Source organism: Nocardia brasiliensis IFM 10847, from assembly GCF_000710915.1.
GTDB classification, from domain to species: domain Bacteria; phylum Actinomycetota; class Actinomycetes; order Mycobacteriales; family Mycobacteriaceae; genus Nocardia; species Nocardia brasiliensis_A.
In genome coordinates, this window is record NZ_BAUA01000044.1 from 112,756 (window position 1) to 168,675 (window position 55,920).

General features: G+C 67.0%; 57 protein-coding genes and 2 tRNA genes (2 of these 59 cut by a window edge). 23 read left to right on the plus strand and 36 right to left on the minus strand.

The window, feature by feature from the left end; all coding sequences use genetic code 11:
- Window positions 1-96, plus strand: partial view of a DUF397 domain-containing protein gene (locus NBRGI_RS43590; RefSeq protein ID WP_036558193.1) — the 3' portion only. The gene continues 273 nt to the left of window position 1, outside the view; only the last 96 of its 369 coding nucleotides appear in the window; its start codon lies beyond the left edge, outside the window; the stop codon is at window positions 94-96.
- 40 nt (window positions 97-136) lie between these two features.
- Here NBRGI_RS43590 and NBRGI_RS09140 read toward each other — a convergent pair whose 3' ends face one another.
- Entirely contained in the window at window positions 137-619 is a 483-nt protein-coding gene (locus NBRGI_RS09140; RefSeq protein WP_029894483.1) for a GNAT family N-acetyltransferase, read from the minus strand.
- Between the two features lie 335 nt (window positions 620-954).
- Here NBRGI_RS09140 and NBRGI_RS09145 point away from each other — a divergent pair, with 335 nt between their 5' ends.
- Window positions 955-1,419: an NUDIX hydrolase gene (locus NBRGI_RS09145; protein WP_228791201.1), complete on the plus strand. Its 465-nt coding sequence runs from the start codon at window positions 955-957 to the stop codon at window positions 1,417-1,419.
- Between the two features lie 4 nt (window positions 1,420-1,423).
- Window positions 1,424-2,299 carry a PfkB family carbohydrate kinase gene (locus NBRGI_RS09150; protein WP_029894486.1) on the plus strand — a complete coding sequence of 292 codons (876 nt, stop codon included), beginning with the start codon at window positions 1,424-1,426 and terminating at the stop codon, window positions 2,297-2,299.
- A 46-nt stretch (window positions 2,300-2,345) separates the two neighbouring features.
- Here NBRGI_RS09150 and NBRGI_RS09155 read toward each other — a convergent pair whose 3' ends face one another.
- The 3 genes from NBRGI_RS09155 to NBRGI_RS09165 are packed head-to-tail and all read right to left on the minus strand — an operon-like array spanning window position 2,346 to window position 4,839.
- A complete protein-coding gene (locus NBRGI_RS09155) occupies window positions 2,346-3,014 on the minus strand; it encodes a hypothetical protein (RefSeq protein WP_029894488.1) in 669 nt (222 codons plus the stop codon).
- Between the two features lie 5 nt (window positions 3,015-3,019).
- Window positions 3,020-4,099: a radical SAM protein gene (locus tag NBRGI_RS09160; RefSeq protein WP_228791203.1), complete on the minus strand. Its 1,080-nt coding sequence runs from the start codon at window positions 4,097-4,099 to the stop codon at window positions 3,020-3,022.
- 56 nt (window positions 4,100-4,155) lie between these two features.
- A complete protein-coding gene (locus NBRGI_RS09165) occupies window positions 4,156-4,839 on the minus strand; it encodes an AAA family ATPase (protein ID WP_036558098.1) in 684 nt (227 codons plus the stop codon).
- Window positions 4,840-5,027: 188 nt separating this feature from the next.
- Here NBRGI_RS09165 and NBRGI_RS09170 point away from each other — a divergent pair, with 188 nt between their 5' ends.
- Both NBRGI_RS09170 and NBRGI_RS43595 read left to right on the plus strand, forming a co-directional pair.
- Window positions 5,028-6,443 carry an XRE family transcriptional regulator gene (locus NBRGI_RS09170; RefSeq protein ID WP_235210895.1) on the plus strand — a complete coding sequence of 472 codons (1,416 nt, stop codon included), beginning with the start codon at window positions 5,028-5,030 and terminating at the stop codon, window positions 6,441-6,443.
- Window positions 6,440-7,375, plus strand: coding sequence for a phosphotransferase enzyme family protein (locus NBRGI_RS43595; protein ID WP_081872557.1), 936 nt, complete (start codon window positions 6,440-6,442; stop codon window positions 7,373-7,375). The genes NBRGI_RS09170 and NBRGI_RS43595 overlap by 4 nt, the downstream gene beginning before the upstream one ends.
- 2 nt (window positions 7,376-7,377) lie before the next feature.
- Here NBRGI_RS43595 and mobF read toward each other — a convergent pair whose 3' ends face one another.
- The 18 genes from mobF to NBRGI_RS09270 form a co-directional block, all read right to left on the minus strand.
- Window positions 7,378-12,036: a MobF family relaxase gene (gene mobF, locus NBRGI_RS09180; protein ID WP_158439836.1), complete on the minus strand. Its 4,659-nt coding sequence runs from the start codon at window positions 12,034-12,036 to the stop codon at window positions 7,378-7,380.
- Between the two features lie 575 nt (window positions 12,037-12,611).
- Complete coding sequence (locus tag NBRGI_RS09185; RefSeq protein ID WP_051727609.1) at window positions 12,612-12,935, minus strand: hypothetical protein; 324 nt, start codon at window positions 12,933-12,935, stop codon at window positions 12,612-12,614.
- A gap of 46 nt (window positions 12,936-12,981) precedes the next feature.
- Window positions 12,982-13,197 carry a hypothetical protein gene (locus NBRGI_RS09190; protein ID WP_148310750.1) on the minus strand — a complete coding sequence of 72 codons (216 nt, stop codon included), beginning with the start codon at window positions 13,195-13,197 and terminating at the stop codon, window positions 12,982-12,984.
- 83 nt (window positions 13,198-13,280) lie between these two features.
- Window positions 13,281-13,727, minus strand: coding sequence for a single-stranded DNA-binding protein (gene ssb / locus NBRGI_RS09195; protein ID WP_029894503.1), 447 nt, complete (start codon window positions 13,725-13,727; stop codon window positions 13,281-13,283).
- 513 nt (window positions 13,728-14,240) lie between these two features.
- Window positions 14,241-15,905: a DNA cytosine methyltransferase gene (locus NBRGI_RS09200; RefSeq protein ID WP_051727610.1), complete on the minus strand. Its 1,665-nt coding sequence runs from the start codon at window positions 15,903-15,905 to the stop codon at window positions 14,241-14,243.
- 265 nt (window positions 15,906-16,170) lie between these two features.
- Complete coding sequence (locus NBRGI_RS48090) at window positions 16,171-16,326, minus strand: hypothetical protein (protein WP_158439838.1); 156 nt, start codon at window positions 16,324-16,326, stop codon at window positions 16,171-16,173.
- 94 nt (window positions 16,327-16,420) lie between these two features.
- Window positions 16,421-17,062, minus strand: coding sequence for a hypothetical protein (locus NBRGI_RS45040; RefSeq protein ID WP_051727611.1), 642 nt, complete (start codon window positions 17,060-17,062; stop codon window positions 16,421-16,423).
- A 203-nt stretch (window positions 17,063-17,265) separates the two neighbouring features.
- A complete protein-coding gene (locus tag NBRGI_RS43600) occupies window positions 17,266-17,526 on the minus strand; it encodes a hypothetical protein (protein WP_148310420.1) in 261 nt (86 codons plus the stop codon).
- Window positions 17,527-17,647: 121 nt separating this feature from the next.
- Entirely contained in the window at window positions 17,648-18,229 is a 582-nt protein-coding gene (locus tag NBRGI_RS09225) for a DUF7178 family protein (protein WP_029894509.1), read from the minus strand.
- A 4-nt stretch (window positions 18,230-18,233) separates the two neighbouring features.
- Entirely contained in the window at window positions 18,234-18,419 is a 186-nt protein-coding gene (locus tag NBRGI_RS09230; protein ID WP_148310421.1) for a hypothetical protein, read from the minus strand.
- A 56-nt stretch (window positions 18,420-18,475) separates the two neighbouring features.
- Complete coding sequence (locus tag NBRGI_RS09235) at window positions 18,476-19,321, minus strand: bifunctional DNA primase/polymerase (RefSeq protein ID WP_029894517.1); 846 nt, start codon at window positions 19,319-19,321, stop codon at window positions 18,476-18,478.
- A 91-nt stretch (window positions 19,322-19,412) separates the two neighbouring features.
- A complete protein-coding gene (locus NBRGI_RS09240; protein WP_029894519.1) occupies window positions 19,413-20,114 on the minus strand; it encodes a hypothetical protein in 702 nt (233 codons plus the stop codon).
- Between the two features lie 466 nt (window positions 20,115-20,580).
- On the minus strand, window positions 20,581-21,489 hold the full coding sequence (gene dprA, locus NBRGI_RS09245) for a DNA-processing protein DprA (RefSeq protein ID WP_081872562.1): 909 nt from the start codon (window positions 21,487-21,489) through the stop codon (window positions 20,581-20,583).
- Complete coding sequence (locus NBRGI_RS09250) at window positions 21,486-22,589, minus strand: DUF4192 domain-containing protein (RefSeq protein ID WP_051727614.1); 1,104 nt, start codon at window positions 22,587-22,589, stop codon at window positions 21,486-21,488. Before NBRGI_RS09250 ends, dprA begins: the two co-directional genes overlap by 4 nt.
- 256 nt (window positions 22,590-22,845) lie before the next feature.
- Window positions 22,846-23,811, minus strand: a complete 966-nt coding sequence (locus NBRGI_RS45045) for a DUF2637 domain-containing protein (RefSeq protein ID WP_051727615.1) — start codon at window positions 23,809-23,811, stop codon at window positions 22,846-22,848.
- 75 nt (window positions 23,812-23,886) lie between these two features.
- Complete coding sequence (locus NBRGI_RS09260) at window positions 23,887-24,909, minus strand: tyrosine-type recombinase/integrase (protein WP_029894527.1); 1,023 nt, start codon at window positions 24,907-24,909, stop codon at window positions 23,887-23,889.
- The gene (locus NBRGI_RS09265; RefSeq protein ID WP_148310422.1) at window positions 24,906-25,469 is read right to left on the minus strand and encodes a hypothetical protein; all 564 of its coding nucleotides are present in this window, start codon (window positions 25,467-25,469) and stop codon (window positions 24,906-24,908) included. Before NBRGI_RS09265 ends, NBRGI_RS09260 begins: the two co-directional genes overlap by 4 nt.
- Window positions 25,462-25,534, minus strand: a tRNA-Lys gene (locus tag NBRGI_RS09270). Before NBRGI_RS09270 ends, NBRGI_RS09265 begins: the two co-directional genes overlap by 8 nt.
- A gap of 274 nt (window positions 25,535-25,808) precedes the next feature.
- Between NBRGI_RS09270 and NBRGI_RS09275 the strand changes: the two genes are divergently transcribed.
- Window positions 25,809-27,023, plus strand: a complete 1,215-nt coding sequence (locus tag NBRGI_RS09275) for a L,D-transpeptidase (RefSeq protein ID WP_029894530.1) — start codon at window positions 25,809-25,811, stop codon at window positions 27,021-27,023.
- 46 nt (window positions 27,024-27,069) lie between these two features.
- Here NBRGI_RS09275 and NBRGI_RS09280 read toward each other — a convergent pair whose 3' ends face one another.
- Window positions 27,070-28,737, minus strand: coding sequence for a bifunctional 3'-5' exonuclease/DNA polymerase (locus tag NBRGI_RS09280; protein WP_029894531.1), 1,668 nt, complete (start codon window positions 28,735-28,737; stop codon window positions 27,070-27,072).
- A 271-nt stretch (window positions 28,738-29,008) separates the two neighbouring features.
- Between NBRGI_RS09280 and NBRGI_RS09285 the strand changes: the two genes are divergently transcribed.
- Window positions 29,009-29,542, plus strand: a complete 534-nt coding sequence (locus NBRGI_RS09285; RefSeq protein WP_029894533.1) for a GNAT family N-acetyltransferase — start codon at window positions 29,009-29,011, stop codon at window positions 29,540-29,542.
- 218 nt (window positions 29,543-29,760) lie between these two features.
- Here NBRGI_RS09285 and NBRGI_RS49590 read toward each other — a convergent pair whose 3' ends face one another.
- Window positions 29,761-29,895, minus strand: coding sequence for a hypothetical protein (locus NBRGI_RS49590; protein WP_268808380.1), 135 nt, complete (start codon window positions 29,893-29,895; stop codon window positions 29,761-29,763).
- Between the two features lie 74 nt (window positions 29,896-29,969).
- On the opposite strand from NBRGI_RS49590, the gene NBRGI_RS09295 reads away from it, so the two are divergent.
- Entirely contained in the window at window positions 29,970-30,803 is an 834-nt protein-coding gene (locus NBRGI_RS09295; RefSeq protein ID WP_036558112.1) for a CoA transferase, read from the plus strand.
- Between the two features lie 481 nt (window positions 30,804-31,284).
- Here the strand turns inward: NBRGI_RS09295 and NBRGI_RS09300 are convergent.
- Together NBRGI_RS09300 and orn are read right to left on the minus strand one after the other, a co-directional pair.
- Window positions 31,285-31,357, minus strand: a tRNA-His gene (locus tag NBRGI_RS09300).
- A 56-nt stretch (window positions 31,358-31,413) separates the two neighbouring features.
- Window positions 31,414-32,064, minus strand: coding sequence for an oligoribonuclease (gene orn / locus NBRGI_RS09305; protein ID WP_029894537.1), 651 nt, complete (start codon window positions 32,062-32,064; stop codon window positions 31,414-31,416).
- Between the two features lie 224 nt (window positions 32,065-32,288).
- On the opposite strand from orn, the gene NBRGI_RS09310 reads away from it, so the two are divergent.
- Entirely contained in the window at window positions 32,289-34,055 is a 1,767-nt protein-coding gene (locus NBRGI_RS09310) for a helicase HerA-like domain-containing protein (RefSeq protein ID WP_029894539.1), read from the plus strand.
- Between the two features lie 66 nt (window positions 34,056-34,121).
- Here NBRGI_RS09310 and NBRGI_RS09315 read toward each other — a convergent pair whose 3' ends face one another.
- The 4 genes from NBRGI_RS09315 to NBRGI_RS09330 all read right to left on the minus strand — a co-directional run bounded on the left by NBRGI_RS09315 (window position 34,122) and on the right by NBRGI_RS09330 (window position 39,455).
- Window positions 34,122-35,402, minus strand: a complete 1,281-nt coding sequence (locus NBRGI_RS09315) for a diaminopimelate decarboxylase family protein (protein ID WP_029894541.1) — start codon at window positions 35,400-35,402, stop codon at window positions 34,122-34,124.
- A 329-nt stretch (window positions 35,403-35,731) separates the two neighbouring features.
- Complete coding sequence (gene lysA / locus NBRGI_RS09320) at window positions 35,732-37,075, minus strand: diaminopimelate decarboxylase (protein WP_029894543.1); 1,344 nt, start codon at window positions 37,073-37,075, stop codon at window positions 35,732-35,734.
- A gap of 150 nt (window positions 37,076-37,225) precedes the next feature.
- Window positions 37,226-38,029, minus strand: coding sequence for a mycolate reductase (gene cmrA / locus NBRGI_RS09325; protein ID WP_029894545.1), 804 nt, complete (start codon window positions 38,027-38,029; stop codon window positions 37,226-37,228).
- 61 nt (window positions 38,030-38,090) lie between these two features.
- On the minus strand, window positions 38,091-39,455 hold the full coding sequence (locus tag NBRGI_RS09330) for an MFS transporter (RefSeq protein ID WP_370627705.1): 1,365 nt from the start codon (window positions 39,453-39,455) through the stop codon (window positions 38,091-38,093).
- A gap of 170 nt (window positions 39,456-39,625) precedes the next feature.
- Between NBRGI_RS09330 and NBRGI_RS09335 the strand changes: the two genes are divergently transcribed.
- The 4 genes from NBRGI_RS09335 (at window position 39,626) to NBRGI_RS09350 (ending at window position 42,997) form a co-directional block, all read left to right on the plus strand.
- Window positions 39,626-40,183, plus strand: a complete 558-nt coding sequence (locus NBRGI_RS09335) for a PadR family transcriptional regulator (RefSeq protein WP_029894549.1) — start codon at window positions 39,626-39,628, stop codon at window positions 40,181-40,183.
- Window positions 40,184-40,202: 19 nt separating this feature from the next.
- The gene (locus tag NBRGI_RS09340) at window positions 40,203-42,233 is read left to right on the plus strand and encodes an NADPH-dependent 2,4-dienoyl-CoA reductase (RefSeq protein ID WP_029894551.1); all 2,031 of its coding nucleotides are present in this window, start codon (window positions 40,203-40,205) and stop codon (window positions 42,231-42,233) included.
- 115 nt (window positions 42,234-42,348) lie between these two features.
- On the plus strand, window positions 42,349-42,609 hold the full coding sequence (locus tag NBRGI_RS09345; protein ID WP_029894553.1) for a hypothetical protein: 261 nt from the start codon (window positions 42,349-42,351) through the stop codon (window positions 42,607-42,609).
- Window positions 42,610-42,787: 178 nt separating this feature from the next.
- A complete protein-coding gene (locus NBRGI_RS09350; RefSeq protein ID WP_029894555.1) occupies window positions 42,788-42,997 on the plus strand; it encodes a hypothetical protein in 210 nt (69 codons plus the stop codon).
- Between the two features lie 25 nt (window positions 42,998-43,022).
- Here the strand turns inward: NBRGI_RS09350 and NBRGI_RS09355 are convergent, their stop codons facing one another.
- The 3 genes from NBRGI_RS09355 to NBRGI_RS47350 all read right to left on the minus strand — a co-directional run bounded on the left by NBRGI_RS09355 (window position 43,023) and on the right by NBRGI_RS47350 (window position 44,197).
- A complete protein-coding gene (locus tag NBRGI_RS09355) occupies window positions 43,023-43,358 on the minus strand; it encodes a YnfA family protein (protein ID WP_029894557.1) in 336 nt (111 codons plus the stop codon).
- Between the two features lie 63 nt (window positions 43,359-43,421).
- The gene (locus NBRGI_RS47345) at window positions 43,422-43,835 is read right to left on the minus strand and encodes a MerR family transcriptional regulator (RefSeq protein ID WP_029894559.1); all 414 of its coding nucleotides are present in this window, start codon (window positions 43,833-43,835) and stop codon (window positions 43,422-43,424) included.
- Window positions 43,832-44,197, minus strand: coding sequence for a hypothetical protein (locus tag NBRGI_RS47350; RefSeq protein ID WP_029894561.1), 366 nt, complete (start codon window positions 44,195-44,197; stop codon window positions 43,832-43,834). The genes NBRGI_RS47345 and NBRGI_RS47350 overlap by 4 nt, the downstream gene beginning before the upstream one ends.
- Before the next feature lie 290 nt (window positions 44,198-44,487).
- Here NBRGI_RS47350 and thrS point away from each other — a divergent pair, with 290 nt between their 5' ends.
- The 5 genes from thrS to NBRGI_RS09390 all read left to right on the plus strand — a co-directional run bounded on the left by thrS (window position 44,488) and on the right by NBRGI_RS09390 (window position 49,012).
- Window positions 44,488-45,705, plus strand: coding sequence for a threonine--tRNA ligase (thrS, locus tag NBRGI_RS09370; RefSeq protein WP_029894563.1), 1,218 nt, complete (start codon window positions 44,488-44,490; stop codon window positions 45,703-45,705).
- Window positions 45,706-45,797: 92 nt separating this feature from the next.
- Window positions 45,798-46,442 carry a glyoxalase gene (locus NBRGI_RS09375; RefSeq protein ID WP_029894565.1) on the plus strand — a complete coding sequence of 215 codons (645 nt, stop codon included), beginning with the start codon at window positions 45,798-45,800 and terminating at the stop codon, window positions 46,440-46,442.
- A 19-nt stretch (window positions 46,443-46,461) separates the two neighbouring features.
- Window positions 46,462-47,427 carry an ADP-ribosylglycohydrolase family protein gene (locus NBRGI_RS09380; RefSeq protein WP_162836664.1) on the plus strand — a complete coding sequence of 322 codons (966 nt, stop codon included), beginning with the start codon at window positions 46,462-46,464 and terminating at the stop codon, window positions 47,425-47,427.
- Window positions 47,428-47,566: 139 nt separating this feature from the next.
- On the plus strand, window positions 47,567-48,409 hold the full coding sequence (gene merB, locus NBRGI_RS09385; protein ID WP_029894569.1) for an alkylmercury lyase family protein: 843 nt from the start codon (window positions 47,567-47,569) through the stop codon (window positions 48,407-48,409).
- 75 nt (window positions 48,410-48,484) lie between these two features.
- On the plus strand, window positions 48,485-49,012 hold the full coding sequence (locus tag NBRGI_RS09390; protein WP_029894571.1) for a DinB family protein: 528 nt from the start codon (window positions 48,485-48,487) through the stop codon (window positions 49,010-49,012).
- Between the two features lie 27 nt (window positions 49,013-49,039).
- Here NBRGI_RS09390 and NBRGI_RS09395 read toward each other — a convergent pair whose 3' ends face one another.
- The gene (locus NBRGI_RS09395) at window positions 49,040-49,648 is read right to left on the minus strand and encodes a TetR/AcrR family transcriptional regulator (RefSeq protein ID WP_029894573.1); all 609 of its coding nucleotides are present in this window, start codon (window positions 49,646-49,648) and stop codon (window positions 49,040-49,042) included.
- Between the two features lie 102 nt (window positions 49,649-49,750).
- Between NBRGI_RS09395 and NBRGI_RS09400 the strand changes: the two genes are divergently transcribed.
- Together NBRGI_RS09400 and NBRGI_RS09405 are read left to right on the plus strand one after the other, a co-directional pair.
- Window positions 49,751-50,146 (plus strand): nuclear transport factor 2 family protein, encoded by a 396-nt coding sequence (locus tag NBRGI_RS09400; protein ID WP_029894575.1) that lies wholly within the window; start codon window positions 49,751-49,753, stop codon window positions 50,144-50,146.
- A gap of 246 nt (window positions 50,147-50,392) precedes the next feature.
- Window positions 50,393-52,117 carry a flavin monoamine oxidase family protein gene (locus NBRGI_RS09405; RefSeq protein ID WP_235210896.1) on the plus strand — a complete coding sequence of 575 codons (1,725 nt, stop codon included), beginning with the start codon at window positions 50,393-50,395 and terminating at the stop codon, window positions 52,115-52,117.
- 16 nt (window positions 52,118-52,133) lie between these two features.
- On the opposite strand, the gene NBRGI_RS09410 is transcribed toward NBRGI_RS09405, so the two are convergent.
- On the minus strand, window positions 52,134-52,553 hold the full coding sequence (locus NBRGI_RS09410) for a nitroreductase family deazaflavin-dependent oxidoreductase (RefSeq protein ID WP_029894578.1): 420 nt from the start codon (window positions 52,551-52,553) through the stop codon (window positions 52,134-52,136).
- 189 nt (window positions 52,554-52,742) lie between these two features.
- On the opposite strand from NBRGI_RS09410, the gene NBRGI_RS09415 reads away from it, so the two are divergent.
- A complete protein-coding gene (locus NBRGI_RS09415; protein ID WP_029894580.1) occupies window positions 52,743-53,159 on the plus strand; it encodes a nuclear transport factor 2 family protein in 417 nt (138 codons plus the stop codon).
- Between the two features lie 29 nt (window positions 53,160-53,188).
- Here NBRGI_RS09415 and NBRGI_RS09420 read toward each other — a convergent pair whose 3' ends face one another.
- Window positions 53,189-53,809, minus strand: a complete 621-nt coding sequence (locus NBRGI_RS09420; protein WP_029894582.1) for a TetR family transcriptional regulator — start codon at window positions 53,807-53,809, stop codon at window positions 53,189-53,191.
- 202 nt (window positions 53,810-54,011) lie between these two features.
- On the opposite strand from NBRGI_RS09420, the gene NBRGI_RS09425 reads away from it, so the two are divergent.
- Both NBRGI_RS09425 and NBRGI_RS09430 read left to right on the plus strand, forming a co-directional pair.
- Complete coding sequence (locus NBRGI_RS09425; RefSeq protein ID WP_029894584.1) at window positions 54,012-55,127, plus strand: ferredoxin reductase; 1,116 nt, start codon at window positions 54,012-54,014, stop codon at window positions 55,125-55,127.
- 20 nt (window positions 55,128-55,147) lie between these two features.
- Window positions 55,148-55,920: the 5' portion of a fatty acid desaturase family protein gene (locus tag NBRGI_RS09430; RefSeq protein ID WP_029894585.1), read on the plus strand. The gene runs 376 nt beyond the window's last position; 773 of the gene's 1,149 nt are visible here — the first part of the coding sequence; it begins with the start codon at window positions 55,148-55,150; its stop codon lies beyond the right edge, outside the window.

The following is a 55,920-nucleotide window of genomic DNA, read 5'->3' on the forward strand; positions in this document are numbered from 1 at the left end:
AGCGGTGTGATGCTGCGGTTCACTCGCCAGGAGTGGGTGGCCTTCGTGGCAGGCGCACGTGATGGGGAATTCGATAGAGAAGCTCTGGCGGCTTAACTGCAGTTCACGCCGCAGCTTCGGGCTGAAATTGATTGCCTCACTTACCTGTCAGGGTTAGTTCGAAGACGGCGCGGTTGCGTCCTGGGCCCTTGAAGTCGGTGATGACCGAGACGCCATTGATCTCGTGATCGCCAGGCACATTCGTGAAGCCAAGGGCGGTCCAGGTGACGTGAGCAGCTTCGTTGTCGGGTTCCGAGGTCAGGTAGATTCGTTCGCACTCCCATGTCTCGGCTTGTGATCGCACGCTGTCCAGGAGTGCCCGAGCAATGCCGCGCCGCTGGTGCTGCGGATGGACCATGACGTCCTGGAGGTAGACGTCTGCGGGATTGTCCTGGCTGCGGAAAGCGATGACGGCACCGACGATGCTGTCGCCGTCGGTTGCGATAGGGCATGTCGACGAGAACAAGGCGGCGTACAGCCAATAATCGGACAGGTTGCGGGCATGAACATATGGCTCGCCTCGCTCCATGAGCTGATGGATGTCACTGATGTGTTTGGGCTGCAGTGGAGCGATGATCATGGGGGCTGCACTCCTCGCGTGCGAATCTTGGGGGCGATGCTTGTCCATCGGGCCGGGAATCTACTCGCCTGTCGATGCGGCAAGGGCGATACCTGGAGTAACCAGAGAGTGGTGGCAGTTGATAGCCACGATGCCGAAACTCGCAGTTCGATTGTGGAGCGCACGTTTTCGCCTTCGTCTCGGTGGTGTGGACGGCCTCTCCGGGCGTCCACGGTGTGCGGTATGTATCCGACGCATAACCACCCTCCGTTCAGCACATTAGGCTCGGAGCGCTCGACCACGATTCGTTCCAACAGTCCAGCTCAGCGCACATGAATCGTTCGAAGGGAGAGGTCTTGGAAACGACAGTCCAGCCGAGCCAGGTCGCCAAGCCGCAGCGTCACAAGGTCACCGGGGACGTGCATCTGGTGCTGCGCCGTGGTGATGAGGTGTTGTTCGGTCGGCGGCAGAACACCGGATACGAGGACGGGGCGTGGCATCTGCCGTCCGGTCATCTCGAAGCCGATGAATCGGTCGTCGACGCTCTGCTCCGGGAGGCGGATGAGGAGATCGGTGTGCGGATCGCACCGGAGGATGTGCGGTTCGGCCACATCATGCACAACTCGTCCTCCGGCGGGCGGATGGCGTTCTTCTTCACCGTGGACACCTGGCAGGGTGAACCGACGAACCTGGAACCGAACAAATGCGTCGCGCTGGAATGGTTTCCGATTCACGCGCTGCCTGACCACATGATCGCCTACTGTCGCACCGCGATGCACCACCTCGCTGCGGACGAGCCATTCTCGGTGTACGGCTGGTAGCACCATGACCACGCAAGACAGACCGGTCGTGTGCGTCAGCTACCTGGCATCGGCCGAGCTGTGGAGCGTGCCGGAGTTCCCTTTCGCCAACCACGGAGCCGAAGTCCGGGTCACCGAGCAGTCGATCGCTGCCGATGGACCCATGACGGCCGCAGTGTTGGCGGCCCTCGACGTGCCAACGCTATTGGTGGCTAACAGAATCGGCAACGACGAGGCCGGCGGGCGGGTCGGCCGCTGGCTACAGCAACGCGCAGTGCCTACGACGGCTGTAGCCAGCGCCGAGGTCTCGACGCCGCGGATTGTGGTCGTCGCCGACGACCACAACACCCGCACGTGGTTCGCGCATTTGTCCGGTGTAGCCAACGAATTGACCAACGTGGACCTTTCCGCGCTCAGCGCCGCCGCGTTCGTCTATCTCGACGCTTACCAGCTCATCGAGGCAGCCGCGCTCCGTGTCGTTCGAGCGGCCCGCAATCACGGGGCGCGGCTGCTGGTCAACCTCGGCGGCACGCCGCTGTCGGACACCCTGCGGGTCGAGTTGGCGGGCTATGCGAATCTGCTGATCCAGACGAATGTCGACGATAGCTCGCATCGCGACGCACCGATCGTCGCTCGGAAACTGTTGGGGCAGACCTGTGCCCAGTGGGTGATCGTGACCGCCGGCGCTTTCGGCGCGCTCGCAGCCAGTCGCTCGCAACTGGTCACCGCCCCGCCTTCGGGGTCCCGGTGCGTCACACGCATTGCGCTGGAGCGGCATTCTCCGGCGGCGTGCTCTACGGCCTGCGCGCCGGTATCCCCATGGACCGCAGTTTGCTGCTCGGCTCGGCCAGTGGGGCGCTGCGGTGCGCACGGCAGCACAGCGCCCCACTGCCGACGCTGATCGAACTGGAGTCACTGATCACGATGCTGGCGCGCAGTTCGGCCAATTAGTAGAGGTCCCACTCCGCCAGGCGCGCAACGATTTCCTGCAACCGCTCGCCGGTCATCCGCTTCTTCACCGACTCCTCGGGCGATTCCTGGTCGGCACCGTATTGCCACCACACCTGCCCGGTCCTGCGGTCTGCGACCAGGAAGCGATCCTTGACCGCCGGACCACGAACGACCAGCGAAACAGTGAATGGTTCGGCGACCACGGCGTGCACCATCGTGTGATGCAGCGCGTAGCCGACGCCGACCGGTTCCTCACGGACCTGCAGGACGGGCAGTTTCGCGGGTTCGATCTGGTCGTCGACCTCGGCGTTGCCGAACAGGTAGTGCCGGTACTGCCCGCGCAGAATCCTGCTGGCGTAGGACCATCGGTGGTTGTGTGGCCGGTCGAAGTAGCCCGGCAGGAACACATGCAGCCGAACCCGCACGCCGGAGTCGTCGCTGAATAGGACGACCTTGTCAAGAATGTCGTAGTGCTCGCACAAGGCGAGCAGCTGCGGCCGGTTCGGCAGGTCGTCGAGCCGTGCGCGCACGATGGCCGGATCGGCGGCGAGTTCCTCGAAGAACTCGAAGGACGCGCGTTCTACCTCGTCGATGTCGTTCCAGTCGATCTCGCACAGTTTGTTCGCTGCCAGGTCCAGGCGGTCGGCGGCGTTGGTGTCGTTCATCGGTCTCATTCCTCGGGTTTGGCGCTGGATTTCCACAGTCGGCACACCGGCACGATGTCGGGGTAGGCGCTGCAGGAGGACGCGCCCATCACCAGCTCTTCGGCTGGGCAGCCGCCCATGCAGGCGCTGGATTTACAGTCGCCGCAGCTGGATTCGGTCAGCACGCTTGTGAACAGCTCGAATTCATTGGGGCCGTGGTTGAGCTGGACCTGACCGTCGGTCATCTGGGCGTAGTTCATCTTCGTGTCGAACAAGTACGAGCAGACGTAGGCCCTGCCGTCGGGGAAGATCGAGATCCGGTCGAGGGTGCGGCCGATGCAGCCCTGATAGCCCTCACCGGCGTAGCGGTCCATCTGGTCGCGGCGGGCGTAGGTCGGCTGGTACCAGACGCGCGTCTTGTATTCGAGGGCAACCTGATTCAGGTTGTCGCAGAAGGTGACCCATTCCGGTGGGGTCATGGCCATGTCGGGGTTTCCGTGGCCGGTGCCGATGGTGCTGAACACATGGAATTTCACCAGGCTGACGCCCAGCTCGTCGGCGATGTCGAGCAGCCGCAGGACGTCGGTCTCGTTGGCTTTGTTGACGGTGCAGATGATGCGCGTGTCGAATCCGCGTTCGGTCAGTTCTTCGGTTGTCGCGAGCGCGGTTTCGAACGTCTTGGGGCCGCGCACACGGTCGTGGGTCGTGGCGCTGCCTCCGTCCATGCTGACCTGGACGTAGGCGAAGTCCGAGGGCTCCATCTGCCGGAACTTCTTCGCCGCCGGCAGCTGCGCGTTGGTGGTGGTGATGACGTCCTCGTAGCCGAGCTTGCCCGCTCCCCGGATCGCATCGACGAAGTAGGGGTGCAGGGTCGGTTCGCCACCAAGAATGGTCACCTTGGACCCGCCCAGTTTCCGCCAGGTCGACAGCGTGTCCACGATCTGCGGCAGCTCCAGCTTGAGCGCGCGCTCCAGGCGCTCGCCCATATAGCAATGCTCACAACGTAATTGGCACGCCTCGGTGATGTAGAGGTAGACGTTCCGGAACCGCCCATAGGGCACGCGGTCGACCCGCTCGGGTTCGGGCATATCGATCTTGCGCGGCATCCGGGCATGGCCGTAGCCGTCTGCCCGCAGGGTCGGGGTGGGCAGTGAAACCGATGTCATTGGACTGCGCTCCGTGAGATCAGCAGTGGGGCAAGCAGATCCGCAGCCCCGGTGATGGTTGTTGTGGTGTCGAGCTGGGTGACCGGGATGCCCGAATCGGCGAATCCGGAACGGATTGCCCCGGCGGCGTTCTGATAACGCTGGATCCTGGCCTTCAGCAGCCGCGGCGAGTCACCCCGGCGCGGATGGAGCAGGCCCCCGCACTGGGCACAGGCCCACGGATCACTCGGTTTCGGGATGGCGGGTAGCCGGGGATCGGAGATCGGGTCGCGCTCGCAGCGGTGGCAGACCTTCCGGTTGTGCGCTCGCTGCTTCAACGTCTTGGCGTCGGTCACGACCTCGATCGCTTCGATGTGGTACGGCGGCGCGAACTCCCGCAGCACGGACACCAGCTGGTCGACCTGGCTTGCGGACCCGGGGAAGTTGTCCATCAACACGGTATGGACATCCGGGTCCTCGTAGACGCGGGTGAAGTAGCCGCGCAGTGCCGTTTCGACGGTGTCCTCGTCGATCCACCCCAGCCGCTGGCTGTCGGTCGCGGTGGCCGACAGCACCTGTCGCGGCACATGTTCGCGAAGGCGGAAGATCCGCCGCCCTGGCTCGCTTCCGAGCACCATGGCCAACGTGGTCTTCCCTGCGGCAGGCGGTCCGATCAGCGGAACGACCAACGACAATCCCACAGCCTGCTCCTTTCTCGATACCGAATCGGACAGCCCAAGCGTCCAGCCCGAGAAGGGGCGAAACCATGTCCCGTGCACGGGCCGCGATATGCGTCGAACACATACCGGCCACCCCCGAGGCGTGGTAGCTTCCGCAGATCAGGGAGATCGAGGGGGTCGATGCCCCAACGTCGGGCCGGAGCGGTCGGATGAAACGGATGCCGCCGCCGCGGCGCTACTGTGCGCATTGCGGGACCAGGCTGAACCGGTACAACGACGAATCCGTGTGCGCGGCTTGCGAACCCAGGATCCTCGAGCCGCCCGACCTGCCCCGCGAATTCTGGCAAACCGACCTGATGCACGACGCGCTGGCTACCTGGCATATGGGTCGCGTGATCTACGCCTACCGAACCCACCCCTTCCACGGCCGCCCGCTGGCGCAGGAAATGGTGGCCGGCTGGCTCAACCTCACCCAGGGCCAGCTGAGCAGACTCGAGAACGGTGCCGCACCAGAACAGCTGAGCAAACTCATCCACTGGGCCCAGACACTGAAGATCCCCGGCGATCTCCTGTGGTTCAAACTGCCGATGCGAAACGCCGATACTCTCGAGGATGTGAACCGCCAGGGATTCCTGCGAACCGCGGCAGCGATCACGCTCGCCCCCGCGACGCTGCTGGAGCTGATCTCCACCCTCAAATCGACGCCCGTACCCTCCACGGTCGGCGAGGCGGAAATCGAGGAGATCCGGACCGCGGCCAAACAGATCAGCTCGTGGGACGCCGCCGACGGCCGCGGTCTGGTACGCGAAGCCGTCCTCGCGCAGCTGCGTCACGCGGTGCGCCTGCTCGACGCGAACGCGACACCGAAAGACAAGGCCGAACTCCGCTCCGCGGTCGGGTTCCTCAGCCACACAGCGGGATTCATGGCCTTCGACCGCTACGAGCACACCGACGCACGAGCCATGTTCCAGCTGGCGCTGGACTGCGCCGAGAAGAGCAACGACTGGAGCCTTCGTGCGAAGGTGCTCTCCTCCATGGCCCGGCAATCGATCTGGCGGGGCGATCTCGAGGACGGACTGACCTCGGTCGAGCTGGCCTTCGTCCGATCCGATCGGCTCACCGCGACGGAAAGAGCGATGCTGCACACCACCAAGGCCCGCGCGCTGGCCAAGCTCGGCCGCGTGCAGGACACCGTGACCGAGGTCGGCAGGGCCGACGACGAATTCGCGCGCGCCCGCCCCGACAACGATCCCGCCTGGATGAAGTACTACGACCTGGCGCAGCATTCCGGAGACACCGGGCACGCCCTCTACGACCTCGCCATGGGCGGAGCGTTCGCCACCGAAGCACGACACCGACTCGCGACAGCGGTCAACGGGCACACCGACGCCTACCGCCGCTCCCGCGCCATCTCAGGGATCAAACTGTCATCTCTGGTGATGGCTCTCGGCGACCCACAGGAAGCGACGACCATCGCGACACGGGCACTCACCGACGCGAAAGGCTTGCGCTCCCACCGAGCCGCCGACGATTTGCGAGATCTGCAGAGATTCGCGGCCCGGCGGATAGACCAGCCGGGCGTAGCCAAGCTCAGCAACCGCATCAAGGGACTTGTCGCCATATGAGCTCAAAGATTTCGGCCGATTCAACCGGTGAGGTCCTGCGCGCTGCCTGCAAACATGTCGGCCTGGATTCCAGCGGAGCCGTTGTCCTGAACCGCAGCGAGAATGTCATCTACCGGCTTCCAGGCGCCGTCGTCGTACGGATAGCGCGGCCCGGCCAGCAAGCCGCAGCACAGCGCGAAGTCCAGGTGGCGCGATGGCTCGAATCAGTGGGCATGCCAGCCGTGCGCGTCGTTCCCGAGATCGATCAGCCGGTCGTCATCGACGAGCGCGCAGTGACGTTCTGGCAGGAGCTCCCGCCGCACCGGCACGGCACACCCACCGAGGTTGCTGCCGCGCTCCGAAAGCTCCATGCGCTTACTCCACCAGAGGATTTCGACCTGGGCACCCTGGATCCCTTTGTGCGACTGGATAAGCGAATCCAATCGGCGAGCACCATCTCGGCCGATGACCGCATGTGGATGCGTGAGCACCTAGCCGAGCTGAAAATGCGCTGGGATCAGCGACCGACCGGGCTCCCCTGGTCCGTCGTCCACGGTGACGCATGGGGCGGCAATGTCGTCGCCACCGAGGACGGTCAGGTAATCCTGCTCGACCTGGAACGAACCTCTACCGGGCCACCGGAATGGGACACCGTCCACACCGCGATCAAGTACCAGACGCTCGGCCAAATCAGCGCGGAGCAGTACCGGGCATTCTGCGACGTCTACGGGCACGACGTGACCGAGTGGGAAGGTTACGAGCTACTTCGTGATCTTCGCGAATTCCGGATGACCACCATGGCCGCGCAAACCGCCGTACGCATTCCTGTCGACCGCGCCCAAGCCGATCACCGAATCGCGTGTCTCCGTGGGAAGCTCGGTCCCCGGCCATGGTCGGGATGGCGACCTGTTCCCGGGCCCATGTCCGGGGCCGCGACAGTCGATGAAGACTAGTTTTACAGCCCGCGCCGATGTCGACGGTGGTTGGCGCCGGGGGTAGCTGACTTGACACGGCGACGGCCGGATGTGGTGGTTCGCTTTGGCGCGGGCGCGGGCGAGGGTGGGGCGGGTGTGGTCGTTGTGGATGGGGCGGCGGTGCGGTTGAGTGATCGTGCCCGTTCGATTCGCTGGCGTAGCTCGTCGGCGAAGTCGGCCAGCAGTTCGTCGCGGCCGGGGTAGTTGGGGATCGGTCTGAACTGACCGGAATAGGGCCAATCATTGAGTGCGCGAAAGCGGGCTTGGTCGGTGGAGCGTGGGTCGGGTAGGTGCTGGAGGATCCATCCGTCGGCGCGGTCGCGTAGTTCGCGCGCAGGGTCGTCGGTGAGGAGAAGAGAGGCGCCCAGGTCGTTGTAGTTGTCGGTGGCGATGGCCGCGATGAGCGAACTGGTGTCAAGTTGGTGGGCGCCGGCGAGGGCGATGGTGTCGAGCAAGGGTGTCCAGTGCCGGGATTGGGTGGCGAGTCGGTAGAGGACGGCAGGCAGCGCCCGGTAGAGGCATCGGTCGGTGTGGGAATCGGCGAGTTCCTTGACGTAGGAGTGGTAGTCGGCCCGCATCCGGTCCAGACGGTCGGGACTCACCGCGGAACCGGGTGTCGGTGGTTCGGTGCCGACGGGAGCGGCGGAGCTGAGTGCGAGGGTCTCGTGGGCATTGAGGTCCGCGATCAGGCACGCAGCGTCGTATGCGCTGACGTCGCACAGTGTTTCGGTGTCCGGCATGGCGGTGGCAGTCAGAGTGCCATTGAGTGTTGGGGTTTCTTCCCCCATGGGAGTGGTGACGGCAGAGGTTTCCCGTGAGCGCGCCAGTGGATCGGTGACAGGTGTAGTGGTTGTTGCGCGCGCGAGGACTCGGCGGCGTAGTTCGTGGGCGTAGTCGGCGAGTTGAACGTCGATGCCGGGCCAGGGTGTCGGTACGGGTGGACACTGCCGGGCGGAGGACAGGTCGCGTAGGGCGCGGAATCGTGGCTGTGTCGCGAGGGTGGGAGAGGGTCCGGTGTTGGCTTGCCCGACCAGCGCGAAGAGCGCGTGTTCGTCTGTGGCGGTGAGGGTCTCGTGAGGGGCGATGACGAGCGGGTTGGGGGTGGTTGTTGGGAGGCGGTGCCGGATCCAGCGGTCGGCGCGAGCACGCAGGACCGCGGCGGTGTCGCGGGCGGTGGCGAGGGATTCGCCGAGATCGTCGTAGTTGTTGGTGGCGATACTGGCGACCAGCTCGGCGGTGTCGAAGTGGTGAGCGTCGGCGAGAGCGATCGTGTCGAGCAGATCCCGGTAGGTCGGTGACTGTTTCGCGTCATGGAAGTACATGACCGGTAGGGCCCGATCGAGCAGGTATTCGGCGCGGGCGTCGGCGAGCAGCTGGTGGGCGTGCTGGTAGCTGGCGTGGATGCGGCGGTCGGCAGCGGCTTGTTCGGCGCGCATGATGTCGATGGCGGAGCGGTTGTCGTCCTCGCGGGCGAGCACGCGGGCGAAGCAGCGCAACGGTTCTTGCGGGTCGTCGGGTTGCTGGTCGCCGGAGATGTCGACAAGGGCGTCGGTGGCGAGGTAGAGGCGGTTGAGTTCGGATCCGCGGGTGAGACCGACATAGGCCAGGGCACGGCCGAGGGTGGCGTTGAGGAGCAGGTAGGCGCGGCGCACGGTGATGCCTTGGGCACGGTGGACGGTGGTGGCGTAGCCGAGTTCGACGTGCTCGCTGATGTAGTCCGGTGGCAACAGGACCGATCCGCGGTGGCTGGTACCGGTGACGGTGATCGAGCCGTCGGTGTGGACGCGGCGGATGCGCCACAGGTCGCCGTTGTCGACCTGCGTGCCGTGGCGCCGCCCGCCGATGATCTTCAGGTGGGGGTTGTTGGCGCGGGTGACGACGATGTCGCCGGGGAATCCGCAGTGCCCGTCGGACAACGGAATCCGGCCGCCATCGGTGCGCACGCGTCCGGTGTTGATGTGTGCGGCTTGGGTGGCGGTGTTGAGGGCGGAGACGTCGTTGAGGGTGGCGGCGATCATGACCGAGGAGATTCCGGCTGCGGTGTCGGCCAGGTGTGCGGTGAGGATGGCGGTGCGCAGTTGGTCGCTCATGCCGTGGGTGATCCGGCCGTGATCGTGGTAGAACTCCCACGCTGTCTTGGCGTCGCCGGCGCGGACAGCGAGGGTGGCCTCGGCTTCGTTCGGGTCGTCGAAGCGGACAACCTGTCGAAGCTGGGGAGCGCGGAGATCGCGGGCGATGGTGCGGATGATGCCGCCGGATTCGACGGCGGATAGCTGTTCGGGGTCGCCGATACAGCGGATGATCGCGCCGTGGCTGGTGGCCACTGTCAGGAGTTTGTCGAGGTCGAAGGTGGCGGCCATGGCGGCTTCGTCGATGAGAAGCATCGTGTCGGGTGTCAGTCCGGTGGGGACTCCGAAGGTGATTTGGGCGAACAGTTTGTGCAGGGTGCGGGCCGGGGCGTGGAGGCTGGCGCCGAGTTCGCGGGCGGCCGAGGCCGACGGTGCCAGCGGGATGACGGTCCGCCCGGCCGCCTGCCACGCTTCGGCGACAGCTTTCATGGCGGTGGTCTTGCCGGTGCCGGCCGGGCCGATCGCAACCGCGAGCCGCGTGTCGACGGTGCACAGATAGCGGGCGATCGCACGCTGGCCGGGATTCAAGTGGCAGGATTCGCGGGCTTCGACGCGCTTGATCGCCTTGTCCACAACAGGAGCGGATAGCTGTCCGCGTACGGGCGTCCGGGCAGCCTTGAGCAGACGTGTTTCGGCGTCCAGCACGGCGGGGGAGGTATATCGGATGGAGCCGGTGGTGGTGAAAATGCTCTCCCCGGACGCCCGTGCCACGGCGGCTGGGACAGGATCCGGGTCGATGCTCAGCTGGATCGAGTGCCTGTCGCGGACCAAGGCAGTGACGTGGGCGACCGCGTCGCGGTGTGCTTGGTCGGAGGCGAAGTCGCAGACGGCGAGGCGGTCCTCGACCACGGAGGCAATGTTGGCTTCGGTCCATGTAGGGCGGCGCCGTCCCACGATCTCGGTGACCTCGACCGCGATGACCGCAGGATCGTAGACGCTGCGCTTGTGCACGGCGCAGATCTCGTCGATCCGATCGAGCACGGCCTGCTCCGGCTCGGGGACGAGCCGGGCAACTACCTGCGCACGAGCGGCGGTCCGCGCCTGCGGCGAATCGAACAAGCAGCGATCGAGCTGGGAATTGATCGCGTACTCGAGTTGCGCTGGAGCAGCGGCCGGCAGCGCGGCGATACCGCCGAGGTCGACACCGACCGCGGCCGCGGTTTCGTTCGGATCGAAGGGCCGGGGCGCGTCGGGATGGGTGTGTTCCCAGTGCAGGCGGTCGACGAATTCCTGCCCGCTGCGGTGGCCGAACACGGCGCGGAATCGGACGCCCCATTCGGCGATCATGTGCCGCAATGTGGTCGGCAACGGCTTGTGCTGGCGCGTCTCGAGGGTCGCTTGCTGCGCGAGTTTGTACTGGGTGGTCAGCTTCGGGTTGTGTCCGTGTGTGTCCCGGTAGTGGGCGGCGAGTTGTTCGAAGCGGGCCAGGATGTCGTCGCGGCGGGAGAATTCGGCAACCATGGCTTCGGTTACGCCGACGACTTCGAGCACGGGCAGTTTGCCGCGCCCGCGGGTGCGTTCTTCGAAGCGCCATCCCATGCGCCGCTTGAGTTTTCCGACGATGGTGGCGTTGTAGCGGCATGACAGCGACACCGCTGCCGCGTAGAGCGCTCGCGCATCCAGCGCCGACCATTCGCCGTCGGAGCCGAGGACCTTTCCCGAAATCACCGCGTGCGTATGCGGATTCATGTCCCCTGCACGGTTGTCGTAGTGGGTGAACGCGGCGATGATCAGCCCGGTCGCGTCGATCTGCCTGACGCCGTTCGCGCCGCGGCGGGTCACCGCGTAGCGGGATTCGGCGTACTCCAGCACCTCTGTCACGGCCTCGAGGTGGCATTGCCAGATCTCGCGGCGCACCGCATCCGAACCCAGCCCCCACAGAATGCTGATCGATTTCTGCGGGGTGAACACGCAATCGAACCCGGCCACTGCCTTGCGCGTGCGGACTTTCTCCGCCGCCAGCGCCTCGGCGATCTCAGCGCGGTCCGGGACGCGACCGAGTGTCGTGGCGAGGTGTTCGCGGGCGGCATCGGTGCGCAGGATGGTGCGCTCGTCCCAGTCGGGCCGGCACCGCTGGGTGAGGGTGAATTCGTCGACCTTGCGGTCGAAAATGTTGCGAATGGGGCTGGGCTCGGTGGAATATTCGTAGAAGATTCTGCCGATTTGGGCGGCTTCGACCGCCTGTTTCGCCGTCTTCCCTTCGGCGATCGCCGCGGCGATGATGGCGTCCGCGTCAGGGTGCAATCCTTCCCCGAATAATGCCTGCATCTGTGCTTCGGTCACATTTCCGGACAAGCCGAGTGCACGCGCGCCGCGGCCCATCCATACACCCGGTGGGGTGCCGTGCTCGGTGTAATAGTCGGTGAGGTCACGGGTGCGGTCGCGCAGGCGATCACCGCTGGCCACTTGCCTGGTCAGGTACTCGTAGCCGTCTCCGGCGTGTAAGCGGTGAAGGGTCATCACCTCTTCGAAAATAGCGCGGAATGTAAACTCTAAAAAGACATTACCCACGAGTAAGCATGTGAATGCAAGAGGTGTGTCGATGAATAGAATAAATCCCATATGGGGAGTGATGGTGAGGAATTTCTGGAGGGATTGATGAATGTAACGAAGGGGTGGGATGTTGGATGAAGAGAGGAAATGAATGAATGATTCACCGCGCGGGACAGGCCGGGCGAAACGGTCCCGGGCGCGGGATTCGGGAAGGGAGGTCCGCGATGGCGGATACAGGGAATGCGCGCAAGTGGGCGCACGGGGTGATGGCGGAGATGCTCGCCGAGCAGGCCCGACTGGTGCGGGCGAACGAGTCCGATCTGGTGGAGTTCGGCAAACTGTACGGGCGGCTGAGGCGGGCGGCGTGCAGGCGGGACACCGCGATCGCCGCCGCGAACGCGCGATATGCGCGGGTGGAAGCGGAAGCCGAAGCCGGGGCAGGAGCCGCGCTGGCGCGCCTGCACGGACGGGGCATGAACGAATCGCAGTTGTGCGCGATCACCGGGCTCGGCGTGGGACGGGTTCGGCAACTGCTGCGTAGCGCGACACTGGACCCCGATCCTGGTGAGGACACGGGGATCGGGGAGCGCGATCTACCGGTAGCGGTCGTCGAAGTGGATGAGGGTGCAGCGGGGGATCATCCAGCGCAGGCCGGGCAGGGCGAAGATGCGCAGGGCGATGGGCGAGGCCCACGCGCCGTGCTTGAATGCGTACGCCCAGTGCCCGGCCAGCCAGATGACCAGGCCGAGCGCGAGCCACCCCAGTCGGCCGGGAATCGCGCGAGCCGGGGTCAACACCAGCGCGAGCAGTGAGTCGAACACGATGAAGAACCCGACGATCCGAGCCAGAGTGGGGAACGCCCACCACAGCAGCAGCGCGGCAAGTACGGCGACGGCCGCGATCCAGATCAGTCCCACGATCGATCTCCTTCCTCCGTGAATGGCTCACGGGCGGTCGAGGTGTTCACCGCAGCCCTGCGCATGCACGGGTTCGGTCGTAGTAGCGGGCCTGGCCGATCAGGCGCTCCTCGTGCTCGCACAGGGCGTGGATGGCGGCGGCGTCGAGCAGATCGTCACGGGCGACGATCAATTCGCGGACCTGACGCGACAGCATCAGCAGCGCTAACCAGGCCCCCGGCACCACCACGGACGGGACAGGTGAGGATTCGCGGACAGACATCGACAGCCACCTCCTGGTTGTCGTGCAGAACAGCAGCAGGGAGCCGCTCACGGATGAGCGGCTCCCTGCGTAGGTGACAGCGATCAGAAGCCGGGCTGATCCCCGACACCGGCACCGACCAGAGCGCGGTCACCGCGGCGGGCACCCGGCTGCTCATCGTCGGCCGCCTCGCGGACGTGCACCTCGGCAGTGACGTACTTGAGCGACGGCCCGATGTCATCGACGATCAGCTCAGTGATCCACTGCATAATGCCGTTGCGGTCCTCATAGCTGCGCTGACGCAGCCGACCGAAGACGACCGCCCGCATGCCCTTGGCCAGCGTGGCCGCGACATGATCAGCCAGCTCGGCCCACGCCACGCACCGCATGAACACCGTGGCACCATCGCGCCACTCGTTGGACTCACGATCGAACACGCGCGAGTTCTGCGCGACGGTGAAGTTCGCGACGGTCTGGCCGCTGGGCAACAGCTTGTGCTCGGGGTCAGCGGTGAGATTACCCATAACCGGGACGACGATTTCTCCAGCCATGACAATGCACTCCTCGAATGAGAAACGGAATTGGACTGACCCCAACCCCTCCCGACCCCCGATCCGGAGAACTCCGTGATCGGGCGGTGCCTGGAGGGCTGGCGATCTGCGGCTTCGCCATCAGGGGAGGGCCGGGCCCTGCGGGCCGGCGGGGGTTCTGCGGTGCGGGGATGGGGATCGCCGCGCTCTTTGCGGCGACCGGAGCGCCAGCGGAGGTTCGTCCCCATCGCCGTGCCGCAGGTTCATCGGCGGTTTACCCGACCACCCCTGATCCCCTTGGGGCAGATCGCCAGCACTCCGGACACCAGCTCGATCCGCGCACTGCTACTTGCCTGGGACCGCCGGACAGTTCACCCGTGCGCTCAACGTGACATGTCGAGGACTGGGACGCCAGTGCGGCGATGAGACGCGCGAACTGCAAGGTGTTGTTGGTGGGCATCGGGGTTCCCTGGTTAGAGTTGGAGGGGTCCCGGGCAGGTAAGGACTGCCCGGGACCCACTGTGTGCGGGGGATTTAGGCGGCGACGGGGGCCGCCCACCGCTCCATCTGTTCGCCGGTGATCGCCTCGACCAGCGCGGAAACGATGACTTCGGCCGCGGGCGGGGTGACGGCGTTGCCGTACTGGCGCACGCGTTCGCGTTTGTTGCCCAGTACGACGTAGTCGCGGGCGAACGCCATGGCCAGACCGATCTCGTCCGGGTCGAGCATGCGGAAACGCACGTCGTCGATATCGAGGTCGGCCATGGTGTCCGGATTGACCAGCGCGAACCGGTCGCGGGTGGAAACCGTGGGTACCGGTTGCCCGATGGGGCGGGCCAGTCCGTTGCTGTAGTAGGGCAGCAGTAGTGCTTCGCGGACCTGCTCGGGCAACGGGTCGGGGGTGACCAGTCCGTGGTGGTTGCCGCTGGCGGTCACCGTTGCCAAGGGGTCGGTGGCCGGGCGGGCGTCGGATGCTCCGCCGCGCAGTTCGGCGATGAAGGGCAGGAATGCTATGCCGGTTTCGGCGCGGGTGGTCTGGGTGCGTAGCGGCAGGCTGGCCGGTACCGCTTCCTTGCCGTCGCGGCCTTCGCACGGCACGACCAGGGCGTGGTTGCTGCCGTCGGCGACGATGGTGGCCAGTGGATCCAACAAGCCCACCGTGCGGGCGCGGTCGGACCGCAGCAGCGCCAGGAACGGGGCCGGGATCGCCAGTGCGTCGTTCTCGCGGGTGGTGCGCGTGCTCAGCGGCTCGGTGACCGGGGCCGCCGCGTCGCGCCAGGTGCCTCCGGCGGGGACCATGAGCGGGATGGCGTAGCGCTGCAACCCTGCCCGGATGCGGGCCATGGTCTTCTCGGCGAGGGGGCGGTCGCGGTCGCCGATGCGCTGGCCCGGTATCGACCAGTCGATGACGCTGGCGGCGGGGTAGGCGGGCGGTTCCACGATCGTGTTGCGACACCGGACGTGCGGGCACCGGTAGATGTACTGCTGGCGGTAGCGGCCCATATCCGCGCCTGGCGTTTTGAACACCTGCATCGCGTGGACCCATTGATCGCAGGAGGGGCAATAGGCCAACGGGCGCAACCATTTCGACCAATCCGGTGTGCGGCCCAGCTTGGTGTCCCAGTAGGCGACGTACAACCGGTCGCGCGACTGTGGTGCGACCGGGGTACGTGCGGGCTGGGCGTGCATCGAGTTCAACGCGATAACCCGTGTCTGGTAACCGAGTTCGCGAATCGAAGCCAGCCAGTGCGACCATTTGTCCCACTGGCGGACATCGACCACGTTCTCCACTACTCCGGCACGGATACGCCCACCGCGGGCGATCACCGTACGCAGGTACAGCGGAACCTCTTCCATGAGAGCGCGGCTGCGGTCGGCCTCCTCGTCGCGGGGAGTATCGAATAGGTCACCCTGCATGGTGGCGTCGTAGTCGCGTTTCTTGCCTCGCGCGACACTCCATTGCGGGCACTCCGGAGACGCCCAGAAGATGTCGGCGACAGGCAATGTCGCGACTCGCCTGCGTCCGTCTTTGCTGCTGAGATCTCCGCAGAAGTGGTCGGCGAGAGGGAAGTTGGCAGAGTGAGATTCGATGGCGCGGTCCCAGTGGTTCGCGCCGAAGAACACTTCGACGCCGGGTACTTGGCCCATCGCCTGCGAGTCGCCACCGGCGCCGCAGAACCACGACATGGCTTTCAACATGGGTGCGTCCCTTCGTATTCGGACGTGGGTCGGACACGACGAAGGGCCAGGCAGGTAAGGACTGCCTGGCCCTTCGAGGTGCGGGAGCTAGTTGATGAGTGGCTAGAACGGGTTGTGGTCGTGGACGGGCAGCACGTGGCCTGGCGGATAGCCGAGCAGAGCCTCGATCGGGTCGCTGAACATCGCGCTGCCGCCGGCGTAGTTGCCGCTGTGGGCTGTGTAGTAGACGGCCGGTTTATCCGGGTCGAGTTCCAGCGGTGTCAGGTTAGGCGTATTTCTGGGGCGGTTGTCTGCCGTCGAGCCGGTAGCGGTATTCGATGTACACGACCACCGCCGGGGCGGTGGCGCTGAGCCGGCTTTGCCGCCACCAGGGTGTGGCCACGACCCGACCGCCGTTGGTCTCGTCGATGAGGCCGACCACGGTGAGCTGATCGTGGCTGGCAGTGATACCGCGGTCTTGGTTGCGTTCACCGACCGGTAGACGTCCACACGTAGGCCGAACACCTCGGACCAATTCATGCCGGACATTCGTGAGGTCCTCTCTCAGAAGCGAATTCGGCGTCCGGAATCCCAGGTGCCGGAGCGGCACGGCGCGGGATCGATCCCACGATCCGGCAGGTGACTGCTTGTCCGAGGTGTTCGCCCGCGCATTCGGGGCTGGGGTCCGGGATGCGCTGGACCTGTTGCTCGGATCGTCGCGCGCGGGTTTCGAGTTCGTCGATTTCGCTGCCGACGCTGGATTCGTAGTAGTCGAGGGCTGCAGTGTGGTTGTCCGGATCAGGCAGAGAGGCGGCTTTCCACATGCGCAGGAACAAGCCGACTGCGGCAGCGGTCAGAGGCGCGGTGAGGCTGGCGCGGTGGGTGAGCAACAGGACTTCCACCGCCGTACCAGGGCGGGTGTCCGCACCCGCGGCGACGCGTTCGAGAAGCTCGCGGCAGTGTGCGCGCAGCAGCATCTCGCAGTACAGGTTCACATTGGTCAGCTGCATCAGGTAGAACGCGTGGAACAGCACATCGGCCTGGCCGGGGTGGCGCTGCTGAGCAGCCGCGATTTCCTCTTCGGTCCACTGGTGCTGCTCGGCGTAATTGCCGCATATCCTGCTGACCTGGCGGAGCAAGAGCTCAGCGGTGGCGGTGCCGATCGTGTCGAAATCCATTGCTGCTCAGTCCTTTCGGGAAACGGTAGATGGACCGGGCGCGAGTGCGTCCGGTCCATCAAGGGGAGGTCGTTGTGTGGAGGCCAAGCTGTGGCCACCAGGTACGGCACTACGGCCCGTGCCGGTTATGCCGAAATTCGTTGTTGCCACCTTTGTTTGGAGTTCGAGAGATGAATTGATCCCATCGCGGCATGCCTGCGGACCTAGTCCGGATCGGGGGTGGAGCTGCGATCAGGACGGTTGGTGCGGATGGGCCGGACGCGATGGACATGGGATGTGTCGCGTAAGTCGTCGTCGCCGTGGTCGTCGCAATAGGCCGTGGAGAGCCAGCGGCGAATCCCCCAGCGCTCCAGATCGATCCAGCGGGTCGCGGGCTTGTTGCATCCGAAGATCCAGCATCCGATCGAACCGTCGGGGAGCCGGTTGAAGTGCTGCACAGTCGATTTGCTGCTTCCCTTACCCATGACAGGAGAGTCCTTTCCGTTGGAGGAGAGTCGGCGCCGTCGGATCGTGGTGGCGGCACGATGAAGCCCCGCGCTGAGGCGGCGGGCAGGAGACCGGTGGCGCGCCGAGGCTTGGGGTGATTCAGTCGGGCTTGCCGCGGATGACGGTCCAGGTGACCGCTTGAAGGACCGTCGGGGTGATCGAGTGGTCGTGAGCGACGTGTCGGTAGAGGTCGGCGGCGGCGTCGTAGAAGCCGACGCGGCGCAGGCGGCGGGCCGGGTCCGAGATTCCGGCGACGCGTGCGGACCAGACGTCGATGACAACGGCGTCCGGGTCACCGAGGATCGCGGCGGCGAAGGCACGGGTCTTCGGTGCGGTCGCGGCGAACGTCGTCCACGGATCAGCGGCGACGAGAGCGGCGCGAGCACGGCCGACATTGGCACCGATCGCCCCTCGTGCCTCGCCGATGGTCAGTAGAGCGCGGGCGAAGCCGATCGTGCGCGCCCAAGGGGTGCGGGGCGAGAGGTGCGCGAGCACGATGGCGGCGGTCTCGACGGCGACCTCGCCCTCGATAGCGAGCTGGGTGGCGAGAGCACGTGCGTCGGGATACCAGCGGCGTCCGGCCTCGAGATCCTGTGGCGTCGCGGCGGCGAACACCCGAGCAATGTTGCGGGCGATGCGGCGAGGTGAGAGCCCGGCCGTGATGATCGGATCACACGACATCGGGTCACCACCGGGACGAATCCGTGACAGCGGGAGCGACCGTATGGGCGATGTTGTCGTCCGAACCCGTGACGGTGAATACGGTTGCGCTGCTGTCGAAATCGAGCCGTGCCTCGCGGGCCAGGCGCGCCGCGTCGCACGGAGTCCCAGCGGTGAGGTCGATTTCCCAAAGCACACGAAACTCAGGCATGAGCACTCCTCGGGAGCGGAAGGAAAGACTGCGGGACGGAAGGCCAGCGGCGGAGATCACTGCGGTCGGGCCAGACGGCGCGGCCGGTTGGCGCCGATGGTGAAGCCGCTGGCGATCGTGCGATACATCTCACGGGCGGTGAAATTCTGGATTCCGATGTGGCCCTGCGCCGCGGCGGCAAGGGAGTCACGGGTGAACAGCTGGTCGAGTTCTCCGCCCGCCACCAGACGGCCGAGAGTGAACGAGGCGCGGAACAAGGTGATGTTGCGAACGCCCGGCTCCGCTGCGCGGACGTTGTGGGTTTCGGCGGCGACGATGGCGTTGAGGTAGGCGTCGAGACTGCGGGGCGGTGTCGACATCGAACGGTTCGGGGAAAGTGGCTGTGGCGCAAGCAGTTCGACTATCCAGTCCGGCAGCACCACCGGTGGACGGGCAGACAGAACGCGGTAGGAGCCTGGTCCGATCCGCGATCCTGCGGCCACGACGTAGCCGCCGTGTCCCCGCGAGTCGATTCCGGCACCGATTCGAGAGGCGGTATTGGGCAGGCGCATACCGGCGGGAACCCGGTAGTAGAGGTGACGGCCATTCGGTGTCGCCACCGCGAAGGTGAGCAACGACGCCCGCGCCGATGCATCAACCGCGAGCTGGCAGAGGGTGTCGGCCCCGTCGTGGTCATGGCGGGTGTCGAGGTCTATCACATGCAAATCGCTGGGGCCGGTAGCGATTCCGATGTTGTAGGTGGGATTGCGTGTCCACCATCGAGTGATGCGATCGTGGTCGGTCGTGGCCTGGTTTGGCCAGGCCACGATGGCGGGACGTTTGGAGCCTGGCCGCAAAGGAAAGACCATCCACCCCCGCTCCGCCGCAGCGTAGGCGGCGTCACGGAATCTGTTGGGGGACACGGCGTATTCCTCCTCAAAGTGGTCGCGCCGGGCCCGGCTCTCCTGAGTGGGAGGGCCAGGCCCGGCGCGATGTGTGGATAGGTGCTCAGGGTCACGAAGTGGCCGCAGCGGGTTCGGGTGTCCAGGACACGACGGTGCGCCCGGAGGTCAGATCGGTGATCTCGATCGAGTCGACCGTTTCGCCGCATGCGTGGTTGTGCGCGACGATCTGTTCCGGTGTCGGCGTGTGCGCGGTGCACGCGTGCGCGACGGTGAGGAAAGGGGCCATCGATCCCCGGATGGTGGTGCGGGTCGTGGCGGCGACGCCTTTGCCGAAGTGCTCGGCCAGCTCGCAGCGTGGTGGCAGTGCCACAACGACTTTCGCGCCGACACTCAGCTTGTGCAGGACCTGGCCCTCGCGTGCGAGCCACCACCCGCCACGGTGGCGGCGCACCACATAGTCGAGCGGAAGTCGCGCGGTGAGCGCTCGGGCACCGGCCGCAGTGAGCGACCCGGAAACAGCTACGCGCATCTCGTCACCGCGATCTGTGACCGTGAACGCGGAATCGATGGTGTAGGTCGCGGTGCGGCGTTGCTGCCGCCCGCCGGTGGAGTCGCGGGTGAACGCCACGCCGGATGAGACCCGCCGTGCCGGGCCGCCGAGTTCGCGGCGCGCTGCCGCGGCCAGCTGGGCCGACCAGCTGGCCTCGGAGATCGGCGGATCATCGATCGACCGCGACAGCGTGACATGCAGCATCGAACCTTCGCGCTGCGCGACCACGGTGCTGCCCTGCGGGTTCTGGTATGCCGACATCGAGGGAACCTCCTTGAAAGCGATAGGGATTCACCAGCCGACCCCTGGGCGTGAAACGTGGCCGTGCTGGATCGGCGATGGGGTGAAGGATGGGGATCGGCTGGCGTGGGCCCGATGACATGCCCACGCCAGCCGACGACAACGCGCCCGGGGCCAGTCACAACCGCGGCGGCACCAGGACTGGCCGTGACGTGCGGGTGTGGTCGGTGGGGCGCTATACGCGGATACCGGCGGCGGGGAGGGCGGTCAAGCCGTTCCGCCGACGATCGGTGCCGGATATGTGACGGTTTGTGCCTGTTGGTGTGAGGCGCGGTGCGGCTTGACCGCCCGCGCCGCCGGTGTAGCGTGCGCCCGCCCACCGACCACCCGTACGCGACGAAACCGACACCCCGCACCTGATAAGGTCTGCGGCAGGATCGTCATCGCCCCTTTTCCTCGGGCGGGGGCAGCGTATTTGCGGGCACCGCTATCGTGTGGGTCCAGAATGGCTGACCAAGGTCTGGCGAATATCGTCTGCGCAGGTCACCAACTGTGCGTCACCGTCCGCGATGAATCGGTGACAGCCCGCTGACGCTGCCGAGGTCACCGGTCCGGGAACCGCGAGCACCGGGCGGCCGAACCGCGCGGCCCAGCGCAACGTGGACGCCGCCCCCGAGCGCGCCCCGGCCTCCACGACGACAGTCGCTGCTGACAACGCCGCGACCAGCCGGTTCCGGTCGAGGAACGTCTGCCGCCGAGCGGTCGAGCCCGGTGGATATTCGGTCACCACCAGCCCGTCGTCGGCGATCGCGTCCAGCAGCCGGTCGTGCGCGAACGGGTACGGGCGGTCGAGCCCGCACGGCATCACCGCCACCGTCACCCCGCCGACCGCCATCACCGCGCGATGCGCTGCCGCTTCGATGCCGAACGCTGCGCCAGCCGCCACAGTCCAGCCCGAACCCGCGAGATCAGCAGCGATCTCGGTGGCGACATGGTTGCCGCAGTCGGTGCTGGCTCGTGCTCCGATCACCGCGACCGCACGGTCGGTGACCTCCCGCAGCGACCGGTCCCCGCGCACCCACAACGCGACCGGCGGTGCGTCACCGACGTTGTCCGAGCGCGACGGCAGGCACTCCAACATCTCCTGCGGCCATTCGTCATCCTCGGGAGTCACCAACCGGCCGCCCAGACGCTCCACCAGGTCCAGATCCCGCGCCGCGGCCTTCAGGCCGGAGGCACCACGATCGAGGACATTCTGATCCACTGGTAGATCACCGGATTGCAGCATCAGGGCCGCTCGGCTGGGGCCGATCTGATCGATCAGCGCAGTCAGCGGGCCGCACGGACCCGATGCCGCGCGAGACAGTAACGCCCATGCCAGACGGTCAATGCTCATCGCGCGCCCTCCGTGCCGGAATCGGCTGTGGCGGCACCGATATCGACGCGCAGATCAGCGGCGGCTTCGATCCCGGAGTTGACGAGCTTGGCCAAGCGCGCGGGCGGCAGCGCCGTCTGCAACCCGATATCGAGTAGAACCGCCATCCTGTGCTCGGGATCAGAGGCCAGCGCCTGCTCGAGGGCAATCCCGGCCAGCACACCGTCGCCACGCAGATACGCACTGAACGCCAGCAAGGTAGCGGCCTCTGCTCGATCCGGGTCGGGCAGTGCACGCGTGAGAACACTCCACAGGTGCTCGGCAGCGTGCGCGTGCGCACCACCCGCGACGCCGAACATGACGTCGCGGACGGCCAGATCACGCAGCGCGACACTGACTTCGGCGATCGCGCGCGCCGGAATCGCCACCACGGCACGAGCCTGGGCGATGACCGACAGCACCCGACACAACGCCATCCTGGTGTAGGCGTCAGGATTGTTGATCTGGATCGCACGAGCCAGCCGCCGCTGCGCATCGGCGGCCGCGTCCGGCAGGTGAGCCAACACCTGTGCGCGCATCACTTTGTCGATGGCGATGAAATCGACCAACTCCTCTCGCGACGATCGCAGCACACGACCGGCAAAAACGTGTTGGGCAGCTACCTGCGAGGCCGAAGGGTCCGGCAGAAGACCGTGGAACTCCGGTGATTCGATGTTCCACCAACGAGCGGCTTCGCTGATCCGCGGCATTGCCCATGCTCCGGCGAGTACGACATCGCAGGCGGCCAGATCCTGTCGTAAACGATCGACCAGCCGTTGATGCTCGACATCGTTGGCACCGCAAGCGTCGTCGGGACGCGAGGCACGGTCATCGATGATCACCGCCAGCGCATGGACAGCACCAGAGCTCCGGCAAACCTTTACAAGGCGCTCCGGCAGCAGCGAATCTTGCCCTGCAGGAGGCAGATCGAGACGAGCAACGACCTGCACATCATGGGTGTGGGCAGACGATTGGCGCAGCACAGCGACGACCAACGACCGCTCCGGGACGAATCCCAGCATCGCCGGCACCGCGGCGATGAACTGACCAGGTTCCTTCAGCACAGCTTCGAACGACGACATCGACGACTCCTCAACGAGACGAGCCCGATAAGCGCGCCGAAACACCCGCGTACAGGTGTCCGCCGCGCCTTCGGGGCGGTGGGCGCAACGCGTCGACACCGGCGGCGTCAGTGGGCGGTCAAGCCGAGAAACCCACTCGTCCGGCCACGGTCGAACTGTCGGCACCTACCGTGGTCGGCACACGCGGCTTGACCGCCCACGCCGCCGGTGTAGCGTGCGCCCGCCCACCGCCCCAAAGGCCGCGTGGCGATATCGCCTAGTCGTTGATTCGACTGTCCAGTGACGAGTCCGGCACAGACAGGACCGAATTCCGTGATTGCGGTTCAGGATTCGAGCTGCCTAGCGCATCCAGACACATGGGGTTCACGGGCCTGGACAGAGCATGGTTGCCCAGTAGGTCACGCGCCTGACTGATAATCCGGCTGACACTCGAACGGCTGCGATCCATCTCGCGAGCGATCTGCGAGGGGCTCCACCCATCTTCGTGATGACGGGTGGGGACTCGCGCCACCACCGTGGGGTCACGGCGCCGGGCAGGGTCGCTCGCGCATATGAGTCTCGCGACCTGGATCCAGGATTCATCGCTGCGGGAGGGCTGAGCTGGTGTGCGCACATCGGAAGCGCATTCGTGGGCGTCGGGCACAGGGCCTGGGTCTGATTGATCGGGTGAGTTCTGCGTGCACAGAACTGCGGCAACTGGTGGCAGCATTGGCGAAGCCGCGTGCGCACGGGTGGTGATCGGGGTATGGGCGATGGCGAGCAGGGCGAGCGTCGCCTGGGCCTGGGAGCCCTCGACGATGACGGGCCAAATCCAGGCTTCCCGTTCCGAGATTCCGGCCATGACCGCGAGATCGCGCAGAGCGGTGAAGGACAACCGGAACGCCCCGGCCGCGATCAGCATGGTCATGAACGTCGTGAGCAAGTGGATGAGCCTGGATCGGGCGTGCGCACGCAGCAGCATCGTGACGCCGTGCACCGCTGTCATCAGCGCGACCGGGGGCACGACGGCGACCGCCGCAGCCACGATCGCCAGTGATCGAGCGTGCAGTACGGCGTGCACCGCATTGCCGGAGATGCTCACGGCGACGGACACGATCAGCACACACCAAAAGAAGCGGACGGAAGCAGAGGAGCCGAACTCGGAACGGGCATGGACGGGCTGTGCGCACTCGATTGCGCTCGTGCGCACGGAAGACCGGATAACGGTCATGAAGAACTCCATCAGCGTCGGACACCCGACCGCGCTTCGCGCCGGTGCCACACACGGGCTATTGCGCGGTCGGGTGCGGATGTCGAATCAGGCTGCGGCGAGTGGATGTGGTTCGCCGGTGAGAGTGGCCAGCGCGAGCGCGACCTCCTCGAGGCAGGCCCGCACGTAGGTCGCGGTCGAGCCGTCGGATTTGCTCTCGGCGTGGCCGGCATAGGCGCGGGCGATGGCATACCCGAAGGTTCGCTCGACCCAGGTCAAGGTCGTGTGCCGGAGCCAGTGCGTGCTGATCTGCTGCTTCTCCACCCACGGCAGCTCGAGTCCGATGCGGGTCCACAGGCCGTCGTAGCGGCGGCGCGTGATGGGTTTGCCGCTGCGGTAGCGCAGCAGTTGTTCGCCGGGATGCGCGCCGCGCGTCTGGGCATGGTGGAGCAGGTTGGCCATGAGTGTCGGGGAGACCGGTTGCCACCGTGAGACTTTGCCCTTTTCCCGTAGGAAGATCAGGCATTGCTGCGGATCCAGATCCTCCGGCCGCAGCGCCAGTGCCCCGCCGCGACGGCACGCGGTCTCCGAATGCAGCCGCAGCAGGAGAGTGTCCAAATCCGGGTCGTTGCCGGTAGTCGCCGCGACATGGGCGATCTCGGCGATCTGGCTCAGCGGCAGCCCTCGACGGGTGGACGGGACTCGGCGAGGTTTGGGCACCCGGCGCGCCGGATTGTCACCCGGGCGAATCAGTCCGTCGTTCTCCGCCTGCCGGTACAGGAACCGCAGGGCACCGATCATGGCTTCGGCGGCTCCGCGGCCATCGCGGGCATTGCGATCCTGCTTGGCGTTGCGCCGCGCGGTGTCTCGCATATCGGTGATCTCACCGACGGTCGGCTCGTCGAGGCGACGTGCGCCCCACAGCTTTTCGAGTGCCTTCCAATGGGTGTTGTAGGTCTTGAGGGTTCCCGGTGCGACCACCCTGGCTCTCACCACGGGGATGTACTCGGCGAAAGTTGGTGCTGTCGCGCGGATATCGAGCAGGTCAGCGGGGGTGATGCCCATCCGGGCCAGGAGCGTGCGGGCGGCGTCGAGTTCGGCCTCGTTGACCGGTTGCGCAGAGGTGGTCACTGCTGTCCACCCCCGTCGATCTGATCGCAGATACCTGCGACGAGAGTGTCGAATGCGTTCTGACAGACGATGATCAGCCGATTCTGATCCGGGTGCGCGGCCAGCAGCACCCGGTGGCCGATACGCACCCGCGCCGCCCGCCGGATCCGAGCGGGGATCGGCAATTGGCCGTTGCGGGCGATGGCGTACACGCCGTCCGATGGCGATGTGACAAGGATTACATCGGGCAGTACGGGCTCGATATGGATCGGCGTTCCCGCCTCCCAGCCCAACGACGACAGGACCGATCGTTCGGCGATCCGACCGGCATAGTTGACCAAGACCGACCCGAAGACCACCTTGACCCGGCTATAGGACGTGGGCGGCATCGCCTCGAGTCGTCCGCGCGCACGCGGGACGACAACCGATTCGGGAGAGGGCAAAGGAACGACCGGCGGAACAGTGCCGACCTGGTTCTTTGAAGGAAAGCCGCTGGTAGAAGGGCCGCCAGAAGCGTGTTCCAGTGCACTAGAGCACGGAACACGGTTGTTCTGTTCGTGAGTAGAGAAAGGGTGCGCCATCAGGGACTCGAACCCCGAACCCGCTGATTAAGAGTCAGCTGCTCTGCCAATTGAGCTAATGGCGCTTGCTCCGTGTTCCGGTGCGTGAGAAACCTTAACAGGCCGAGGGTGCAGATGTGAAATCGCGCCCTGACCGGCGCGGATGGGTGCGTCGGTTGCCGTGTTAACAACTGAGGGGGCGGTTCGGATCTATCCCGTGTAACACCACTGTGTCGACGCGGGATTCGCGTTGGTGCGAGCCCTTCGGGCTGGCAGAATGTCCGAATGTGGTCTCGACCGTTCCGCAGACACGGCGGGTTGAGCTGTAGCGGGCGGGATCGACTTGAAACGGGGTTGAAGATGAGCGTTGGACGAGGTCGGCGTCGGTGGATCCGACATATCAGCGGGCCTGTTGCCGTGCTGGCGGTGGCAGCGTTGGCCCTGTCGGGTTGCTCCTCGTCGAGCACGACGGACTCGTCCACGGTCATGATCGACCGTAATCCGATGCTGGAGTTGATCAAGCCGAAGCTGATGTCCCCGGTCAAGGACGGCGATGTCGGAGTGTCGCCGGGCGTGCCGCTGGCCTTCCACGTCGAAGACGGCCGGTTCACGAATGTGACGTTGGTCAACGCGCAGGACAAGCCGGTGGCGGGCAAGCTGGCCGCGGACGGCCGGTCGTGGGAGACCACCGAGGTGCTCGGCTACGGCAAGACCTACCGGTTGAAGGCGGATGCGATCGGCCTCGGCGGCGCCAATTCGGCGACGTTGAGTTTCACCACCAGTTCCCCGGACAGCCAGACCAAGCCGTATCTGCTGCCCGGCGAGGGCGAGGTCGTCGGCATCGGTCAGCCGGTGGCGGTTCAGTTCGACGAGAACATTCCCGACCGCAAGGCTGCTCAGGATGCGATCAAAATCACCACCGAACCCGCGGTGGAGGGCGCGTTCTATTGGGTGAACAATCGTGAGGTCCGGTGGCGGCCGGAGAACTTCTGGGCACCGGGGACCAAGGTCACCATCAACGTGAACGTCTATGGGCGTGACCTCGGCAACGGTCTGTTCGGGCAGGACAACATCCAGTCGCACTTCACCATCGGCGACGCCACGATCTTCACCGCCGACGACAACACCAAGCAGGTGGTGGTCGAGCAGAACGGCCAGGTGATCAAGACCATGCCGACCTCGATGGGCAAGAACAGCACGCCCACCGACAACGGTATCTACATCGTGGGCGACCGGTTCGACAAGATGATCATGGATTCGTCGACCTACGGCGTGGCGGTGAACTCGCCGGACGGATACAAGACGCCGGTCGACTACGCGACCCGAATCTCCTACAGCGGCATCTTCTTCCACTCCGCGCCGTGGTCGGTCGGGCAGCAGGGCTACAGCAACACCAGTCACGGCTGCCTGAACCTCAGCCCGGCCAACGCGCAGTGGGTGTATCAGAACGCCAAGCGCGGTGACATCACCATCATCAAGAACACGGTCGGCGGCACGCTGTCCGGCACCGACGGACTCGGGGACTGGAACATCCCGTGGCCGGTGTGGAAGGCGGGCAACGCAGACCGCGGTTAGTCACCGCATTCGGGCGGGCCATCGGTGTGAACCGGTGGCCCGCTTGCTATTTGGCGTCGAAGTAGCACTCGACGATCGCCGTGGTGAAGGGAAAGCGAACCGGCGTGGCACCGAAGGTGATGCGCCCCGCGTTCTCCGCGGCGGTGGTGATCGCGGCGGCGACCGTGTCGGCTTCCTCGGCCGGACAATGCACGATGACCTCGTCGTGCTGGAAGAAGACGAGTTCGGCGCGCAACCCGGCGTGCGACATCGCGTGGCGCAGGCCGGCAAGCAGCAGCAGGGCCCAGTCGGCGGCGCTGCCCTGCACGACGAAGTTCCTGGTGAACCGGCCGCGGGCGCGGGCCGCGGAGGTGCCGAACCCGCGGAACTCCTCTTCGTCGTGGGTCGGCTCGACCTCGGGCGCGGTGACCGGCGGACAGGTGCGGCCCAGCCAGGTGCGCACCAGACGACCCTCCTCGCCGGCATGGGCGGCGTCGTCGACATAGGCCATGGCGGCCGGATAGCGACGGCGGAGTTCGGCCACGTGGGCGAGGGCGTCACCGGAGGTCTGGCCGTACATCGCGCCCAGCATGGCGATCTTGGCTTGGTCGCGTTCGCCGCCGAACGCGTGGGCCGCCAGATCCGCGTACAGGTCGTCGCCGCGACCGGCGAGTTCCATCAACCCGGGATCGCGGGACACCGCGGCGAGCACGCGCGGCTCCATCTGGGCGGCGTCGGCGACCACCAGCCGCCAGCCGGGATCCGCGCGGATGGCCTGGCGGATCACCTTCGGAATCTGCAACGCGCCACCGCCATTGGTGGTCCACCGGCCGGAAACCGTGCCGCCGGGCAGGTATTCGGGCCGGAACCGGCCGTCGTGTACCCACTGTTCCAGCCAGGACCAGCCGTTCGCGGTGTGCAGCCGGTAGAGCGACTTGTACGCCAGCAGCGGCGCCACCGCGGGATGATCGATTCGCTGGAGTTCCCATTTCCGCGTGGACGACAGTGAAATCCCCACGCGGGCAAAAGCTCTGATGATGTCCTGGGGCAGGTCCGGACGCACCCGCACGCCGTTGCCGAACGCGCGGGACACCTCGTCGGCCAGTTCCGCCATCCGCCGCGGCTCCAGTCCGCCCGGAAAGCGTTCGCCCAGTAGGTTGTCCAGCAACTCGCGGTGGACGTCCGCGCGCCAGGGGATGCCCGCCAGGTTGAGTTCCGTGGCCACCAGCATGCCCGCCGATTCGGCGGCGAGCAGCAGGCGCATGCGGTCCGGGTGTTCGGTCTTCGCGGTCCGAGCCACCTGCGCCGCGTAAACCTCCAGCAGCGCGGTGAATTCGTCGACGCCGGGCGGCAGTGGCGCCGGGCCGGAATCGAACAGAGACGGCTGGGTCTCGGCGGCCCGGATCGGCGCGTCCGGCGGGACGGGCAGGTTGTGCAGGCGGGCCCACGCGGCCGCGAGCGAGCGGGCTTGGCCCGATTGGCCTTCCTCGTGGCCGATCAACAGAGACTCGGCGGCCTGCACGTCGTAGCAGCGTTCCACGCGCACGCCGGCCGCCAGCAGCGGCCGATAGATGTCGGTGGTACAGCGCCACACCCACCGTTCGACCTCGGGCCGGGACCGGACTGCCTGCGCGAGCGACGGCTCGTGCAGCACCGGGCCCGCAGGTCTGCCCTCCGGGTCGAGTGGGCACAGCCGGGCGCCGCCGTCGCCTGTTTCCGCCACCGCCCACCGCATGCCCAGAGTCTGGCAGCAGGGACCGACAATCCGGTGCGAGGTGTGCGGTCTGGTGGTTGGCCGGAATGCCGGCGCCGGCTGCGACCTCGTCGCGCACGGACCCAGGGGGCCTCGCGGATCGTTGCACACCTCGGCATGCGGCCGCATTCGGGCAGTGTGAGCCACCTGGTGTGCGCGGGTAATTCGTCGCGCACCTGACTGGTGTGGGCGGGCAGCATGTGATCGTCAAAATGAGGTGCCGACTCGCGTCCCGGTGCGGTGAACTCGACCCATGAGGATCAGACCGGGAGGCGGGCCGGACGCCGAGTCCGTCGCGGCCCTGCACACGCACAGCTGGCAGACCGCCTACGCGGGCATAATGCCCGACGCATACCTGCACGGATCGTTGCTCGAGGACCGGCTCGCACTCTGGCGGAACCGTCTCGACGGTGCACCGTCGGACGGCACGCTCTTCATCGCCGACGACGCGGACGGGTTGCTCGGCTTCGCCTATCTCGTCCCGCGCCCCGACGGCCGCCTGCTGATCGACAACCTGCACGTCCAGCCGCGGTTGAAACGTTCCGGTATCGGCGGGCGCCTGCTGCGGCACGTGCTCGCCTGGGCCGCCACCGCACACCCCGGCACCACCGTCTATCTCGAGGTCCTGAAAGACAACACCCCGGCGATCGCCTTCTACGAACGCAACGGCGCAACCCGCACCGACGAACGCACCGCCCACTTCGAGCAGGGTTTCGAACTACCCGAACTCGAATACACCTGGCTGCCTAGCGCTCTGCCCGGACCGGAGATGCTCTGGAACCGCTGATTGCTTTGGGGCCCGCGGCACTCGCCCCGCGCTACCGTCGTTCGGGCTGACCCTCTGCTGTCCGGGCTGACCGTTCGCCATTCGGGCTGGCCCTTCGCCGTCCGGGCCGACCTCCTGCCGGTCGGAGCGGAATACGGCCGATCCGCTGGGCAGTCGAAGGCGGCAAGGTTCTGATCGACGGTTACGTCGTGGCGGTCCTCGTCGTCGATGTGCCCCCTTCACCGGTGGGCCACCCAACGATGCGAGAACTCGACGATGATCGGCGAGCCCGGCGTGTGCTGCGTCGCGGCCAGCGAGGTCAGCCCGGCGAAGACCGCCATTCCATAAGAGCTGCGTGCCATGTGGCAGGGCATCGGTCGTTCCTTATGTGTGAGACATCGGTAACGGTGCACGCAACTCGTAGGCGATACAACTGTATCGTCGCCGTATGGAGAACACCGCAGTGCAGCCGTTGTCCGGGGTCCGGGTTGTTTCCCTGGCCGTGAACCTGCCCGGACCGCTCGCGGCCGCACGGCTCGCGGAGCTCGGCGCGCACGTGATCAAGGTGGAGCCGCCGGGTGGGGATCCGCTCGCGGCCGCCGCGCCGGACTGGTATCGCGCGCTGATCGAGAATCAGGAGATCGCTTCGCTCGATTTGAAGCAGGACGCGGATCGACGCAAACTCGACGAGCTGCTGCAACCCGCGGATCTGCTCATCACCTCGATGCGGCCCAGCGCGCTCGTACGATTGGACCTCGCCCAGCCGCAGGAGCGTTTCCCGCGACTGTCGCTGATCGAGATCGTCGGTCACGCCGACGACCCGGAGCTGCCCGGCCACGACCTGAACTATCAAGCCGTACACGGCACCCTCGTCCCGCCGCAGATGCCGACGGTGCCGGTCGCCGACATGCTCGGCGCCGAGCGAACCGTCTCCACCGCGCTGGCCGCGCTGGTCCGCCGCGCGGAAACCGGTGCGGGACAGCCGTATCGCGTGGCCTTGGAGGAGGCCGCCGCCCGCGCCGGCGATGCGGTCCGCTATCGACTGATGGGCGCCGACGCGATCCTCGGTGGCGCGTTCCCGGGATACGGCATCTATCGATGCGCCGACGGCTACGTCGCGCTGGGCGCCGTCGAACCCCATTTCTTCATGCGCACATTGGCCACCTTCGGCGCCGACGGCAGCCACGAAAGCCTGCGTACCGCCTTCGCCGACAAATCCACCGCCGAACTGGAAGCCATCGCCGCCGCCAACGACCTCCCCCTGAACGCCGTCCGCTCTTAGCCACCCCCTTCCCGCACCACTTCTGCTCTCCCGCACCACCTCGCCATGCCGCAGCGGGTCACAGCTAGTGCGAAGTATCAGAACGAGTGCGGGAGCACGCCGTCGAAGCATCGGCCGCGCCGCGCTCCCGCGCCCGGTGTCCGAGTGCCGGAAACGCCTCTGCACCAAGGCGGCCGCACCGTGGAGGTGCTTGGCTGGCATGGCGCGCACCTTTCGCCTTCCCGCGCGCGTGTCTGCACGCTGACACGCGCGCGGCGCAATGAAAAGTGCGCGTCGGCCCTCCGGACCCGCGCGTGGCGCCCGCCCGGTTCGGCCGTGCGCTTGGCTCGCCGACGTCGCAGGTGAACAGGAACGACGCGGGCCCGGCGCCCCGCCGGTGAACTCGTCTCTCCAGGTCGACGCAGCAGCCCGCAACAGGCACCCCAAACCCCACCAACGAAAAAAGGGCCAGGTCAGGGATTAACCTGACCTGGCCCGTGCGGGTGACCGACGGGACTCGAACCCGCGACAGCCAGGATCACAACCTGGTGCTCTACCAACTGAACTACGGTCACCATTGCCGGGATGAATACCGGCGCCGTCGATATTAGCGTGTCTACCCTTCGAGTCCCTAATCGGTTTCCAGCACGCCGCTGACCTGGGCTGATTCGACGGCCGATGCGGCGGTGCCGATCTCGGCGGCAACGGCGGCGATCTCCGTGGTGGTCGGGCCGGGGGGTGCGACGAACGCCGTGCGCCGGTAGTACTCGAGTTCGCGGATGGATTCCTTGATGTCGGCGAGCGCGCGGTGGGTCAGGCCCTTCTCCGGCTGGCCGAAGTAGATGCGCGGGTACCAGCGACGGCACAGTTCCTTGATGGAGCTCACGTCGATCATGCGGTAGTGCAGGTGCGCGTCGAGCGCGGGCATGTCGCGGGCAATGAAGCCACGGTCGGTGGCGATCGAGTTGCCCGCCAGCGGAACTGTCCGCGGCGTCGGCACGTATTGGCGGATGTAGTCGAGCACCTGCTCCTCGGCTTCGGCCATGGTGACGGTGGAGCGGCGTACCTCTTCGGTCAGCCCGGAGCGCGCGTGCATGTCGACGACCACCGGGGGCATCGCGGCCAGCGCCGCGTCGTCGGCGTGGATCACGATGTCCACGCCGTCACCGAGGATGTTGAGGTCGCTGTCGGTGACGAGCGCGGCCACCTCGATCAGCTTGTCGCTGTCCAGGCGCAGGCCCGTCATCTCGCAATCCATCCACACCACATATTTGTCCGACACGGCAGCAACATTAGCTCTGTCCGATTTGCGGCGCCGTCGCGCCGCGTGTTCGCGACGCGGTGCCCCGGCGGGTTTACGGGTGTGGCGACAATCTCGGCGGGGCGTGCCGCTGCTGTTCGGGCGTTGCGGGGATACAGTTTCGGGCAGATCGGCACAGGCGTTTTCGGTACGACAGCAAACACTGCGTTAAGCAGTTCGAGTCAGACCCAGACGGAGGACGTGCGATGAATACGCCCCAGGAGAAGGCGGCCGCGGCGCGTAAGGCTGCCGAGGAGGCGGCGCGGGTAGCGGCGGAGGCGGCGGCTGCCGCGGAGGAAGCGGAGCGCGAGCTCGCCGAGCAGGAAGCGGGGGCGAGTAAGGCGAAGGCGCAGAGCGCGGCGGCGAAGGCCGACGAAACCGCCGCTGCCGCCGAAGCGGCCGCGGCGAAGGCCGACAAGAAGGAAGCCGCTGCCGCGAACGACGCCACGGGGTCGGCGGCCGCGCAGGAGATCGCGGCGGGCTACACCTTCGACGGGGTGGCGTTGGAGCTCGGCACCGTGGTGGTCGACGGCGAGGTGGATACCACGGCGCGCGTGCGCATCCCGATGCGCACGATGAACCGGCACGGCCTGGTGGCGGGCGCGACGGGTACCGGTAAGACGAAGACTTTGCAGGGCATCGCCGAACAGCTTTCGCGCGCAGGCGTTCCCGTGGTGCTCGCGGATATCAAGGGGGACCTGTCCGGTCTCTCGCAGCCAGGACAGGCCAACGACAAACTCAGTGCGAGGGCAGCCGAAACGGGTGCACAGGACTGGGCGCCGACCGGGTACCCCACCGAGTTCGTCTCGCTCGGCACCAACGGCATCGGCGTGCCGATCCGCGCGACGATCACCTCGTTCGGCCCGGTGTTGCTCAGTAAAGTGCTGGGGCTCAACGAGACTCAGGAATCGACGCTGGGACTGATCTTCCACTGGGCGGACAAGAACGGCCTCGCCCTGCTCGACCTGAAGGATCTGCGTGCGGTCATCACGCATCTCACCAGTCCCGAGGGCAAGGAAGACCTCAAGGGGATCGGCGGCGTCTCGGCGGCCACCGCGGGCGTGATCCTGCGCGCGCTGGTGAACCTCGAGGCCGACGGCGGCGACACGTTCTTCGGTGAGCCGGAACTGGATCCGAGCGACCTGGTGCGGGTTGCGGGCGGCCAGGGTGTCATCACGCTGTTCGAGCTCGGCGCCCAGGCGGCGCGGCCGGTGATGTTCTCCACCTTCCTGATGTGGGTGCTCGCCGACCTGTTCCAGACGTTGCCCGAGGTGGGCGATATCGACAAGCCGAAGCTGGTGTTCATCTTCGACGAGGCGCACCTGCTGTTCGCCGACGCTTCCAAAGCCTTCCTGGATCAGGTGGAGCAGACCGTCAAGCTGATCCGCTCCAAGGGCGTCGGCGTGTTCTTCTGCACTCAGCTGCCCACCGATATCCCGAACCCCGTGCTGTCGCAGCTGGGCGCGCGGATCCAGCACGCGTTGCGCGCCTTCACCCCCGACGACCAGAAGGCGCTGTCGAAGACGGTGCGCACCTACCCGAAGACCAGCACCTACGATCTGGAGAAAGCACTCACCTCGCTCGGCACGGGTGAGGCCGTCGTGACGGTGCTTTCGGAGAAGGGCGCGCCGACCCCGGTGGCATGGACCAGGATTCAGCCGCCGCGTTCGCTGATGGACACCATCGGCGACGACGCGATCAAGTCGCGCGCGCTGTCGAGTTCGTTGCAGGGTAAGTACGGCCAGACCGTCGACCGCGAGTCGGCTTACGAGATCTTGGCCGCGAAAGTGGCGGCAGCGGAGCAGAATCCGGAGGTCGTCGCACCCGCGCCGGGACGATCCTCGAAGGGTGACGATGAGTCGACCGCCGAGCGGATCATGAAAAACCCTGCGGTGAAGAGCTTTCTGCGTTCAGCCGCCACCGCTGCGGGCCGGGAGATCAGTCGCAGCATCTTCGGCACGCGCAAGCGCTGACCGGTTGCCCGCTCCCGACTCGGCCGGCCGGATCGGGGGCGGGCAACCTGCAGCGGGATAGATGTTTCAGCTCGCGTCGCGATCCAGTAGGTGTGGTTCGCGGCGGAGCAGTTCCGTGCAACGGCCGCCCCGTACGCCGATCACCGACATCGCGGGCCCGCGGTGGTACGCACCGGTGCACGGTACGACCAGCAATTCGCCGGGGCGCAGGTCGGCGGGCAACCGGACGTCGGCCGCGAGGATGACGTCGCCCGCACGCCCCGCCACGGTGGCGCTGGACAGCGGCCCGGACGGCCGCCGATTCGCCACCACCGTGCCCGAGTAGGCGCCGGTCGGGGCGCCGCCGCGCTCTTCGCTGTCGATGATCACCGAAATACGGCCGCCGTCATTGTGTTTCACCGACAGCACGCGGTACAGCGTGACACCCGCCCGCGCGACGATGCCGCGTCCGGGCTCCATCGCGACGTTCGGCCGGGGGAAATGCTGTCGCGCACAGGCGGCGTCGAGCGCGTCCTCGATGATCGCGGCCAGCTCGGTGAGGTTCATCTCCGCGTCGCCGTTGCGGTAGGCGATGGCGTGACCGCCACCCAGGTCCAGGTCGGTGAGCAGGCGCTCGTGGTCGCGGCGGACCTGCGCCATCTCGGCGACCAGCCGCCGGATCGCCTCGCCGTAGTGGTCCGGGTTGTAGATCTGTGAACCGAGATGGCAGTGCAAGCCGATCAATTCGAGGGTCGGTGTGCCGAGTACCCGGGCCACCGCGGTGGCGATGTCACCGAGTGCGAAACCTGGGGCGTCGCCGTCGTCCCAAGTCGGGTACCCGTCGCGGCCGATCCCCGGCGCGACGCGCAGCAGCACGCGCTGCGGTCGGGTGGCGATCGAGGCGAGCACGCCGATCTCGTCCAGCGATCCGACCACGATCCGGCCGACCCGGCGGGCCACCGCAGTCTCCAGCGTGGTGCGCGGAGTCCGGTTGGCATGCAGGATGATTCGCTTCGGATCGACACCCGCCGCGAAGGCGGCGTTCAGGTCCGCCGCTGTGGACGCGACCACCGAGAGTCCCTCGGCGGTGACCCAGTTCGCGATGCCGCGCACCAGCAAGGCCGTTGCGGCGTAGCCGATCTCGGCTTCGGTGAAGGTCTTGCGGTACACCCGGCAGCGCTGTCTGACCTCGCGTTCGTCGACCACCCGCAGCGCGGTGCCATACCTGTCGGCGATCTCGGTGAGCGCCACACCGCCGAGCACGATCCGGCCCTCGGCGTCGTAGGCGGCGCCGGCGGGCCACACCGCGGAATCCAGCTGTGCGGCCGTTCCCGGCCGAGGTGGCGACAAGAAGTCCACTAGCGTCACGGCTGCTCTCCTGATCCGCTCCCCGCTTTCTCTGTGCTGCGGGGCCTACCAACTACTACGCCCTTGCGTAGACCCGGGGCAGGTCGCTTAGCGCAACCTTGACCACCGGCCTCGCGATCTTGACGAATCACTGACGCCATGCCCGTCCGCGAGTTCGGCGAACCGCGCAACCTTCGCAAACTCGGCCCTTTTCGGGGCGAGTGCGCTGAGCCCGCGAATGCCATTGCGCCACTCGCGTTCAGCGATCGGTCGCTGAGTCCCGAAGTGGTGCCGCACCGGCCTGCCGCCGAGTTGCGCACGGGCAGGCCGGTGGGCGCTCACCTGCCCGCTCAGTACCCGACGTCGCGACTCAGCAGATCCGTGGTGGTCTCCCGGCGCACCAGCTCCCGGCACTGCCCGTGGCGCACCGCCACGATCGGCGGCCGGCCGACGCTGTTGTAGGACGAGGCGAGGCTGTGGTGGTAGGCGCCGGTGCTCGGCACCGCGAGCACCTCGCCGGGGCGCAGGTCGACCGGCAGTTGCACGTCGGTGGCCAGGATGTCGCCCGCCTCGCAGAACCGTCCCGCGACCGTCGCGGTCATGCTCGCGCAGGTGGGGTGCCGGCTCGCGACGACGACGCTGTAGCGCGCCCCGTACAGCGCGACGCGCGGGTTGTCGCTCATGCCGCCGTCCACGGTCACGTAGGTGTGCCCGCCTTCGATGTGCTTGACCGAGAGCACCCGATACAGCGTCACGCCCGCGTGCGCGACGATCGCGCGGCCGGGTTCCAGCGAGATGGTCGGGCGCGGGAAGTGCTGGCGCGCGCAGGCCGCGTCGAGCGCGTCCTCGATGATGGCGGCCAGGTCGGTGAGGTCCATCGCGATATCGCCGGTGCGGTAGGCCACCGCGTGCCCGCCGCCGAGGTCGAGCTCGGTGAGCAGGTGGCCGTGGTCGGCCCGGACCCGCGCCATCTCGGCGACCATCCGGCGCACCGCCTCGCCGTAATAGTCCGGATCGTGGATCTGCGAGCCGAGGTGGCAGTGCAAGCCCACCAGGTTCAGCTTGGGCTGGCGCAGGATGCGGGCCACCGCCTCGGCCGCGGTGTCGCCGCCGAGCGGGAAGCCGAACTTCTGATCGGTGACACCGGTTTTCACCGCGGGATGTCCGTGCACGTCGATGCCGGGGGAGAGGCGGAGCAGGACATTCTGCGAATCGGTGACCAGCGCCGAGAGCAGGGTGATCTCGGCCAGCGAGTCGACCACGATGCGGCCGACCCCGGCCTGCACCGCGGCGGTCAGTTCGTCGAACGATTTGCCGTTGCCGTGCATGATGATCCGGCGCGGCGCGACACCGGCGGCGAGTGCGATGGCCAGCTCCCCGGCGGAGCACACGTCCACCGACAGCCCCTCCTGGGACACCCAGTTGGCGACCGCGCGGATCATCAAAGCCTTACCGGCGTAGATGATCTCGGCCTCGGGGAAGGCCTTGCGGTAGGCCCGGCAGCGTTCCCGGACCTCGCGTTCGTCCAGGACGTAGGTCGGAGTGCCGTACTGGTCCGCGATATCGGCGAGGGCGACCCCGCCGATCGTTATGCGTCCCGCGTCGTCGTAATGCGTGTCCCGCGGCCATACCGCCGAGTCGAGGCGCGAGGGCATTCCCGACTTCAGCGACGGGAAAATTTCGAGCAGCGTCACGGTGTCTCCTGTGTGCGCCCCCGCTATTCCGTATGCGGGGCCGTTGTCAGGACTACGCCGATTCCCCCTGGGCAAACGTCCAGCTTACGGGTGCTTGACGAGCCGAGCCTCGATCTTGACGGAACCTTGACCAGGCCCGTGACCGCGGTCTCAGCCGCCCAGCTTCCGGTAGAACGCGCCGGCGATCGGGGCGGTGACCGCGCGCGGCCCGTACTGCCCCGCGACGCTCATTCCCTTGCTGATCAGCCCCGGCACGACGCGCATCTTGTTGCGGGCGAGCGCGTCGATGGACACCTTCGCGGTGTACTCCGAGGAAACCCACATGAAGTCGGGCACGAGCCGGTCCACGATCGACGCCTCGGCGGGATCGGGCGTTTCGGTGCGCACCGGGCCGGGCGCGAGCAGAGTGACATGCACGCCGGAATCCTTCAGCTCACCGCGCAGCGACTCGCAGAAGGTGTTGGCGAAGGCCTTGCTCGCGGCGTAGGTCGCGTTGTTCGGGATCGGCATGTTCCCCGCGGCCGAGCCGCTGATCAGGACGCCGCCGGCGCCGCGTGCGATCATGCCGGGCAGCACCGCGAGCGTGAGGTCGTGCACCGCAACGGCATTCAGTTCCATCTGCGCCCGCTCGTAGGCGAGATCGAGTTCGGCGACCGCGCCGAAGGTGGCGATCCCGGCGTTGTTGCACAGGATCGCGATATCGCGCGCGCCGAGTTCCTCGACCAGTGCGCCGCGTTGCGTGCGGTCGGCCAGGTCGACCGCACGCACCTCGGCGGTGATGCCGTGCGCCAGCGTCAGCCGCTGCGCGAGCTCGGTGAGCACCTCACCACGCCGGGCGACCAGGATCAGCGAGTAGCCGCGGGCGGCGAGGTCGGCGGCCAGCGCGGTGCCGATGCCGGAGGAGGCGCCGGTGACGACGGCGCGGTTCTCGGAAGTGGGGGAGGGCAGGCTCACGCCAGGAGCCTAAGCGATGTTTCGGGACGGCGAGGCGGGCGGTCGGTCGAGACCCGGTCGGCTACTTCAGTTTGCCGACCGGACCTGTCTGCACGTCCGTCGGCGCGGGCGAGCGAACCGGCAGCAGCGCGCCGAGCCCGAGCGCGAGCACGAGGACGAGCCCGACGATGCCCGCTCGGTCGGTGTCGAACAGGATCGTGAACAGGGCGAACGAGAGCGGTGCGAGGAACGACACCGCGCGCCCGGTGGTGGTGTAGAGGCCGAAGATCTGACCCTCCCGGCCCGGCGGGGCCAGGCGGGCGAGGAAGGATCGGGACGCGGACTGCGCCGGGCCGACGAACACGGTGAGCAGCAGCCCGAAGATCCAGAACATCAGCGGGCCGGACACCACCAGCAGCGCGAGGCCGCACACGATCATCGACACCAGCGAGACCACGATCACGCGTTTCGGCCCGCCCCGGTCGTCGAGCCGTCCCGCGACGATCGCGCCCAGGGCCGCAACCACATTGGCGGCGATGCCGAACAGCAGCACGTCGGCCTCGGCGATGTCGTACACCCGGACCGCGAGCACCGCACCGAAAGTGAAGACGCCCGCCAGTCCGTCGCGGAAGACCGCGCTGGCCAACAGGAACCAGACGATGCGCTGATCGACCCGCCACAGCTCACCCAGATCCCGGAACAGCACCTTGTACGACGCGAAGAAACCGGCGTTCGCGGCGCCGGGATCGGCGTCGGTGCGCGGTAATTCGGGAACGGTGAACAGCACTGGCAGCGCGAACGCCGCGAACCAGACCGCCGCGACGACGGCGACCAACCGGATGTTGAGTCCGTCGTCGGTGGGGATGCCGAGCAGCCCGCGATTGTCGCCGTCACCGGAGATGAAACCGAAGTAACAGATCAGCAGCAGGAAGATGCCGCCGAAATAGCCCATGGCCCAGCCGAATCCGGAGACGCGCCCGACGTTGTCCGGCGTGGACACCTGGCGCAGCATCGCGTTGTAGGGCACGCTGGCCAGCTCGAAGAAGGCGGAGCCGAGGCCGAGTAACAGCAGGCCGTACCCCAGATAGTGGTAGTCGTCGTGCACGAAGAACAGCAGTGTCATCGACGCGATGCAGAGCCCGGTCAAGAAGGCGAGGGAGCGTTTGCGTTTCGCCGACGCGTCGAACCGCTGCCCGAAGATCGGCGCGGTCAGCGCCACCAGCAGCCCTGCGGCGCCGAGGGTCAAGCCGAGCCAGGTGCTCGACGAAAAGGGGCCGGGTAGATCGTCACCGACCTTGTCGGTCAGGTACACGGAGAAGACGAAGGTGAGGATCACGGCGTTGAAGGCGGACGATCCCCAGTCCCAGAATCCCCACGCCACCACCTGTGCGCGCCCGGCGGCCTGTCCGACAGTCGCTCGCGCGTTCACCTCGGTCATGCCGCGCAGCCTATCCGCCGCGGGCCGCCGCCGGTGGCCGACGAAGCGGCCTGCGCGCTGATTTGATACCGGGGTGCTACGCGCGTGCCGCGGGTCTCGTTCCGGCGAGTTACCGGCACGGTAGCCGAACGTTATGCACTCAGTTGCATAGTACTGGGTGTTACGGCTAATCTGACGCCATGGCCCTCGAGCATGCGCTGCTGGTATCGCTGACCGAGCGGGCCGGCTCGGGATACGAGCTGGCGCGCCGCTTCGAGAAGTCCATCGGCTACTTCTGGAGCGCCACCCATCAGCAGATCTACCGGGTGCTCAAGCGCATGGAAGAGTCGGGCTGGCTGAACAGTGAGTCCGTGGTCCAGGAGGGCAGGCCGGACAAGAAGGTGTACTCGGTGAGCGCCGCCGGCCGCACCGAGCTGGCTCGCTGGATCGCCGAACCCTCCGATACCGGCACCCCGCGCAACGAGCTCGCGATCAAGATCCGCGCCGCCGCCTACGGTGACATCACCGCGCTGTGCGCCGAGGTCGCCCGCCACCGTGACCAGCACGCCCAGCGCCTCGAGGTGTACCGCCTCATCGAAAAACGCGACTTTCCGGTCCCGGATCAGCTCTCCGGGACGGCTCTGCACCAGTTCCTCGTCTTGCGCGCGGGCATCCGCGTGGAGACGGGGTTCATCGAATGGTGCGACGAAGTTCTGCAAGCCCTGCGCCCGAGTGCGACAGCCCCGCACCCGGATTGACCGAAAGCGAGACGCGCCGATGAGTTCCTTCCCGCACCTTTTCGAGCCCTTGGACCTCGGCTTCACCACCTTGCGCAATCGCGTGGTGATGGGGTCGATGCACACCGGCCTGGAGGACCGTGCCTGGGATACCAACAAGCTGGCCGCCTATTTCGCCGAACGCGCCCGCGGCGGTGTCGGCCTGATCATCACCGGCGGTTACGCGCCCAACCGCACCGGCTGGCTGCTGCCCTTCGGTTCCAAGCTGACCAACAAGACCGAGGCCTACCGGCATCGGGTGATCACCAAGGCGGTGCACAAGGAGGGCGGCAAGATCGCCATCCAGATCCTGCACGCGGGCCGCTACTCCTATGTGCCGGGCAGCGTTTCCGCGTCCTCGATCAAAGCGCCGATCAACCCCTTCCGTCCGCGCAAGCTGTCGTCCAAAGGGATCGAGAGCACCATCGACGACTATGTGCGCTGCGCGCGGCTGGCCCAATTCGCCGGCTACGACGGCTGTGAAATCATGGGCGGTGAAGGCTATTTCATCAACCAGTTCCTCGCGCCGCGCACCAACAAGCGCACCGACAAGTGGGGCGGATCGGCAGAGAACCGCCGCCGGATCGCGGTGGAGATCGTGCGTCGCACCCGCGCCGCGGTCGGTCCGAAGTTCATCATCGTGTTCCGGCTCTCGATGGCCGAGCTGGTCGAGAAGGGGCAGACCTTCGAGGAGATCGTCGCGCTGGCCAAGGAATTGGCGGCCGCGGGCGCGAATATCCTGAACACCGATATCGGCTGGCACGAGGCGCGGGTGCCGACCATCGTGACCTCGGTGCCGCGGGCGGCCTTCGTCGAGTTCACCGCGAAGATCACCAAGCAGGTCGACATTCCGGTCTGCGCGTCGAACCGGATCAACATGCCCGAGATCGCCGAGGAGATCCTCACTCGCGGTGACGCGCAACTGGTTTCGCTGGCCCGCCCGTTCCTCACCGATCCGGAGTGGGTGAACAAGGCCAAGCAGGACCGGATCGACGAGATCAACACCTGCATCGCCTGCAACCAGGCCTGCCTCGACCACGCGTTCCAGCGCAAGACCGTGTCCTGTCTGTTGAATCCACGGGCGGGTCACGAGACCGAGCTTCAGCTGCTGCCCACCCGCCGCACCAAGCGGATCGCGGTGGTCGGCGCCGGACCGGCCGGGCTGTCCGCCGCGGTCAACCTGGCCGAGCGCGGTCATCGCGTCGATCTGTTCGAAGCCGACGACAAGATCGGCGGCCAGTTCGACATCGCTCGCCGCATCCCCGGCAAGGAAGAGTTCGACGAGTCCATCCGCTACTACCGGCGTAAGCTCGAAATCACCGGCGTGACAGTGCATTTGAACAAGCGCGTGAGTGCGCCCGAACTCATCGCAGGCCGCTACGACGAGGTGGTGCTCGCCACCGGCGTCAAGCCGCGCATCCCGAACATCCCGGGTATCGACCATCCGATGGTGCTGTCCTATGCCGAACTCGTCCGGGAGGAGCGGCCGGTCGGCAAGCGCGTCGCGGTGATCGGCGCCGGCGGCATCGGTTACGACGTGAGCGAATTCCTCACCGTCGAAGGCCATCCCACGCTGAAGCTCGACGAGTGGAAGCAGGAGTGGGGCGTCGACGCCGACAACGAGCAGGCCCCCGGTCAGCTCACCGAGCCCAAGCCCGCGCCCGCCGCGCGCGAAGTCGTGCTCCTGCAACGCAAGTCGACACCGTTCGGCAAGGATCTGGGTAAGACCACCGGGTGGGTGCACCGTGCTGCGCTGAAAGCCAAGGGCGTCGACCACATCGGCGGGGTCAACTACGAGCGCATCGACGACCACGGCCTGCACATCAGCTTCGGCGAGAAACGGCAACGCCCCCAGCTGATCCCGGTCGACAACGTCATCGTCTGCGCCGGCCAGGAATCCGTGCGCGACCTGGAGGACGAGCTGCGCGCCGCGGGTGTGAACCTGCACCTCATCGGCGGCGCCGAACTCGCCGCGGAGTTGGACGCCAAGCGGGCCATCGATCAGGGCACGCGGCTGGCAGCTCGGCTCTGAACCGACGCCAGACCTCGAATGTGACGTAGCTCATATTTGCGCTGTCGTGGAACCGGACGTGCCGACGCGCGTCTAAAGCCATGACAGGACAACAGCATTCGAGACAGGAATTGGTATGAGGCTGCGTACGGCCAGTGTCTTGGTTTTCGCCGCGATCATGGGGTCGGGGCTGCTCGCCGCCGGCTCGGCGACGGCAAGCCCCATCGGGCTCGGCGGATTCGGTTCGGTCCAGGGCGCCACGCCGCCCGAGGGGTGCGTGCCCCCGCCGCTGGGGTCGGACGGCAAGCCGTTGCCGCCGCCGGTCGGCCCCGATGGCAAGCCGTTGCCGCCGCCGTCCGACCTCGACGGCAAGCCCTGCCCGCCGCCCGGCCGGTAGAAACGACCTTCGCCACCGCCCCGTCATCGCTCACCGGCGTTGCATTGTGCCGCATCCATCCGCGTCCGCTGCGCCGGTGAGCACCGCGAGTTGCTTCCTCGCGGGGCCGAGTGGGCGCTTGCGCCGGGACTCGGCTCGACGCCGTCGAGTGGGCGCCGATCCGGATTACTGTGGGGGCGTGGGGTTCTCCGATTACGCGCCAGGTGATGTCGTCTACTTTCCGGAGGGGCCGTTCAGCGGTGTCTGTGCGGTCGTCCGGGAAGTGGACGCGCGCAGCTCGACGTTGCGCATCGACTTCGGTGAGGGACTCGCGCACCGGGAAGGCGGCGTACTGCGGGAGCGGCGGCATCGGCTCACCGTGGGATTCGACGAAGTCGAGTTGGGGTAGGCCTTGTCCAGCCGTTCGCGACGGGTCAGGCGCCGCGGGGCACGTACATGATGACGGCGACGCCGAGCAGACAGATGAGGGCGCCGGTGAGATCCCAGCGGTCCGGCTCGAATCCGTCCAGCGCCATGCCCCACAGCAGCGAGCCCGCGACGAAGACGCCGCCGTACGCGGCGAGAATGCGGCCGAAGTCGGCGTCAGGTTGCAGGGTCGCGACGAAGCCGTAGCAGCCGAGGGCGAGTATCCCGGCGCCCGTCCACGCCAAGCCGCGGTGTTCGCGCACCCCCTGCCAGACCAGCCAGGCCCCGCCGATCTCGGCCACGGCGGCCAGCGCGAAGAGCAGGATCGAACGTAAGACGGTCATAGGCACGCAGCGTAGAAGATCAACCCGCGCCGTCCGGGCCGGCGCCGTGCCCTCACCTGCCGGTCACCGCGCGGTGTCGGCCGTGAAAGGTAATGGGCAGGAGGGGCTTTCGCTACAGACGAACAGATCGTCGCACCCTGCGGCGAGCATCGCGCGCAGCGTGTCGCGTACCTCGGTGAGCTCGGCGAGCTTCGCGTCGACCTCCGCGAGTTTGCCGGCGGTGCGCACTGGCAGGCCGGCCTCGCGGACGCGCCGGGGTGCGCTGCCGAGCAGCTGGGCGACCTCGTCGAGGCTGAACCCGAGTCGTTGCGCGGCCTTGATGATCCGCAAGATGGTCAGCGTCCGCTCGGGGTAGCGCCGGTGCCCGCCCAGCGAACGATCGGGTCGGCCGAGCAGCCCGCGCCGCTCGTAATAGCGCAGGGTCTGCACGTTCACCCCTGCGGCCGCAGCGAGTTCGCCCGAACGCAGCCCGTTCACGAACCGCTCGCTTCGATCGCCTGGGCGGCGAGGCCGTCGAGCACGGCGACCCGCGCGGTGGGGACCTCGATGTCCATCCACACCGTGTCCGGATCGCGAGGCGTGAACGCGAAGGTGAAAAACGAGCAGCACCCGGATTCGCGCGCAGCGAGGTCCCGCGCTGTTTGCTCCGCGGCAGCGGCAACCGCCAACCGCAGCACATTCGGCGACGGCCGCTGCACGGTCCGCACCGCCGCGGCGAACAGTGCGGCGAACTCGGCCTCGCGTGCCGGCTGCGCGGCGGTGGGCAGCATGCATCCCCGCACCGGAGCCCAGCGTAACTCCACGGGCCCATCGCCTCGTTCGACTGGTTGTGCGGTCATTGCCTACCTCCCACACCGAAAGCGCCCGATCAGCGCCGCGTAATTCGATGCTAAGCCGGTACCCGGGTACCGGATGCAAGCCCGAATCCGAGCCGGCGGCCAGAGGGCAGCCCCCGGAAATCCCGTTGTTCCCCTTGCGTAGCGGGTGTACCGTCGCGCGCATGCAGCGCGCACTGTGCATCACGACGCCGGACGACGTCCCGGCGCGCTGACTCTTGTTCTGACAAAGCCCCGGGCGGATGCCCGGGGCTTTGCCGTGTGGTCATCCGCCCCTATTCGGAGGAGACCTCATGTACGACCATCGCAAACTCGGCCGGGAACTCGGCTTGTTCGACACCGACCCGTTGATCGGGGCCGGCCTGCCGTACTGGTTGCCCGACGGAGCGATCGTGCGCCAGTGTCTGGAGGATTACCTGCGCGGCGTGGAACGCCAGGCGGGCTACCAGCACGTGTATTCCCCGGCCCTGGGCAAGCGTGAGCTGTACGAAATATCCGGGCACTGGGCGCATTACCACGAAGACATGTATCCGCCGATGGACCTCGGCGGTGAGCAGGTCGTATTACGCCCCAGCCTGTGCCCGCATCACGCGCTGATCTACCGCTCCCGTTCGCACAGCTATCGCGAACTGCCGCTGCGCATGGCCGAACTCGGTGCGATGTACCGCTCCGAATTGTCGGGCGTGCTGGGCGGTTTGACCAGAGTACGAGGTATCCAGCTCAACGACGCGCATATCTTCTGCACCCTCGACCAAGTCGCCGACGAGGCCGCGGACGCCCTCGCGCTGATCGGGGCCGCGTATCGCGCGATGGGTCTCAGCGCGGTGCGCTACCGCTTGTCGCTACCTGGCCCAGGCGGCAAATACGTTGCGGCACCGGATATGTGGCTGCGGGCGAGCAAAATTCTGAGCGAGGTACTCGACCGGGCGGGTGTGCCGTACGACGCGGTCGAGGGTGAAGCCGCGTTCTACGGTCCGAAGATCGACGTCCAGGTGCACGACCACGCGGGCCGGGAGTCGACCCTGTCCACCGTGCAGGTCGACTTCTATCAACCCGATCAGTTCGATCTGCACTACGTCGGGCCAGACGGCGCGAAGCACCGACCGGTCATGGTGCACCGCAGCATCGTCGGCAGCGTCGAGCGCGCTGTCGCGCAGCTGATCGAAGAGCACGGCGGCGCGTTCCCGGCCTGGCTTGCTCCGAAACAGGTTGCCGTGCTGCCGATCTCGACTGCCGATGAACCCGCTGCGGCGCAGCTGCGCGATCGGTGTGCGCGGGCCGGTCTGCGCGCCGAGGTCCTCGGGGCCGAATCGGGCAGCCTGGCCGCGCGGGTGCGGGAAAGTCGTTCGGCACCATACCAATTCATTCTCGGCCCGAACGAGATCGCGCACGACGCGATCGCGGTACGGCTCCGGGACGGACGAAGACTGCCTGCGCAGTCCGCGGACGACGCGATCGCGCGCATCCGGGGGCTGGTGGACAGCCACGAGACCCGACTGTGGGCCGACTGATCGCCTGATCGGCGGGCCGGTGGCAGGCAGCAGCGTGAACCGATCAGGAATCGAGAAGCGCTGGTCACCGGCCCGCACCTAGCGTTATCGACATGAACATCACCACTGACCAGATCACCATCGACGCCGTCACCCTCGAGGTGACCGACCCCGCCGCGGCAGCGGAGTTCTACGCGGCCGCGTTCGGCCTCGGCGACAAGCTGCGGGTGCGTGCTTCGGACGCGCCGACCAGCGGATTCCGCGGTTTCATCCTCTCGCTGGTCGTCTCGCAGCCCAGTACTGTCGACAGCCTCGTCGGCAGCGCCGTGCAGGCGGGCGCGACGATCGTCAAGCCCGCGAAGAAGAGCTTCTGGGGCTACGGCGCGGTCGTGCAGGCCCCGGACGGTGCGATCTGGAAGATCGCGACCTCGGCGAAGAAGGACACCGGCCCGGCCACTCGGGAGATCGACGACTTCGTCGTGCTGTTCGGTGTGGACAACGTGAAGGCGACCAAGCAGTTCTACGCTGATCGCGGTCTGACGGTCGGCAAGAGTTTCGGCAGCAAGTACGTCGAGTTCGAGGCGCCGTCGGCGGCGATCAAGCTGGCGCTGTACGGGCGTAAGGCGGCGGCCAAAGATGCCGGTGTGGCCCCGGAGGGTTCCGGCTCGCATCGCATCGTCCTCGCGAGTGGGCTGGGCGCCTTCGCCGACCTCGACGGCTTCGAATGGGAGCCCACCCCGAGGCCCGCCGACCACTGAGCGCCTACCATCGGCCACGATGCACAGGGACTTGATGCTCGACTCGCTGGACGGGCTTTCGGTGGGGGACGCGCTGGGGTGGGAATTCCCCATCATGCGCCGCTCGATTCGCGATGTGCGCGCCGGCGAACTCGCCGGCGGGCCGTGGCGGTGGTCAGATGACACCGAAATGGCCTGCACGGTGGTCGACGAACTCGCCCGGCACGACCGGATCGACCAGGATCGGCTGGCTGCCGCGTTCGCCCGGCGCCTCGATCCGGCCCGCGACTACGGATTCCTCGCGATCGCGACGTTGCGCAGAATCGGCGAGGGCGTGCCGTGGCGGACCGCCGCCGGCGCCGCGTACGACCATCAGGGTTCGTGTGGCAACGGCGCGGCGATGCGAGTCGCCCCGCTCGGCGCCTACTACGCCGGCGACCCGGAACGGATTGTCGCCGAAGCGATCCGATCCGCCGAGGTGACCCATCTACATCCGGAAGGCGTCACCGGGGCGGTCGCGGTGGCACTGGCCGCCGGGCAAGCGGCGCAGGCGCGACTGACCGGGACCCGGCCTGCGCCAAGCGAATTCATCACTGCCGTAGTCAACCGACTGGACCACGGCGAAACCAGTGCGCTGATCCGCCATGCGCGCACCCTCCTTGGAACGTCCGTGGCGGTGGCCGCGGCCGAACTCGGCAACGGTTCGCAGGTCACCGCGCAGAATACAGTTCCGTTCACCCTGTGGGTCGCGGCGACGCACCTGGCCGACTACCCGAGCGCGATCACCGCTTGCCTTGCGGCGGACGGCGACATCGACACCACCGGTGCGATCGCGGGTGGCATCGTCGCCGCCTTCAGTGGCGTCGGCAGTCGCGCCCAGTCGATCGCGGGGGTGCCGCCGGTGTGGCTCGCGGCCCGCGAACCGTTGCCCGGCTGGTTCGATCCCGTCCGCGCGGTGCGGCGGCGCACGGGACGCTTGCGGAGCTGGTTCCCCGGCGCCTCCTGACGGTCTCGGCACCTGCACGAAACTCGTGCTCGTTGACTTTTCGGGTCACGGCTTCCATCATAATGTGAACAGTGATCGCAATGTGTTCACTGATTGCATAAGGTGCCCGGTGCGACCACGGCGTATCTCGGAGGCAGGAATGGCAGAGCTCACCGACCGCGCCCGCGATATTCGGCAGCGGATCATGACGCAGGTCCGGCGGGAGGGAAGGGCACCGACAATTGCCGAGCTCAGGGCCGAGTTCGCGCTGTCGGAGGCGGACCTCGCCGCGGACCTGCGCGACCTGGAAGGCGCCATCTGCGTGGCACGGCAGGACGCGGAGCACGCGGACAGTCCGGTGTTCCAGGATGAGCCGCTGGCGCGGCCGCAACCCGCGGTCGGGGAGATCGTCTACGCGCGTCCGTTCGCGACGTTCGAGAACCACTATCGGATCACCGTCGACGGCGTGCAGCGCTGGTTCGCCGAATGCGCCGTCGAGGCCTGCGCGATCTCGGGGCAGTTCCCCGGCGCGGAGGTCGTCGTCGAGTCGGTGTGCAGGCAGACCGGACAACCGGTGCGCCTGGTCGGACGCGACGGGGTGCTGCTGGACTACGCGCCCCGCACACTGCGGGTGCATCTGGGGTATCCACTGCGGGAGATGCCGCACCGGGTGGTCGGATGGTGTGACTACAACAGCTTTTTCGCGTCCGAGGAGGCCGCCGATCAGTGGCGCCGGGCGCATCCCGAGGTCAAGGGCGTCACCCGTGCCCCCGAGCAGATGGGCCGTCTCATCACCGAATTGCTCGGCAAGGGCAGGCTGGACTACGACTACCAGCCGGTCTTCCCGCTGCTGCCGCTCCTGCGCAACCTACGGCGGTTCGGCCTGGTGGGACTGACCCAGCGGGGCGTCCCTCGTCCCGAAACGTTCTGGTTCCCAACGCTTGCGATGGCCCGAGACTGGCGGCAGCGGTTGGGCGGCTTCTTGCGCTTCCGGCTCCGCTGAGGTCGGCTCTGCTGCACGGCGTCGAACATGCAAATCCATTGCCCTGGTCAGGTGGGGGTAGGCATGATTCGGCCCATGGATGTGTCGTCGCCTACCGTGCTGCGCTGGCAATTCGACCTGGTCTGGGCGCTGTTCGAATTCCATCTGGAGCAGCTGACCGAGGCCGAGATCCGCTGGGAGCCCGCGCAGCTGTGCTGGACGCTGCGAGCGGGAGCCGACGGGAGCTGGGTGCCGGACTGGGCCGAGGTCGAGCCCGATCCGATCCCGGTGCCGACCATCGCCTGGCTCAGCTGGCATATCGGCTGGTGGTGGAGTGTGACCATGGATCATCTGGCGGGTCGGGTGCCCCGGGAGCGGCACGAGATCGAGTGGCCGGGTGACCAAGCCGTCGTCGCATGGCTGCGCGGCTTGCGGGCCGAGTGGTCGCGCACGTTGGATCGAATCTCCGACGCGGATCTCCTTGCCCCGGCGACGTTTCCGTGGTCCGGCGAGGACGGCAAGTCCGTCGCGCACACCCTCGCCTGGGTGAACGCCGAACTGATGAAGAACGCCGCCGAGATCGGGCAGTTGCGTCTGCTGCATGCGGTGCGCAACGGTCAGTGAGGCAAGCGGTTTCGGGCTGGGCCCGGTCTAAGCGTCGATTGTGAGGCCGGTGATCAACTGCTCGATCACCGCGCGAACCGCGGCGGTGTCTTCGGTGGATTCCGCTGAGTGCGCGAGGATTTGGGCCGCCTCGTCCAGGGCGCCGACGATGATCAATGCCAGTGGCCGTACGGGTTGGCGCCGAATGCGTCCCGCGGCGATGGCGCCCGCCAAGGCGTTTTCCACCCGGCCGATCGTGTGCCGCAACTCGATCTCGCGCCAGAGGTGCCAACCCAGCACCGCAGGGCCGTCCAGCAGTGCGATGCGCCGAACCTCGGGTGCGGTCGACGCGTCCAGCCAGGCCAGGCAGCCCACGATCAGGCCGGCGATCGGATCGTCGGACCGGGCCTCGGCCACCGCCGTGCCGATCACCTCGACCAGGCTGCGCTCGAGGTCTTCGAACACCGCCTCGAACAGTTCGCGCTTCTCGCTGAACTGGTGATAGAGCGCGCCGCGACTGACACCAGCGGCCTCGGCCACCGCGACGGTGCTCACCGCCCCATATCCGAACCGGCCGAACAGATCTCGCGCCGCACGGATCACCGCGGCGCGGGTGGCGGCCGAGCGTTCGGCCTGGGTTCGTCGATCAGCGTTCATGGCGACGTAGCAGTCTATCCACGCCGCCGCACCCCTTGACCGCGGCGGCCACCTTCGTGGAACATACAGTCATCCTGTTTGTATCTTAGAAGGATTCGGATCATGTCCGTTGGCACCAAGGATCTGTTCGAGCGCTACCACGCCTGCTGGGCTGATCGCGATCCCGACCGCATCGTCGAATTGCACACGCCCGACTCGATTTTCCATCTGCATTCCGGGGGCAAGCCCGCGCACGGACGGGCCGAGATCCGCGCCGCCGCCGCGGAGACTTTCGCCTTGGTCCCGGACCTGACCTTCCACCTGGTCAATCTGCGAGTCGGCGACGATTTCTGGGCGGTTCAGTGGAAGTTGTCGGGCACCTCGGTCACCGGCGCCGCCGTCGATGTGGACATCGCCGACGTGGTCTTCGTCGAGGACGGCGCGGTGCGCGAGAAGCACACCTACGTCGACGGCGTGGCGATGCGGGCCGCACTGGCCACCCCGGCCGGCAGCGCCTGACGAAGCCGAAACCCCGCCGCTGGACCACGTCTGGCGGCGGGGCAGACCGGCGGGTAGCCGGTGATCTCCACATGCATGCCCAGTACCTCACCCCTTGATCCGAACAGTCGTGAATCGCCCGCGCTACCGGCCGCGGCCGCGAGATCCGCTGGCCGCTGCGCGGTTTCGGGTACCGTCTGCGGCCGTCATGGCAAAGCCGGGGCTCTGCCCGCGCACCGGGGAGGATCGGGGATGTGGAACGGCGGGATGTCCCGACGGGGTCTGCTGGGTACCGCGCTGGCCGCGGGTGCGCTCGCTGCGTCGGCGTGCGCGCCCGCCGCCACCGTCGGCGAAAGCTCCCGTAGCGACTGGCTGGCCAGGCAACTGCTCGGGGTCGGCGCGGACGGGAACGATCTCACGTTGACGTATTTGAAGACCCTTGTCGACAACGGTCTGCCCGCGACGGAGCGGCGCAAGCGCATCATCGTCGTCGGCGCGGGTCCGGCGGGGTTGAGTGCCGCGAACCTGCTCGCCGCGGCCGGCCATCAGGTGACGGTGTTGGAGGCCAACGGAAATCGGGTCGGCGGCCGGGTCAAGACCTTTCGCGGTGTCTTCACCGATCCTGCCCTCTACGCCGAGGGCGGCGCGATGCGGCTGTCCAGCGCACAGCCGCTGGCGCTGGCGCTGGCCGACAAGTTCGGTCTGCCGCGCAGGCCGTTCTACAGCGCCGACGTGCACCCGGACACCCCTACACCGGCCACGCCGCCGGTTTGCTACCGCTCCTTCACCGGTGAGGAGTGGTCCAACGGGCCTGTAATGCGTTACGCGCCACCGGCTCCGGCGGGCCGCGGACTGATCAAGGTGAACGGAAGCGTGGTCTCGCGTAGCGCCTACGCCGCGAATCCTGGTGCGGTGCACGCGGGTTTCGGCTGTGCGCTGTACACGGCGAGTAACATCGCTCTCGATGCCGAACTGCGCAAAGATGTTGTGCAGCAGTCAGGTTCGATAGAGCGGCAGGTCGAAAGCTGGACCGGCTTACTGCATGCCTACGAAAACCATTCCCTGCGTGACTATCTGCGCGAGCAGGGTTGGCCGAAAGCGCGGATCGATGCGGTCGGGACGTTGGAGAACCTGACCGCACGGCTGGGGTACAGCGTCGTCTTCCCGCTGGTCGACCACAACTTGATCCCGGCAGGCGCCACCTACTGGGAACTGGCGGGCGGCATGTCGACGCTCACCGACGCGCTGGCCCGGCAGCTGGGACCGGCCGTCCTGCTGGGCAAGCGCATGACCGGGCTGGAGCAGACCGAGCACGGCGTGCGGATCCGGACCACCGCGGAGGCGGGCGACGAGGCCTCCGACGGATGGCCGATCGATCCGGTCGAGTCGTTCGAGGCGGACTACGCGATCGTGGCGATCCCGTTCAGCGCGGCGCGCTTCTGCACGTTCGACCCGCCGTTGAGTTACGCGAAGCGCCGGGCGATCATCGAACTACAGCACGACTCGGCGACAAAAGTCTTGCTGGAGTTCAAGAGTCGATTCTGGGAGCAGGGCCCGTCCGGTTTCCGCGGTGGACGCTGCGTCAGCGACTCACCGAACCGGTGCACCTATTTCCCGTCGCACGTAACGGATTCCGACGGCGGCGTCGTGCTGGCGTCCTACACGTTCGCCGAGGACGCGATGCGCTGGGATGCGCTCACCGAGGGAGAGCGCATCCATTTCGCCCTGGCCGGCATGCGCGAGCTGTTCGGCAGCCGCGTCGACGCCGAATTCACCGGTGTCGGGATAACCCAGAGCTGGGCGCGCGCCCGCTACGCGCTCGGCGAAGCGGCCATTCCGGCGCCCGGCCAGCTGCACGAGCATCATTTCGCCACTCGCTCGATCGAGGGCCGGGTGCACTTCGCCGGTGACCACACCAGCCTGAACACCGCGTGGATCGAAGGCGCGCTGGAAAGCGGTGTCCGCAGCGCCCTCGAAATCCACCGGCGCTGAGCCGCAACCGGTTTCGTCAGCTCGGCGCGATATCGGCGACGAACAGTCGCAGCCGCTTGCCCGTGATCGCGCGGACGAGCCCGGTCTCCATGCGCGGCACCAGCGGCAAGGGCGCGACGGTGCCGCTGTCGACGATGCGCGGGTTGACGAGCCGGATCGCCCGGCCGCCGCGGCGCAACTCGGCCTCGCCCGCGGCGAGTACGTTGCGCGCCCAGTCGGTGGTGCCGTGCCCGAGCACGATGCCCAGCCCGCCCTGGAAACCGAATGTGTTGACCGGCGTCTCGTAGCGTTTGCCGGATTTGCGTCCCCGGTGTTCGATCACCGCGAACGTCGGCAGGTAGCGCGATAGGCGACGGGCGACCGGGTTCATGTACCGGCTCTGCCAGCGGCCGAACCAGGTGGGAAAGAACTGCGGGCCACGATTTGCCTGGGTCATGCGTCCTCCGTGCACTTTCGGCCGCGAACGAACGGTGTGGGGGCGGCACCGTCGCAGTCGAGCTTAGAAAGCACGGGGCCCCGCCGCATCCGACTCAGGGTGGACCGGAGTGCACCATGGACTCGCAGCTCCGGTGACCTCGTCTGATTTCCGCCAGCATTTCGGCTCGGCCCTCGTAACGTCGACAGCGTGTCAGAGACCAGCAAGGCCATCGTGCAGCGTGCGTGGAAAGCGTTCGCCACCCACGACTTCGACCAGATCGCCGCGTTCTTCACCGAGGACGCGGAATGGCTCGCCCAGGCGAACAACGCGACCGCCGTCTTCCTGAACGGCCCGAGCCACATGGTCGGCCGCGACTTCATCGCCGACTTCATCGCCAACGGCTTTCCGAAGCTGTTCGCGAAGGACGTCTCGATCGTTTTCCGCGGTTTCTACGCCGACGGTGATCGGGTGACGGTGGAGGAGACCATGACCGCCACCCTCGCGAACGGGAACGCCTACGAGAACGACTACTGCTTCGTCTTCGAACTCCGCGACGGCCTGATCCATCGCGTGCGTGAGTACATGGACACCGCCCGCGGCCACCGCATGGTGTTCGCCGGCTGATTTCCGCATGCCGGGCGTGCGCGCCCGGCTCAGCGTTGCTTCGGCGGCCACCAGGCGCCCATGCCGAGGGCGATCAAGCGCATCTGTTGCACGGTGCGATCGACGAGCAGTTCTTGTTCGCGTGCCGGCGCCGAGATGTAGGCGGCGATGCCGTCGGAAACCGTGGCGACCAGCAGGTCGGCGGCGATTTCCAGGTCTGCGGGGGACCAGGAGTCCAGCGCGCGGATGCGGGAGAGGTCGGCGACGAGTTCCCGCACGATCAACTGGATCTCCAGCGCGATGGATTTGCGCAACGCCGCCGATCCGCCGTGGCGCTCCCTGGTGAGGAAGCCGAACAGTTCCCGCTTCGGGTCGACCTGCGCGAACACGAAGCGCACGGTGTCGGCGAGGCTGGCTTCGGGATTGCGCCGCACCTCACGCAGCGCGAGCCGCAGGGCGGTGATGCCGTCGTCGACCAATGTCGCGCCGAGATCGTCGAGCGAGGCGAAGTGCCGGTAGAAGGCCGTCGGCACGATGCCCGCGGAACGGGCGATCTCACGCAGGCTGAGCGCGGCGAAGCCCCGGTCGGCGGCCAACGCCAGAGTGCCGTCCATGAGGGCCTGTCGCGTGCGCTCCTTGCGCTCGCCTCGGGTTGCTGACTGCTCGCTCATCACGGTGAGCATACATCCGTTCACCATTCCACTTATCCAAAGATGTTGTTCGGGTCACATGTTTTGCCGGTTGACACCCGACCCCTGCTATCGGTCACACTAGTTGAGTGTACAGACGTGCACTGAAATTGGAACGCGACGTCGCGGGACCTGCGCCACACAGCCCGGCAGTAGGACCCCGACGTGGAGGTACGGAGAACGAATGGTGGATCTCATCAATCTGGTGCAGACCCTGACCACGCCGCATCCGCTGGACCGGTACCTGGAACTGGTGCGTCCCACGCTGACCGCGCGGGAGATGCGTGCCGAAATCGTCCACGTCGACCGGTCGGTGCCCGGCTCGGTGACGCTCACCCTGCGTCCGACCCGCCAGTGGCAGGGTCACGCCGCGGGCCAATACGTGCAGATCGGCGTCGTGATCAACGGCGTCCGGCATACCCGCTGCTATTCGCCGGTCGGCCCCGCGGGCGGCCGGGGCAAGCAGGTGCAGCTCACCGTCAAGGCCCATCCCGAGGGTTTGGTCTCGCAGTATCTGTACCGCAACGCCCGGCCCGGACTGGTGGTCGACCTCGAGCCCGCCGCGGGGACGTTCCGGCTGCCCGACCGGCGGCCCGACCGAGTGCTGCTGATCAGCGGCGGCAGCGGGATCACGCCCGTGCTGTCGATGCTGCGTACTCTGGCCGCCGAGGACTATCCGGGCGAGGTCGTGTTCCTGCACTACGCGAAATCGCCCGACGTGGTGCCGCATCGCGCCGAACTCGACGCGATCGCGCAGCGGCACAAGAACTTCCGCATCGAACTGCGGTATCCGTGGCGGTCCGACACGAGCAATGTCAACCGCAAGGCGCCGTGGGTCGACGTGGCCACCGCGGCCGCCAGCGGGTATTTCGACTACGACGAACTGGAGCGGGTGGCGCCGTGGTTCGCCGACGCGGAAACCTTTGTCTGCGGCCCGCAGTCGCTGATGGACGCGGTGCGCAAGATCTACCAGGCCGAGCAGCTCGACCAGCGGCTGCACAGTGAGGAATTCACGATCTCCCTCGCTCCGGTCGACGCCGAAGATGCCTACGGCACAGTGAGTTTCACCGCCACCGGCGTCACCGCGGACAACAGCGGCGCCACCCTGCTGGAACAGGCCGAAGCGGCGGGACTCACCCCCGAATACGGCTGCCGGATGGGAATCTGCTTCTCCTGCACGGCCGTTCGCCGTTCCGGTTGCACCCGCAACCTGCGCACCGGCGAGACCGACAGTGACCCGGATCAGCCCATCCAGCTCTGCATCAACGCCCCCGTGGGCGACGTCGCGATCGACATCTGACCGAACAAGAGGAGCAATCGATGACCATCCTCACCGAAACCGAAGACGGACCCCTGGTACTGAGCCCCGATCAGGTCGAAGAGCTCGGCCGGGCGCTGGACGAACTGCGCGCCAAGGTCGTCGCCGATCTGGGCGAGCGTGACCGCGAATACCTGTACTCGATCATCAAGGCGCAGCGTGGTTTCGAGATCGCAGGCCGCGGCCTGATGTATCTCGGCTTCCTGCCGCCGTTCTGGCTGGCCGCCGTCGCCGCGCTGAGTGTGTCGAAGATCCTGGACAACATGGAGATCGGCCACAACGTCATGCACGGCCAGTACGACTGGATGCGGGAGCCCGGCGTGAATTCCCGTGTCTTCGAATGGGATACCGTCTGCCCGGCGGACCAGTGGAAGCATTCGCACAACTACCTGCACCACACCTACACCAACATCCACAACAAAGACCGCGACATCGGCTACAGCATCCTGCGGATGGACGAGGCCCAGTCGTGGAACGTGCTGCGCCTGGGGCAGCCGCTGTACGCCTTCGCGCTGATGGTGCTGTTCGAGTGGGGCGTGATGGGCCACGACCTCGAGGTCGAGAACATCGTCGCGGGCAAGCGGAAGTGGTCCGACATCAAGAAATTGGTGAAGGGGCAGTGGCGCAAGGCCGGCAAGCAGGTGCTCAAGGACTACGTGATCTTCCCGGCGCTGAGCGGCCCGCTGTTCTTCAGCACGCTCGCGGGCAACGTGACCGCCAACCTGGTGCGCAACCTGTGGGCCTTCTCGATCATCTTCTGCGGCCATTTCCCTAC

Coding starts and splice junctions, on each gene's coding strand:
- NBRGI_RS09250 (WP_051727614.1), bottom strand. CDS start 22,589: ATGTCGTCGTTCGAAGCTGTGCTGAAGGAACCTGGTCAGTTCATCGCC.
- NBRGI_RS09405 (WP_235210896.1), top strand. CDS start 50,393: ATGTCCCGACGGGGTCTGCTGGGTACCGCGCTGGCCGCGGGTGCGCTC.
- NBRGI_RS09170 (WP_235210895.1), top strand. CDS start 5,028: ATGAAACGGATGCCGCCGCCGCGGCGCTACTGTGCGCATTGCGGGACC.
- NBRGI_RS09150 (WP_029894486.1), top strand. CDS start 1,424: ATGACCACGCAAGACAGACCGGTCGTGTGCGTCAGCTACCTGGCATCG.
- NBRGI_RS47350 (WP_029894561.1), bottom strand. CDS start 44,197: ATGACCGCACAACCAGTCGAACGAGGCGATGGGCCCGTGGAGTTACGC.
- NBRGI_RS09410 (WP_029894578.1), bottom strand. CDS start 52,553: ATGACCCAGGCAAATCGTGGCCCGCAGTTCTTTCCCACCTGGTTCGGC.
- NBRGI_RS09140 (WP_029894483.1), bottom strand. CDS start 619: ATGATCATCGCTCCACTGCAGCCCAAACACATCAGTGACATCCATCAG.
- NBRGI_RS09395 (WP_029894573.1), bottom strand. CDS start 49,648: ATGAACGCTGATCGACGAACCCAGGCCGAACGCTCGGCCGCCACCCGC.
- NBRGI_RS09420 (WP_029894582.1), bottom strand. CDS start 53,809: ATGAGCGAGCAGTCAGCAACCCGAGGCGAGCGCAAGGAGCGCACGCGA.
- NBRGI_RS09375 (WP_029894565.1), top strand. CDS start 45,798: ATGAACATCACCACTGACCAGATCACCATCGACGCCGTCACCCTCGAG.
- NBRGI_RS43595 (WP_081872557.1), top strand. CDS start 6,440: ATGAGCTCAAAGATTTCGGCCGATTCAACCGGTGAGGTCCTGCGCGCT.
- NBRGI_RS09310 (WP_029894539.1), top strand. CDS start 32,289: ATGAATACGCCCCAGGAGAAGGCGGCCGCGGCGCGTAAGGCTGCCGAG.
- NBRGI_RS09380 (WP_162836664.1), top strand. CDS start 46,462: ATGCACAGGGACTTGATGCTCGACTCGCTGGACGGGCTTTCGGTGGGG.
- NBRGI_RS09190 (WP_148310750.1), bottom strand. CDS start 13,197: ATGTCTGTCCGCGAATCCTCACCTGTCCCGTCCGTGGTGGTGCCGGGG.
- merB (WP_029894569.1), top strand. CDS start 47,567: ATGGCAGAGCTCACCGACCGCGCCCGCGATATTCGGCAGCGGATCATG.
- NBRGI_RS09425 (WP_029894584.1), top strand. CDS start 54,012: ATGGTGGATCTCATCAATCTGGTGCAGACCCTGACCACGCCGCATCCG.
- dprA (WP_081872562.1), bottom strand. CDS start 21,489: ATGAGCATTGACCGTCTGGCATGGGCGTTACTGTCTCGCGCGGCATCG.
- NBRGI_RS09160 (WP_228791203.1), bottom strand. CDS start 4,099: ATGCCGCGCAAGATCGATATGCCCGAACCCGAGCGGGTCGACCGCGTG.
- NBRGI_RS09355 (WP_029894557.1), bottom strand. CDS start 43,358: ATGACCGTCTTACGTTCGATCCTGCTCTTCGCGCTGGCCGCCGTGGCC.
- NBRGI_RS09265 (WP_148310422.1), bottom strand. CDS start 25,469: ATGGCGCACCCTTTCTCTACTCACGAACAGAACAACCGTGTTCCGTGC.
- NBRGI_RS49590 (WP_268808380.1), bottom strand. CDS start 29,895: ATGCCCTGCCACATGGCACGCAGCTCTTATGGAATGGCGGTCTTCGCC.
- thrS (WP_029894563.1), top strand. CDS start 44,488: ATGTACGACCATCGCAAACTCGGCCGGGAACTCGGCTTGTTCGACACC.
- NBRGI_RS43600 (WP_148310420.1), bottom strand. CDS start 17,526: ATGGGTAAGGGAAGCAGCAAATCGACTGTGCAGCACTTCAACCGGCTC.
- NBRGI_RS45045 (WP_051727615.1), bottom strand. CDS start 23,811: ATGGAGTTCTTCATGACCGTTATCCGGTCTTCCGTGCGCACGAGCGCA.
- NBRGI_RS09400 (WP_029894575.1), top strand. CDS start 49,751: ATGTCCGTTGGCACCAAGGATCTGTTCGAGCGCTACCACGCCTGCTGG.
- NBRGI_RS09240 (WP_029894519.1), bottom strand. CDS start 20,114: ATGTCGGCATACCAGAACCCGCAGGGCAGCACCGTGGTCGCGCAGCGC.
- NBRGI_RS09280 (WP_029894531.1), bottom strand. CDS start 28,737: ATGCGGTGGGCGGTGGCGGAAACAGGCGACGGCGGCGCCCGGCTGTGC.
- NBRGI_RS09230 (WP_148310421.1), bottom strand. CDS start 18,419: ATGCCTGAGTTTCGTGTGCTTTGGGAAATCGACCTCACCGCTGGGACT.
- NBRGI_RS09335 (WP_029894549.1), top strand. CDS start 39,626: ATGGCCCTCGAGCATGCGCTGCTGGTATCGCTGACCGAGCGGGCCGGC.
- NBRGI_RS09155 (WP_029894488.1), bottom strand. CDS start 3,014: ATGAACGACACCAACGCCGCCGACCGCCTGGACCTGGCAGCGAACAAA.
- NBRGI_RS09345 (WP_029894553.1), top strand. CDS start 42,349: ATGAGGCTGCGTACGGCCAGTGTCTTGGTTTTCGCCGCGATCATGGGG.
- NBRGI_RS09275 (WP_029894530.1), top strand. CDS start 25,809: ATGAGCGTTGGACGAGGTCGGCGTCGGTGGATCCGACATATCAGCGGG.
- NBRGI_RS45040 (WP_051727611.1), bottom strand. CDS start 17,062: ATGGATTTCGACACGATCGGCACCGCCACCGCTGAGCTCTTGCTCCGC.
- NBRGI_RS09285 (WP_029894533.1), top strand. CDS start 29,009: ATGAGGATCAGACCGGGAGGCGGGCCGGACGCCGAGTCCGTCGCGGCC.
- NBRGI_RS09390 (WP_029894571.1), top strand. CDS start 48,485: ATGGATGTGTCGTCGCCTACCGTGCTGCGCTGGCAATTCGACCTGGTC.
- NBRGI_RS09200 (WP_051727610.1), bottom strand. CDS start 15,905: ATGTTGAAAGCCATGTCGTGGTTCTGCGGCGCCGGTGGCGACTCGCAG.
- NBRGI_RS09295 (WP_036558112.1), top strand. CDS start 29,970: ATGGAGAACACCGCAGTGCAGCCGTTGTCCGGGGTCCGGGTTGTTTCC.
- NBRGI_RS09340 (WP_029894551.1), top strand. CDS start 40,203: ATGAGTTCCTTCCCGCACCTTTTCGAGCCCTTGGACCTCGGCTTCACC.
- NBRGI_RS09225 (WP_029894509.1), bottom strand. CDS start 18,229: ATGTCGTGTGATCCGATCATCACGGCCGGGCTCTCACCTCGCCGCATC.
- ssb (WP_029894503.1), bottom strand. CDS start 13,727: ATGGCTGGAGAAATCGTCGTCCCGGTTATGGGTAATCTCACCGCTGAC.